The sequence below is a fragment of the Brevibacillus gelatini genome, from assembly GCF_003710935.1.
Taxonomy (GTDB): domain Bacteria; phylum Bacillota; class Bacilli; order Brevibacillales; family Brevibacillaceae; genus Brevibacillus; species Brevibacillus gelatini.
Window position 1 is genome coordinate 112878 of sequence record NZ_RHHS01000039.1, and the last position, 52000, is coordinate 164877.

A 52000-nucleotide genomic window follows, 5' to 3' on the forward strand; every position below is an offset into this window, starting at 1 on the left:
AAAATTGATGCCAAAACCTGCTGCTGAAGAGGGGTAAAGTCTGGCTTCGGCTTGTCGGCAAAGCGGCGGTTGGCATACGGATCGCGGTACACCTCTACCTGCTCGATGGAGACGAATCCTTTTTTTTCCAGGCTTTTCAGCGACGCGCGGCTGATTCCGTACTCTGTCTGCAGCATCTGGATGGAAAAAGACTGGCCTTCATGCATCTGGAGCAGTTCGAGCGCCCGTTTCATCTGCTCTGCCCGCGCTGGCAAGGAGCGGATTGCTTCTGCCAGCTCAGGTCCACTGAGCAGGCTGCGCACAAACGATTGCTGCTTGCGCGTAATTCTGTCAGTCACCTGATATTCCGTCGCCACCAAACCGCTTGATATAAAGCCCGGCACGAGCAAATACTCGTCGGGAAACTGTTTTTCCACCTCTGCGAGCGGCATTTGCCGTTTGCGGAACAGCTCCCACAAGAGCCCCGAGTTGCCGCACGCTTCTCTTTCCAGCGCCGCTGTCGCGACCAGCCATTTTTCCGACTTGCCTTTCAGGACAGCGGGGATCATCGCCTGGACGGCTGTCACCCACGGACACAAGTATTGGCGGGACATCCACTCGCCAAGCTCCAGCAGCTCCGGCGTGAGCGGAGGCGTATCATCCAGCACCTGCTCGACGTCCCTCAGACGCGAGGAAGTGATTTCCCCCTCCCCCTGCTCTGCAATTCCGATCACGTAACCTTGCAGCTTGCGTGGCCCAAACGGGACGATGACCCTGCTGCCCACGCGAATCAATGGGCTGAGCCAGGACGGTACCTTGTAGTCAAAAGGGCGGTTCGTTCGATTGACAGGTACGTCCACAATCACCTGGGCGATCATGACAGCTCCGACAGCGGTTTTTGCTGCAGCTTCAACAGCACGGCATCAAACAGCTTGTCAGCCACAGCCCGCTTGCTCAGTTTTTCCAGCGCCAATTGCTCACCGTCTCGCGTCAAAAGGGTGACGATATTCGTATCGCTGCCCATTCCGGCACCTTCCAAAAGGACGTTGTTGGCTACGATCATATCGAGGTTTTTTCGTTCCAGCTTCGACTTAGCATGCTGCAGCACATCTTGCGTCTCGGCAGCAAACCCGACGACAAACTGCTTCGTTTTGCGTTCGCCGATTGTCTTTAAAATATCAGGCGCTTTGTCCAGCTCCAGCACGAGGGGGCCGTCGCCTTTTTTCATTTTATGCGCCTGCACTGTTTTCGGCCGATAGTCGGACACAGCAGCCGACTTTACGACGATGTCGCTCTGCGGCAAATGCGCCATGACGGCGTCAAACATCTCCTGCACCGATTCGACGGCGACGAACTCGACACCCGCTGGCCGCGGCAGCGCGGTCGGTCCGCTAATCAACGTCACTCTTGCCCCTCTGTCGCGCGCCGCCTCCGCAATGGCATAGCCCATCTTGCCCGATGCGTGGTTGGTAATGTAGCGAACCGGATCGATTTTTTCCCGGGTCGGTCCGGCCGTGACGAGTACGTGCTTGTCCAGCAAGTCTTGCTTCGCTGCTGCTTGCGTGTCTCGCGTAGCTTCTTGCGCAAACCAGTTTTGCACCGCCTCGACGATTTCTTCCGGCTCGGCCAGACGGCCTTTGCCGACCCAGCCACAGGCGAGCAGCCCGACGCCCGGCTCGATAAACCGATAGCCAAACGACGCCAGCTTTTCCATATTGGCCGCAACCGCCGGATGCTCGTACATGTTCACGTTCATCGCAGGCGCGATCATCACCGGAGCTTTCGTCGCAAGCAACATCGTCGTCAACATGTCGTCCGCGATGCCGTTTGCGATTTTGCCGATTACGTTGGCCGTTGCGGGAGCAATCAGCACCAGATCGGCCTTGTCCGCAAGATCAATGTGACTGATGACGTGCGGGTCTGGCTCCGAAAATGTATCCGTGTAGACAGGCTGGTGGGACAATGCCTGAAACGTCGCGGGCTGGACGAATTTCATCGCATTTTCCGTCAGGATGACATGCACCTGTGCGCCGGCCTGCGTCAGCTTGCTTGTGAGCGCAGCCGCCTTGTAGGCCGCAATCCCGCCACAGACACCGAGCACAATTCGTTTTTCTGCGAGCGAATTCAATTGGAACTCCCCTTTCTTCCCTATCCGAAAAAAACAACCTGCATACAGGTTGTTTTTTCAAAACCAACTCTTATTTACGTCCGTCCAGAAACTCGTGCACCAGCTCGCCGGAGATAAACTCTTCCAGGGCGACGCCTACAAACTTTTTGGATTTTGGTTTGTCTACCTGCACTTCGCTGTTTTCACGCAATTGGCGGGCGCGCTTGGCAGCGACAGTCACCAGAATGTACTTGCTTTCTGCTTTTGCGGTCAATTCGTCGATAGATGGATACAACATAAAACTATTCAACCTCCTTCAACCATTTGCGATATTTGTGAACCTGACGATCTTTTTTCAGGTGCTCGGCTGTAATAATCGCCTGAATGCGATCACAAGCTGCCTCGATCACATCGTTGACCACGACGTAATCGTAATGATCCATCAGCTCGATTTCAGCGCGGGCCACTTCCATCCGTTTGCGGATCACATCCTGTGTCTCGGTTCCCCGTCCCACGATCCGGTTTTCCAGTTCGTTCAGATCAGGGGGAGCCAGGAACAGGAACGTCCCTTGCGGAAAACGCTGCTTCACCTGCAGCGCACCCTGGACTTCAATCTCCAGAATGACGTCGCGCCCTTCGTTCAGCATGTCCTCCACAAACTGGCGGGGTGTACCGTAGAAGTTGCCAACGTATTCCGCCCATTCCAGAAGAGCGTCCTGCTCAATCATTTTCTGGAACTCTTCTTTTGTCTTGAAAAAGTAATTGACTCCTTCCACCTCGCCCGGTCGCGGAGAACGTGTGGTAGCCGATACGGAGTACACCAGCTCGGGCATTCTTTCCCGAAGCGCCTTGCATACCGTGCCTTTCCCCACACCCGCAGGTCCGGAGAGAATCAAAAGGAGACCGCGATCCACCATGCTCATTGTTTACACTCCTACTTTATTCGTCCGATTCGTCATCCTTCGTCGACAGGCGCTGTGCCACTGTTTCCGGCTGAACCGCTGACAAGATGACGTGATCGCTATCTGTAATAATCACTGCACGCGTCCGGCGTCCATAGGTAGCGTCCACGAGCATGTTGCGATCGCGCGCTTCCTGGATGATCCGTTTGATCGGAGCGGATTCCGGACTTACAATGGAAATAATGCGGTTGGCATTGACAATATTGCCAAATCCGATATTGATTAGCTTGATTGCCATGACGGCCCAGCCCATCCTTTCATACCTACTCGACGTTCTGTACTTGCTCTCTCATTTTCTCCAGTTCCGTCTTGATTTCGACAGCGAGGTGGGAAATGGGCAAATAATTTGCCTTGGAAGCAATCGTGTTGGCTTCGCGGTTCATTTCCTGAAGCAAAAAATCCAGCTTCCGCCCAATCGCGTCGTTTCCTTCCAACTGTTTTGCAAACTGGAGACAATGGCTTTCCAGACGGGTAATCTCCTCACTGATGTCACTCTTGTCAGCGAAAAAGGCAACCTCCTGCGCCACGCGCGAATGGTCCAATTCAAAAGGAGCCTTGCTGGCCCATTCGCTCAATCGCTGGCGAAAGCGGGTCTGATACTCCTCGACTCCCAAAGGAGCCAATTGGTGAAGTTCTTTGACCCACGCCTGAATCTGTGCGAGCCGACCGGATAAATCAGTGTACAGTTGCTTGCCCTCCAGCTCTTTCATGGAGAGCAGATCGACCGCTGCGGCCCTGACTTGATCGAGCAGCCATTCGGCCGCTTCGCCACTGTCTTCTGTCATTTCTTGAGTATGTAACACGCCAGGGAAGAGCAAAAGCTCCTTGACGCCAAGGGTCCCCTGCAAGGAAAAGCGCTCCGTCATCGTGCGCGACAGCGAGACGAGCTGCTCGGCCATCTGCCAGTCGATGTCGACAGCCAAAGCCGCCTGACTTTTCCCATCTAGCGCGATGGTCACATCAACACGACCTCTACGGACGTACTGGCTCACCAGCTTGCGCACCTGGTCCTCCAGCATGCTCCAGGCTTTTGGCAGGCGTACCTGTATCTCGGAATACCGATGATTGACGGCGCGAATTTCCACAGTCAACCGCACAGTGCCCCTGCTATCCTCTTTCCGTCCATAACCCGTCATGCTTCGCACCATCGTTTTCACTTCCATAAGACGCAAAATCGTTAATTTATTATAGGAGACAACTCTTGGCAGTGTCAACCGAAGCCGCAGGGTACAACAAGATTCCTCCCTCTCCTGCTTTGTGCTACACTGTGACTGGCAACCATTTCTTGCGTCTTGTTTTCATTCCGGGCATTTTAACAATTGAGGTGAGGTATTGTGGCATTTGATGGCGTAGTAACCCGTGCCGTCGCGCGGGAGTTGCATAAATGTATCGGTGGTCGCATCTCCAAAATCCACCAGCCGCATCACAGCGATATTGTCATGCAAGTGCGAACACCGGGAGAAACCGTCAAACTCCTGCTGTCCGCCAATCCGACTTACCCCCGGATTCACCTTACGACCGAAGAGTTTACGAATCCGCTGGAAGCCCCGATGTTTTGCATGCTGCTGCGCAAGCATTGTGAGGGCGGGCTGATCGAATCCATCGAGCAGGTCGGCATGGAGCGGATCATCCACATCGACATCCGCACCCGTGACGAGTTGGGAGACACGGCGCTCCGCCGCATTATCATGGAAGTGATGGGCAAGCACAGCAACATTATTCTCGTCGATCCGGCAACAGGGATGATTCTGGACAGCGCCATGCACGTGACGCTTGCGATCAGCCAATACAGACAGGTCACGCCTGGTCGGCCGTACATCTCCCCGCCCAGCCAGAACAAGCGCGACCCGCTCACCATTACCGAGCAAGCGTTCATTTCCTCCATAGACTGGAACAGCGGGCGGCTGGACAAACAGATCGTAGATAACTACACGGGCATCAGCCCGCTTTTGGCCAAAGAGATCGTCCATCGGGCGAAGCTGGCCAATCGCGACACGTTGTGGGAAGCCTTTTCCACGGTCATGGAGGCGGTCAAGGCTCACCGCTACGCACCTGCGATTGTGGAACGCGCCGACAAGGCGTATTTTCACGTCGTCGAATTGACACATCTGACCGATGGCGATGGCACCGCCACGCCGTACCCTTCCGTGCATGAATGTCTGCAAGCCTACTACGAGGGCAAGGCACTGCGCGATACGGTCAAGCAGCGAGCCCACGACCTGATTCGTTTTGTTACTGCCGAGCGCAACAAAAATGAGAAGAAGATTGAAAAGCTGGAGCAAACACTGCAGGAGGCGCACGACGCCGAACTGTTCCGCCTGTACGGCGAGCTGATTACCGCCAACATGCATCAGTTAAAGCGCGGCGACACCGAACTGGTCACTGTCAACTGGTACGATGAGGCGGGAGGCACGATCACCATCCCGCTCGACCCGTTGAAGACCCCTTCGGAAAATTTGCAAGCCTATTACAAACGGTACAACAAGGCGAAAAACAGTCTGCAAATCGTCGGCGAGCAGATCGAGCAAGCCAAAGCGGAAATCCTCTACCTGGACGGTCTTTTGGTGCAGCTCAATCACGCCAGCCTGAAGGAAGCAGAAGAAATTCGTGAAGAGCTGGTCGAGCAAGGCTACATGCGCGATCGCAAAAAGCGCGGACCGCGCAAGAAGAAGGACACGCGCCCGGAGCTGGAACGGTACGTCTCGACCGACGGCATCGAAATTCTCGTGGGAAAAAACAACAAGCAAAACGAGTTTTTGACAAACAAGCTGGCGTCCTCGCACGAAACGTGGCTGCATACAAAAGACATTCCCGGCTCCCACGTCGTCATCCGCGCGCGTACTTTTTCCGATCAGACCTTGCTGGAAGCCGCAAACCTGGCAGCCTATTTCAGCCGCGCCAAAGAAGGCAGCCAGGTTCCTGTCGACTACACCCTGATTCGGCACGTCAAAAAACCGAGCGGCGCGAAGCCGGGCTTCGTCACTTACGAGCAACAGCGCACCTTGTACGTCACTCCGGATGAAGCACTCGTCCGCCGCCTGAAAGCGAATGCTTCTCCTACGCATAGTGAAACTCGCTAAGCTCATACTAAGAGCATGGAAAGGTGTCCTCGTTTTTGCATCAGCCTGCCTGGTTCGCCATACCGACGTTCCAGCTCGACGTTTACGACAGTCGCCCTCGCAGTAAGGAATTGCTTGTTGCACGCTCATCAGCAAGAAACCATTCCAGTTCATTTCACTTTGGAAGGAGGATCAGGATGAACGTCATCGGCATCATCCAGACGGATCTAAACGAATTCAGCGTATTGTTCGAACAGCCAAACAACGGGCAAGGCGGTAACGGCGGACAGAACGGCGGTGGACAGCAAGCAAATGGCGGCGGGCAGGATTTCGGGGACAGCGGCTCCCTGTTCCTCAGCTTTCTGGACGAGCAGCCAAGCTCCGGCGAAGGGAACAGTTCGAACGGACAAGGGCAAGAACAAGGGCAGCAAAGCGGTCCGCAGGAATTGACCGTTCGCATCAAAGGGATACCGGAAGGCCAAAAGGCAAACTTTTTGCAGATGTACCAAATTTTGCATGACGCTCAGGATTCGAAACAGCTGGAGCAAAGCCTGACGATTGTGAACACCGATCAGGACGAGCATGGTTCTGGGCGCAGACAAGGCCAGGACCAGAGGTTTGACTCTGGCCAGCAAAACAAATAGATCCATGGCGACAGAACACGTCTTGCCCATCGCTGCAATCCGAGCCGAACGCATAAAAAACCACCTGGAAGTCTCCAAGTGGTTTTTTCATGTTATCGGCTAATCTTTGCTTTAACATCCTGCCAAGCCCCCGCTCTGCCGTTGACCTCATGTTTCCGTAACCTGCTCTCACACAGGTGGGTGACCCGTCTGCGCTTCAGCCTTCCCATGCATCCCGGCAGTGGGAGGTGGGCCTGACATCCACCACAGATTTCCGTCTCCCGAAAAAAACGTATAAGGTTAGAAACATTTATGGCCTTACGTACATCGCAGGATCTTGATACAACTACTTTACCACACATTTCACCCTCGCTCAACGGATATTCTTCCCTGCCATATTCCCATTCTTCGTGCGAATGTTTTTTCCAGAATAAAACACCTGTCTGCCCGCCATCTTAAAAAACGTAACCACACTCTGGAAAAGGAAGGGATCGCATGCGTTTTCACCACAAGCTGATGATCGTCTCACTACTGGCCGTTGGCTCCGTTTGTATGCCAGCTTTCGCGCAATCGCTGCCTGGAAGCGCCATGGAGCAGCCTGCTGGCGAACAAGGGGGCAAGTACGAAAACGAATCGTTTCGCAACATCGCCGTGACCAAAACCGGACCAGGCCAATACGCCGTAAAAGGCGAAGCACGCGTATTCGAAGCTGCCGTCCGCTTTGTCGTAACAGACGAGGGCACTACCTTGGCCGACAGCTTTGTCACAGCGAGCCAGGGGGCGCCTGAATGGGGCACATTTACGATCAACCTGAGTCTCGACGCCGCCAAGCTGAAAGCACCCGTGCTTACCTTGTTCGAGGAAAGCGCCGAATCAGGCCAGCGCATCCACGAACTGAACATCCCTTTGCCGAAGTAGTGTTTACGTCCGTTTCATTTTGGCCCGGACAAGCGATTGAAACGCAGGGTGGGCAATCAAGGACGGTTGCTGCTGTTTTTCCCAGGCGAGCGCATACTCCAGCCCGTTACACTGGCACCGTCCCAGCCCTTCCTTCGTGACAGCATACGCCTGCCGCGGCAGACGCCGCACCGCCGCCACCAGCGCTTCCACCTCCTGCTCCATGCGCGCTGGCTCAACCGCCCGATATATCAAGCCAATCTGCTCGGCTGTTTGTCCGGAAATCTTTTCCCCGAGCAAAGCCAGCCGTTTCGCCCATGCCGTTCCTACCAGCCGCGGCAGCAAATACGTGCCGCCAAAGTCGGTAGTGAGTCCGATCTGGACGAAAGGCTCCTGCAGCACCGCATCTTTCGTCGCGATGACAAAATCGGCGTGCAGCGCCAGGTTAAGCCCTGCTCCGACCGCCACCCCTTCCACGACGGCAATCACCGGCTTCGGCATCTCGTGCAGCCGCATGATAAAGTCATTGATGACCGCAAGCGCCTTTTCAGCCTCGCTTTTATCGCTGAGCGCAGTCAGTACGGTCAAATCCGCACCGGAGCAAAAATGGCCGCCCGCTCCCCGGAGAATAAGCACTTCCACCTCCGGATCATCCGCCGCCTCTGCAATCGACTTTTGCAAAAGCGAAAACATCTCGACCGTCATCGCGTTCAGCACGCGCGGGCGATTGAGTGTGATCGTGCAGACTCCCTCTTCTTTTTTCAGCAAAAGCGGTGTTGCTTGAACTTCTTGCTCCATCTTTGTCTCTTCCCCTTTCTATTTGGATGTCTTGCCGCTTGCGTCTTTTGCATGCCTTCTGCCGTAACATTTCGCGATGAATGACCATTCACCCTGCCTGTTTCAGGAACTTTATGGAAAAAGCCGCTCCTGTGTGGAACGGCTCAACGGCTCCTTCGTGAAGCAAGCGATTTATTTGATAAACCGAAGGGTAAGCGGATAGCGGTAGCTTTTCCCTTCGTTTGCCCGGACAGCAGCGATCACCACAAAGACAATCCAGAAAAAGAACAGGGCGATCAACAAGAGCAAGCCGATAAAGACGATGAGCAGGATGCTGGAAACGGCTGCGTAGATCGTAACTGAAATGCTGAAATTGACCGCTTCCTTGCCGTGCTCCTGAAAATAGAGTCCCTCTTCCCGTCTGAACAGCCAGACCAAAAGCGGTCCCAATACATGGCCGAACGGGATCAGAAAGCCGATCAGCGCGGACAAATGAACGATCATGGCCCACATTCGCTCGTCTTTTCCAACCAGATGATTCATGTGCATTCCCCCATTCCCTTCGATACTGTAGTTTACGATGCCATCCTGGCAAACTTGCGAAAAAACAAAAAAGCGCCGCAACAGGCGCTTTTTCGATGAATTAGTATTTGCTGTCGTGTCCGCCCCAAGAGGACCCGTAACCACCGTGTCCGTAGCTTTCGCCGTAATGATGACCGCAGCTGCCGCGACCGGATTTACATTCCATTTTGTAGTAAGGCTTGTAGTAGCAGTGTTTTTTGTAGTATTTCTTCTTGCAGCACTTCCTGTAGTAGCACTTGCAATGAGATCTTCTGCATCCGCAACCCATGAACCTCACCCCCTCTTGTTCGTTACATCTACAAAGTATGTAGGTGAGGGTGGATCGGCATGGTACACTTGTCTATTCTTGAACCAAAATCAGCAAATGACCCATTTTTGAATCGCGGTACACTTTTAATCCAAATTCCAAATAAAGATAAAACTCTGGCAATCAACCAGAAAATGAGTGCATGAATGATCGAAATTCATTGTGTCACAATTTTGCGCAGTTCATTGATTCCGTGATGATCGGGAATCTCCTGGTACTCCTTTACTTTTGGCAGCGTCAGCAAATGAGGTCTGACCATATAACCTGGCTTCGATATATAGACGACATCACAATTCGCAATCAGGTCGAACACGTCGGGATGGTTCGCTTCAATCGTCCGAATATCCAGATGAGTGATGCCTGCGTTGTACAGGTCACTTATCATTCCTGCTGCACCGCGAATGGTCGCGCAGACCAGTCCGACTTTTGTATGGCGGGGATACGCCTCCATGGCCGGGATCACCGTGGTGGGATCGGGAATAAAATCGAGGCTGACGATGGGCGGAGCCTCACGCGGCAAGCGATGCTTCGTGCGCAAATTCACAGTCGGGTGCGTGACAATCGCCTTGTACTGATGCAAAAAGCTCGGGTCCTGCTCGAATCGCTCGGCAAAATCATCAAAGGTCCGCCCCTCCAGCATGACACTGGGCAGATGGTATTGCACCAGGCGCAAATATTCGGCCAGCTCCAGCTCTGTGAAACGCAAAAACAGGACAGGAAACTGGTTGATCTCCTGCATGACAGACGAAAGGACACGGGTAAATTCATCCATGGAGTACCCCATAGCCTTTACTTTGTGCAGCGTCTCTTTGGCCAGCAAGGCGAGATGCGCGGGATTGCGGGTCAGGAGAGGGTCGTTGACGATATTGCTGACGATCGTTCCACGCCCTTGCCGCGAATCGACCATCCCTTCCTGCTGCAAGCGGAGATATACGCTCCTGACCGTGTTGTAATTGACCTTCAGATGCGCCGCCAGCTCTCTGACCGTCGGCAGTTGCTCATTCGGCGCAAGTTCTCCGCTGCGAATCGAGGAGGCAATTTGTTGGTAGAGCTGTTCGTGGTACGAAACATTCGAATCCTTTTGCAAGGTCAGGCGTAGCATGCATTCACCTCTTCCTCCGTCATTGAAACCATCGTATATGAATTGCGAATCGAACGTCAATAGAGCAGCCGGCATGAACTTACCCGCAACGGCAATACTAAACCAGATCACACATTTGCGAGAAAGAGGTGTTCCCATGGGAGAACGAAGCCGTTTTCGTGAAGGCGACAAGTCGCCAAAAAACGCCATGTACATGGAAATCGGGGAAACCGGCGCCAGCGTGCAGGACCCGATGATTATCGAGCTGGAAAAAGGCGAAAAGTTTCCCGCTACCCGCAACAAAAACCGGGTGTGGACCCAAAAATAGGTACCAACCTGCAAGAAAACCAACCTGGCAAAAAACAACCAGGTTGGTTTTCTGATTAATCCTCGTCTTCGTCGCCTTCGCTGTCTTCCTCGTCCTCTTCGTCGCCGCTCACATAAATGATGGTGACACCAAGGCTCTCAAGCAGAGAAATGACTTCCCTGTTCAGTTCCTGGTCCATGAGCAGCCCCAGGCTTTCTACCAGCTCAAGCTCTTCCAGTTCGCCTTTTTCGGCATCTTCAATCAGCTCTATGACTTCCGTCATCCGCTTCTTTTCCAGAACTGCCATCAGTTCATCTCTCGTCATAAACTGTTTCCCACCTCGATTTCTCAACTCTATGCTTTATAATAGTACATAAACAAACCGTTGAAAACATAACGAAGGAGCGAGGTGAAGTCCACCGTGTATCCTGAGCCGTATCTGGACTACCTGGTTCAGTTTCATGTCAAACGCGACTATTTCGAGTGTCACGAAATTTTGGAAGAGTATTGGAAAAGCGCTCCACCACAGGAGCGCCAGTCTGTTTGGGTCGGCTTGATTCAAATTGCCGTCGGGCTGTACCACCACCGCCGCGGCAACGTAAACGGCGCCCGCAAAATGCTCACAAGCGCCCGCGCGCTGGTGCAAAAGCATCACGCAGAGCTGGAGCGCCTTGGCCTGGACAGCAATGCCCTGGAGCACCTGCTGGCAGTCCGCCTGGAGGAAATTGGGCAAGGCTTGCCTTACCGCAGCATTACCTTGCCGATGCAGGCCGCCGAGCTGATTGCCGCGTACAAAGCAGCTTGTGCCAGACAAAATCAGCCTGAGCATCGCGACAGCGACATGAATGATTCGTTTTTGCTGAACAAGCATACGTTGCGCGACCGCAGCGACGTCCTCGCAGAACGCGAGCGCCAGTTGCAGCTCCGTCAGGGAAAACAGCCTGATCCCCACGCTGCAACCTGATGCGCTCACTCCGCGACAAAAGCGGCTGGTATCGCCTCACTGAACCAAAATGCCCCGCTCCCCTGAAAAAATCGGATGCCGGCTGCCCGCGCCAAAGCCGCCTGAACGGTTAGCAAACAGAGCGTGTCCTCCGGCATTCCGATGTCTTCGGTCCGAGAAGCAAGCTGGACAAGCTCGCTTGCAATCGGCAAAAGCCCCCCGGCGAGCGTCTGCTGCACCAGCTTTGCGTGCGTGCCGTAATACAGGTGCTCCGGAGGCTCCACCTCTGTGAGCCGTGTGGCCGTCTGGCTCGGCGCAAAGCCGTAGGTGGCGCGAATCAACTCGCCCCCGTCCCACTCGATTTGCCGCTCCGGGTCATTTTCCACCACCTGCCACAAATCGGCACGCCGAAGGTTCGCCCAGCCTTTGATCGAGCGCAAATAAGCGAGCAGCGGTCCTGTTGGCGTGAAGCCGTATGTATCGAAGTAAAGCTGGACGTGCTCGTTTTTTTGCCGCAGGATGCTGAGCAGACGCTTGCGCAGTTGGAGTTCCTCGTGTTGGGCCAGCATGGCTTTCTCCCCCCTTCATCCGGTTTTACGCTAATAAATCCAGAAAACAACAGCCAGTACCAACGCCAAATCCGCCAGCAAATGGCTGAACCAGGTCGGGTAAATGGACGGAAACAGCCCTTTCATCCACCCCCAGATGACACCCGCGCCGTATACCGCCATCGTAAGCAGCAACCCTTGCCACACCCCGAACAAGGTAGCCGCGATAATCAGGTGATACAGCGTGTAAAAAAAGCTCGTGAGCAGTACGGCGCCAACACGGGAGAGCGAGCGCAGCATGCGCTGCAGGACAAAGCCTCGCCAGAACAGTTCCTCCAAAAGCGAATTGACGACCACGAGATACAGCGCAAACCAGCCGATCCAGTTGCGGTCAAGCCCCCACGACTCCAGCCCGGCCCGCACGACGTCCGGCCTGCCCTCCGCTTGCAAAATCAGCCACAGTCCTGCCAGGATGCCTGTAAAAAACAGCAGCCCCAGTCCAATCCCGAAAAGCGCCCCGCGCTTCTCAAAGCGTCCCCACGCCAGACGCCAATGCTCTTGCAAGCTTTTTTCCCACCAGCCGTGCAGCAGCGGGATCGCTACACAAACCCCCAGATGAAACGAAACAAACGTGGCAAACAAGCTGTGCCGCTCGACCAGTCCGTAAAAAATGGCGAGCGTGGCAGCAAACCCATATCCGATCAAAAGAAGCAGCGTGCGTTTTCGCGCCATTTCCGACAAGCTCCTTTGTTGCGTTTTCGCCGCCCATCGCTCCTGTAATGTGCCCGTTATGGCGAAGAAGCATACATACATTGTCAATAAATATACAAATATTTGGACAGATGTTATACTAAGTGGTGCCGTTATAAAAAATTTGATCGATTCAATTTTTTACCAAAAATCAAAACGATTTGGAGTGGCTCTCATGTTGTGGCGTAACCGAACCTTTGTCCTGCTAATGACGGGAGAGATCATCGCTGGCGCAGGCATGTGGATTTCCATCATTGCCAATTTGTCGTTCATGCAGAGCCTGATCCCTTCCGAAACCGTGAAGGCGCTGATTTTGATGACCGGCCTTGTCGTAAGCATTCTGCTCGCACCGAAAGCAGGCGTCATCATCGACATGTACGACAAAGGAAAGGTCATGTTCTGTGCCAGCCTGGCTCGTATTTTGAGCCCCGTGTTCATGTTTCCCGCGCTTGCCTACGATTCGATCTGGTGGATGATCGTCTCGCTGATCGTCATGCAAGTGTCGGCGGCCTTTTACTTCCCGACCGTGCAAGCTTCCCTGCCTGCCATCTTGAGCAAGGATGAACTGCTGAAAGCGAACAGCGCCTACTTGAATATATCCACGCTGTCGCGCATCGGCGGAACGGCTCTCGGAGGGATTCTCGTCGTCTCCATGGAGCTGTCCATGCTGTACGTCTGCTCGATGATTGCGTACGCAGTCCTCGCCGTCGTCACGCTGTTTTTGCGCATTCCGGCAGTCACCTCGCGCAATATGAAGGAAAAAGTGGAGTTTCGCGAAGTGCTGCAGATTGCCCGCAAAGATCCGGCGCTGTTTGTCGGACTCATCAACAACGGCTTGATAACGCTGTTTTTGGGCGGCATCAATCTGTTGATTCTCAACCTCAGCGAGCTGCAGCAGGAGCCTCAGCTCATGGGCTGGATTTACACAGTTGAAGGAACGAGCATTTTAATCGGCGGTTTGCTGGCCAAACGGTGGATCGGCGGCAAAAACCTGGTCGCAGCCTCCACGCTCATGCTGTTTTTCTTTGCCCTCTCCCAGTTCGGGATGTCGTTTGCAGCGCAGAAAGCGATGGTGCTATCCTCGTTTTCCGTGTTCGGCTTTGTCGTCGCCTTCTTTTTCCCGGTGCTTTCGACGATCTTTCAGAAGCGGCTGCCCGCCCACCAGCAAGGACGCTTTTTCTCCTTCAAAAGCATGCTGGATCGCGGCTGTTTCCTGCTGGCACTGGGAATTACCGGGATCGGCCTGGACTTGCTTGGCATCAGTGGCTACCTGCTGTTCATCGGCTCGATAACCCTTTTGTCCGGCATCCTGACGTTCGTTTACAGCCAAAAACACAGGCTGGATGTCCGCGAAAGCGACGAGGCGGCCGCCTAGCAATCACACCGCTTGCCTGTCTGCTGCTTTTCCCTGCGCCTCCATTTGGTGTACACTAGAAAAAACAACGTTGAAAATTTGTTGCAAGTCTTTGGAGGCGTTTTTCCCATGCAGATCCTATCTTCCCCTGCACTCGGCATCCTGGTTCCGCTGTTGATGGCGACTGCGGTCATCTTTGTGCGCATGCGTCGGCAAAAAAAGCCTGTATCTGCAAAGAGCATCATCCTGCCGCCTTTTTTCATGTCGACGGGCTTTGCGATGTTTCTCTTTCCAGAGGCAGCACTCCCGCCGATGTACGATCTGGCCGCTTTTGTCACGGGGTTGTTTTTCTCGATTCCTTTGATTATGACCTCGCGCTTTGAAGTGATCGGCCGGGACATCTACCTCAAGCGCTCCCGGGCTTTTTTCTTCATCCTGGCAGGGTTGCTCATCATCCGGTTGATTATCAAACTGGTGATAAACGACAGCTTTACCCCGATTCAGACGGGCGGACTTTTTTTCTTGCTTGCTTTTGGCATGCTTGTTCCTTGGCGAATCGCGATGCTGTACATGTACAAGCAATTGGCGAAAAAGACGTTTGGCACGTAATGATGTCTGGGAAAAACGAAAAAGCAACTGGTTTCCTCCTGTGCTTGAAGGAAATCGGTTGCTTTTTTTGCGGAGAGTTGTCCGCCAGGGGGACAATCAAATCAGATACATCCCGCCGCATATGTCGTACGAAAACGGCTGCGCCTTTGCCGTCCCCATTTTCGCAAAAAAGGGACGTTCCCCGCGAGACGTGAGCGCCTGCTGCGCTACTCCATCCTGCGTCGGTTCACACAGGACGATGCTTCCGCCCGGCAGCGCAAACGTCACGCAGCGCGCGCCCAGCCGCTCATCGGTGAACGCTTCTGCGGCCTGCCACCCGAACCACCGCGTCCAGTCCGCCGTCGCCGCGCCCAGGTCCGCGACAGCGTAGCCGACTGCCAGAAGCTCGGTGGCGCCGTTTGCATGGGGAGCAATGATCCCTTGCTGTGTCAAATCTGCCTTCCGCTCATCGTCTGACTCCTGCCACTCTATCAAAAACGGCATGTTTCGGGCAGTCTGCGGATCTTCGGCAAACAGCATGCGCCAGCGCAATGTTTTTCCGTCGTCTCTTGTGCGGCTCCCGTCTACCGGCCCGATGAGCGTAAGTCCAAGCGCCCGAAATCGCTCTGCCCACCGATCCATTTCGCTGGTGCGCAAGGCGATTTGCCCAAGCCCTTCGCCAAGACCGTGCTCGGCGACCAGCTGCACAATGAGCGGATTGTCGGATTGCCCGGCAACAGCGGCATCCTCGACAGCCAAAAACTCCACATAGGACAAACCGAAATAGCTGAGACTGTTCCATGTCCCCCAACGGGTGTGCCTGCCGCCAGGTACAGCGTGAAATCCCGCCTCGCGAAACAGCTGCGCTGCTTCTTCGGGCTGCCGATGGACAAAATGAACCAGATGGTCAAAGAACAATTGCATCTTTTTTCGCCTCTTTTCGTATTAGCTTTATCATAGCAAAATTCACCATCTTTTCATCAACGAAGAAAGGAGAACCATGATCGAGACGAATTACAGCCGGACGCGATCCCGGCAAATGCAGAGACGATCCATGCGGCGCAGGGCATGGAAAAACACGCTTCTTTTCAGTTTGCTCGCCTGCATCGGGGCAGGAGCTTATTTCAGCTTCACGTCACTCGACAAGCACAAGGCCCCTGAAACCAATCCCGCCCCGACTCACGCTGCTGCACAGGAGCCAACTGTCCGGCTCAGCTTTGTCGGCGACGTAATGATGGCCGGAAATGTGGAAAAGGTTTTGCTGGAAAAAGGCTACCACTATCCGTTCACACATGTGCGCGAGCTTTTTTTACAGGATGACTACACGATTGCCAACCTGGAGTCGCCGCTTACGACCAGAGGGACGCCCGCAGACAACAAAGCGTACGTCTACAAGTCCTCCCCTTTGGCTGCGCCTGCCATGCAGGCAGCCGGCATCGACGCGGTCAATCTGGCGAACAACCACGCGATGGACCAGGGGGTGGACGGCTTGCTCGATACATTCGCCGCTCTGGAGGAAAACCGGATCGCTTACGTCGGAGGTGGTGTCGATTCCGCACGCGCCTACGCTCCTGTGTTCGTGGAAAAAAACGGGATCAGGCTCGCTCTCTTCGGCTTCAGCCGGGTGATGCCGGAAGTTAGCTGGTTCGCGCAAAAAAACGCGCCAGGACTGGCAGGGACGTATGATCCCGCCATGGCCGTCCAAGCCATTCAACAGGCGAAAGCGCAAGCGGACATCGTCATCGTGATCGCCCATTGGGGAAAAGAGCGGGAAGACTTTCCCGTCGAGCATCAAAAAGAGCTGGCAAAAGCATACATCGACGCAGGCGCAGATCTGGTCGTCGGCGGCCATCCGCATGTCCTGCAAGGCTTTGAACAGTATCGCGGCAAATGGATCGCCTACAGCCTGGGCAATTTCATTTTCACGCGATCAACCGAGCCGAAAACATGGGAAACGATGGTGCTTCAAGCAAGCTGTACGAAAAACGCCGCCTGCAGCCTGACCATGCTTCCTTTTCACGCCGAACTGGGACAAGCGGTGCCCATGAATGCCACGGACGGGGCCGCGCTGCTCCGCCGAATCGAGTCGCTCTCGGAAAACGTGCAGATTGACGCGGACGGCCGCGTACGGGCAAAGGATGGACAAGACACGTAGTTTTATGTGTTTCAAGCCGTTTCCAGCAGCGGGAAGCAGCGCACATCCAGGCCGAAATCGCTTTTCAGCACAGCCTCGTGCTCTTCGCGAATCCCCGTTGCGATCAGCCCCGCACGCAATACTCCGCCCAGGTCGAATTGCACTTTCAGCTTCGTCACAGTCACGCCCGCTTCGCGCAGGAAATGCAGCACGCGATCAGGAGTGGCCGCGGGACACGACCCTTCGAGATAACACAGCACGCGCTCGTCCTCAGCTTGAGCCGGCTGTGCTTCCGCCGTCTTTTCCTCCCAGGCCGGATGCGGGGTAAACGGCTGTGTCAGCAAATAAGCCAAATCTTCCACGACGGCGCTTGCGGTCGGCAGCTCGCCTGCGCCTCTGCCCGTAAACAGCAGATCGCCGACGATGTTCCCCGAAAGCTGAACAGCGTTGAAGGAATCCTGGATTTGCGCCAGCGGATGAGCGAGCGGCAACATCGTCGGCTGAACCGAGAGCCGGATTCCCTGCTCCGTTTTCTGCGCCTGGGCAATCAGCTTGATTCGGTAGCCAAGCTCGCTGGCGATACGGATGTGGCCGGGAGACAAATCCGCGATCCCTTTGCGCACGACATTGGCAAGCGGCAGCGATTCACCGTACACAAGCTGCGCGAGAATGTACAGTTTGTACATCGCGTCGAACCCTTCCACGTCAGAGCGCGGATCAGCTTCCGCATACCCCAGCTCCTGCGCCTGCTTCAACACTTCCTGATAGGGGAGTTGTTCAGCTTCCATCTTCGTCAGGATGAAGTTCGTCGTCCCGTTGAGAATGCCGCGCACTCCGTGAATATCGTTCGTGCGCAGAAACTGTCGAAGCACGCTCAAAATCGGGATACCGCCCGCAACGCTCGCCTCGTAGGCGAGATGGACCTGATGCCGGTTTGCCAGCTCGACCAGCTCTGGGCCGCGTTTGGCAAGCAGCTCCTTGTTCGCCGTTACCACGTGGCACCCTTTTTCGATCAAGGCACGCACGTAGTCGTACGTCGGCTCGACGCCCCCCATGACCTCGACGACAATGTCTACGTCACTTTTCAGCACATCCTCAAAATTGGTGGTCAACAGTGCGGGATCTACCTGAACGGCCCGTTCTTTTTCCGAATCGCGGACCAACGCTTTGACAATCTCGATGCGTTTGCCCAATCGTGCGAACAGCTTTTCCTGCTGCAACCGAATCGTCTTGATAACGCCACCTCCTACTGTTCCCAATCCCAACAACCCTACCTTGACTACACCTGCACTCATTCCTGTCACCTCATCGCATATTTTTACAGAAAAGAAAAAACCTTCTTGCTAAGAAGAAGGTTTGGCATCAAAAAAGCCTTCTCCTTATCTCCCAGGACGCTTCCGTCCTGCAGGAATTGGCACCTTGTCACACGCTGTGTAACGGTTGCCGGGCTTCATCGGGCCAGTCCCTCCACCTCTCTGGATAAAGATCATGATGAATTTTTGCTTTTTCTCGCCGGGATACAACCCGGCAACGGGAAACATTAAAAAACCTTCTTCGCTAAGAAGAAGGTTCGCCATGACTGCTATGATGTACCCGCTTCTTATCTTTCGAGGCGAAAACGCCCCGCAGGAATTGGCACCTTGTCGCTATTTGCAACGGTTGCCGGGCTTCATCGGGCCAGACCCTCCACCTCTCTGGATAAGAACCTCGTATGCTGTTGAGCCTATTCTAAGAAATTCCATAGCATTCGTCAACAAGTTTCTTTCTCGTTTTTACTCGCTTCGGATGACCAGGGGAAACTAATTAGCCAGTCCATACCTTTCCCGTAAGATGCGGCAGTGGTGGGCCTCATGCCCGGCGATGACATACACCAATGCGCGCGCGGACAGCTTGTTGCCGTTCGCGTTTCCCATTCGCGTCCACGCTTCCTCCGCCACTCCCCGCAGCTGGGCGAGTGTCGCCTGCCGAACCGCCTGGTATTCTTCGAGGATGCTTGCCAGGTCGCGTTCCTGGAAAAATGCTTGCGAGACATACGCATTTTCGTCAAATCCGGCGAGCGGCGTCTCGTCTCCCCTGGCAATGCGCAGTAGCCGATAGCTCATGATCCGCTCTGCATCAATCAGATGCCCCAGCACTTCCTTTACCGTCCACTTTCCTGCCGCGTAGCGATACGCCAGTTGCTCCTCCGTAAGCCGGGAAAACATCTCGACGGTTTGCACTCTTTGCTCCGCCAGGATCGCAGCCACCTCACCTTCCGGCACCAACTGGACATAATAGTCAAAATAATCCCCGTATTCCTCGCGATTCGGTCTACCTGGCATGCTCTGATCCTCCTTTGTTTTTGGAAAATGACGCGGTTATTCCTGGCAGCTTTTAACCTTGCCAGCCCTCAAACAGCAGCACTCTCGCCGGTGCAGCGTCTGTGCCCACCAGCTTCAACGGGGCCGCGACCATGAAGTATTGGCCCGCAGGCACTTCGCGCAGCCGCAAGCCCTCGATCACAATAACCCCTGCGCCAAACAACGTTTTATGGGTGGGATGCCCTTCCTGGCTGCGCTCGATGCCCAGTGCATCTGTGCCGACGCCGCGCACGCCTTTTTCCACCAAATACTCCGCACCATCCTGCGCCAAATAGACGAACTCGAACGAAAAAGCATCCTCCCACGAGTTTTTCGTTTGGAACAGGACAAAATCGCCCGGCGCAATGTCGCAGCCCTCCAGCTCTGCCCGTCCGATCTTGTCTTCTACGTGCGTCAGGTCCAGTACGCGGCAGTTTCCCACCAGCTTTTCCAGTGAAATGCTTTCAAACGTCTCCCCGTCTTGCACCATGTGCAGCGGTGCGTCTACATGTGTACCGGAATGGACATCCATGTCGATTCTCGACTCGGTTACATAGCCGTTTGTTGCCGACAAAATCTTTGGCTGCTTTTCCGGCTTGTTTTTGTACACCGTCATCCCTTCGAATATGGGGGCAGACACATCATACATTTTCATCGCGCTTCGCCTCTCTTTTTGCTCTTCTTACTTCTGTCTCAAGCTGCCTGCTTCCGCGTCGCAAGTCGGCCGGAAATACGACGCCCATTTGTCTTCTCGCTTCATCCATGACTTCCATCGTCAACAGCGAGGCGGCATGTGAATTCGTCGCTGACTCTCTGGCGCCTGCGGCAGCGAGCCGGATAAACTCCCTGATTTCGTAGTGCATCATTTTGGGTGTCTGCGGCCTGGTCACATCCTCGATCCGACCGTCCCGGTAGCGAATCTCGATGCGCGTCAGGTGATTGATTTTATCGATCACCATCGTGGCGTCCTCTCCCTGGATTTCCGCCGGCTGATAGGAGGTCGTAATCTTGGAAAAGCTGAGAATGGCATCCATCTCTTTGTACTTCAATAAAATGCTGCCTTCACCATCTACCCCTGACGCCAGTACAATTCCTTCTGCCTTGACCTGCTCCGGTCTGCCAAACAGGACGATCGCAGGATAGAGGCAGTAAATCCCGATGTCCATCAACGCCCCGTTGGAGTAGGCAGGGTCAAAGGCCCGCAGTACCTCTCCCGCCCGGTACGCATCATAGCGGGAGGAATACTGGCAATTACTGGCGATAAAACGGCGGATTTTGCCCAGCTTGGGCAGATGGTCCTGAATCGCAAAAAAGTTCGGAACCAGCGTCGATTTGACCGCTTCCATAAGCAGAACATCATGCTTTTTCGCCGCCGCAATCATTGCCTTTACTTCGTCCGCATTCGAGGCGAGCGGCTTTTCACACAACACGTGTAGCCCCAAGCTCATGCACAGGATGGCCTGCTCGGCATGAAAGCAATTGGGGCTGGCAATGTAGACGGCGTCGATATTTCCGCTCGCTGCCATCTCTTTTGGATCTGTGTAGCAAAAAGGAGCCGCGAACTTTTCAGCAAATTCTTTGGCGCGTTCGATCGTTCGCGAGCAAACCGCTTGCAGGGAAAAGCCCTCTACCGCAAGACCTGCCTGGATGAACTCTTCTGTAATCCAGTTGGTACCGATTACGCCAAAACGCATGAATCGCTTTCCCCCTTAGTCGTTGCTTCGTCAGACAGAGTCTGGCGCCTCTTACCCATGCACGGGCGCCAGCTCCCGCTCTTCTATATTATCCAGCCACCAGGAAAATCCTTCTTCGCGAAGCAATTCGCACGCGGCCTCGGGTCCGTGTGAACCAGCCTCATAGGTCACAAGCGGAACGAGATTGCGTTCGAAGGCGGCAAGGATCGGCTCCACCCATTTCCACGACAGGCGCACTTCATTCCAGTGGGCAAAGTAGGTAGAATCTCCGCGCAGCGCATCAAACAGCAGCCGCTCGTACGCCTCGGGAACATCCTTGTGGCCTGAGTTGAAATTGACCGTTACAGGCTCAATTTTTCCGCTATTGGCCGGATTCTTGCTATTCAACTGCAAGGCGATTCCTTCATTGGGGTGCACGTTGATGATGAGCAGGTTGGGCGCTGTATTTTCCTGCTGCTCCCGATAAAGCTGCTCCAAGGGATTTTTGAACTCAATGACGATGCGGGTTGCCTTTTCTTTCAGCCGCTTTCCGGTGCGAATGTAAAAAGGCACTCCGCTCCAGAACGGATCGTCAATCCAGACACGCGCCGCAATATACGTTTCCGTCATGGATGCAGGCGATACGCCAGGCTCGTCCCGGTAGCCGACAACAGGCGTCTGCCCGATTTGCCCTGGGCCATACTGGGCGCGCACGACGTTTTTCGCCACCTCTTCGATTGCCATTGGCCGCACTGCCTCCATCACCTTGCGCTTTTGTGCCCGAATATCGGTTGCCGTAATCCGCTTGGGAATGTGCATGGCGACCATCATCAGCATTTGCAGCATGTGGTTTTGCACCATATCGCGGAGCGCGCCGGCCTGCTCGTAAAAGCCTGCTCTCTCCTCCACCCCGACCGTCTCGCTGGCCGTAATCTGCACGTTCGCAATGTGCTGATTGTTCCAAAGCGCGGCCAGAACCGGGTTGGCAAACTCCAGCGCCTCCAGATTTTGCACCATGGCCTTGCCCAAATAATGATCGATCCGGTAAATCTCTTCTTCGGCAAAAGCCTGCGTCAGCTTTTGGTTCAAGTCTTCCGCCGATTGCAGGTCACGCCCGAACGGCTTTTCGATAATCAGGCGCTTCCAGCCTTGCAAAGAGCCGAGTCCGCTCTTCTGGATGTTGGCTGCGATCACCTCAAAATATTCGGGGGCCACCGACAGATAGAACATGCGGTTTTGCGGGAGATGCAGCTCTCTTTCCCGTTGCTCGATCCGTTCCAGCAGCGGCTCGTATGCAGCAGCATCCGTCACATCGACTGCCACATACGAAAACGCCGACAAAAACAGCTCAAGCAGCGCCCGGTCGATGTCGTGGCGACGGGAAAAATCCCGGATGGACTGCTCCACACTCCGGATAAACTCTGTATCAGACCAAGCCCTTCTGCCTACGCCGACAATGGAAAAGGCAGCGGGCAGCTTTTTATCGACAAACAGATTGAACAAAGCCGGAAAAATTTTGCGTTTCGCCAAATCTCCTGTAGCACCAAAAAGGACAAAGCTCATCGGTTCCATATGCTGTTTCCTTCCTTCCGTACGCTAACCATGCTGACTGGATTATTGTTGCACACCGTTATTATTAGAGAAAACGGCTGCCTTATCAAGCTAAACACCTGCGAAGAATTGCTTCCAGATCTCGCGCTGCCGCGCATGAGACGTGTGCATGAACTGGGATGTCATCGAGAAGACCTCCCCTCTTTTGCAAATCACGCAGGAAGTAAGTTGAGATAAAGCCACTGAAAAACCGTGCATGCCGCTTCCCGGTATGGACGGTTTTTCGCCTGTGATCGCGTTCGCTATAGCGTCAGCGGCGCAGAACGGCGCGGACAGGACTGCCATCGGCATCCGCCAGGGCGAGCGGCAGCGCAATCAGCTCGTAATCGCCAGGCTCGATCTCGTCCAGCAAAAGCCCTTCCAGAATATGGATTCCATGTTGGTGCAAGCCATGATGCGCAGGCAGCTCCTTGCTGTCCAGCGGGTCGACAGAAGGCACATCCACGCCGAGCAGCCGAATGCCTTTCTCGGCAAGATACGGCGGCAAATCAGGCCGGAGGTAGCATATCTCTTGGGGAAACTGATGAGGATCGGACCACGACAATGTTTTCAGCAGCAAGCGCGTCACGCCGGACAGATCAACTCCTGCAAAATCGGCAGCGCCAACGCTCGTGCGTCCCGACACATCGACGACTCTCGCCGCCCCCACATACAGATCGAGCGGCAGTTCCAGCGTCTTTTTGCCCTCGTCATCAAAATGAAAAGGGGCATCTACATGTGTTCCTGTATGGATGCTCATCACGAGCTTTCCTACATTGACAGAGCCACTCTCCGACTTCGGCCAGTTTACGGTATAGCGATAAGCGGTATCACCTGGCCAGGTCGGCGTAGCTTCCGACAGCGGTCGGGAAATGTCGTACAGCTTCATGTCGATTCCTCCCATTATTTGCTGAATACGCTCGATTATCCTCAGATTATAGAAAGACAGACGTTGCGTCAATATTGTTTCTATTCCGCAAAAAAGGAGGCGCCGCCTGACTCGCTTTTTCGCGAATGCGGTCCTCCTTTTTCAAATGCGCCGATGCATCGCCAAATATTGTTCCACAGCCGCATAATCGCCGCCCGCGTTGATCTTTGGCAAATGCTCCTTGATTGTCCTGAGCCACTCGATTGTCGTCGGCCGGGTTGCCGCTATCGATTCCCGCAGGTCGCTCATCTGGATCGGCCTTTCGATTCCTTTTGTCAGCAGATCATGGAAAACCTGCTCGGTTGCCAGCTCTACCACGTATTCAATATCTGCTCCCGAATAATACTCAGTCCAGCCTGCCAGTTGGGAGTAGTCAATCGGCTCCGAAGGGCGGTCTTGCAGTTTCAGCCGGAAAATATCCTCTCGTGCTGCCCGGTCAGGCGGCCCGACAAAAAGCAGACGCTCGAAGCCGTTTTCCCGCATCCAGGCCAGGTCGATTTCCCACGGCACATTTGTCGCTCCCAAAACGCGCAGCCTGTCCTTGTCAATCTCCAGCTCCCTCAGCTGCGAAAGCCACTTTCCGGCAGGCGGTAAGCTGCACGAGGAAGCGAACACGTCCGGCTGACAAAAAGCCCCGTCCAGCTCATCCAAAAAAACGAGACACGCTGCTTCTTTGGAAGCCGCATGCCCATAAACGGAAGGCACAAACGACTCCGCCCTGCCCAAAACAGCATCTCCACTGACCGCTGCAGGCACAGGCAAAAAGTGAGCGCCGTATTCTTCTGCTGTCGCTTTGGCAAGCAACGACTTGCCGCACCCTGGTGGGCCGTAGAGAAGGACTCCCTTTCGCGGGACAAGTTCAGCGTGCCCCTCCGGCTGTCGTGCAAAAGCAAAAAGCGTGTCGTGAATCGCTGCTTTTACATGCTCCAAACCGCCGACAGCTTGATAGCGGGTCGGAAAAGCGGATCGTTCCTCCTGTTTCGCAATGGTTTTCCCGCTGCCTCGCTCAAGCATGGGAATCTGTGCAGCAGGTGTCAAGCTGTAGGGGGAGGTTGCCCACCTTTCGCTCCCTTTTCCCGTTGCAAATAACGCTGTATCTTCCTGGAGCCTGTTCAGCTCCGTTATGATTTTTCCTTTTATCTTTTCGTTTCCGTACGCGAGCGCTTTCGTAAAGGCCTGCATTGCTTCCGTGTGATTCCCCCGCTCCGCTTGCTCCAATCCCAACAGAAACCATGCATGTGCGTTTTCCTTGTCATCGCTCAGCATGCTTTTTATGATCTCGATCTTCGCCATGTGCTTCATCCTCTGCCGTCGTTTTCATCGTTTTATGTATGTGCAGCTTGCGGTGGCATGACTTCCATTCTAGGGAAAAAGTCTTCCATCCCTTCCGAAAACGGAGCGCGAACGTCTTTATTATAATGCAAACGTCCTGCAAGCAGAATATGGTAAGTCGCAAATGAGCAGTTGGTCCCTTGAAGCGGACAGCCAATCCCTTTCAACTGGATCCTGCAAGGTAACAGGCCCGTTCTGTGAAAAGGCAAGGTTTCGTGTTGCAAACAAAAGAAAGAAGCTTTATACTACGTTCAAATGATTAAGTTTATTAACGGAGTGTAGCGATGAGTCAGCCAACCTGTACCGAAAAAGCCATTCAACTTTTCATGCAATTAAGCCCTTATTTCCAAGGACTGGGCGATCCGGTTCGCCAGCAAATCGTCGCTCTGCTGATTGACAAGGAGAGCTTGAACGTCTCACAAATCGCGGAACACATTCCCATGTCCAGACCGACCGTTTCGCACCATTTGAAAATTTTGCGGCAGGCTGGGTTGCTTCAGGCGCAGAAGAAAGGGACAGAGATTTACTACCGTCTGGAAATTGCGGAGGCGATCAGCCTGTTTAAGCAGCTTGTTCAATTTGTGGAGGAAGAGTGTTAGAAAGCCATCGCAGCCAGCACCACGGGACAAAGTGTCCCTTTTCTTAACCTCCTTATGTTAATAAACTTAAACGAATAAACTTTTAATCCAAGGAGTGCGTGAGAAAATGGAGAAAAAAGTATTAATTGTCGGCGGGTATGGGACCGTCGGCAGCCAAATCGCGAAAATTTTGCACGATCAAAACCAGGAGGTGCAGTTGCTCTTGGGCGGCAGACATCCGGGAAAGCCGCTTCCCTTCGCTTCCCCGCGGCTGCATTCGCTGCTCGTGAACACGACCGCGCAAGATCCGCTTGCCCACGCTCCTGATGACTTGTCGCTCATCATCAACGCGGTCAACGATCCGGATGATTCCCTGTTGCTTGCCGCCGTCTCTCGCCGCATTCCAGTTGTCGACATTACGCGCTGGACCGAGCGATTCTCACGTGCAATCGAGCGGCTGAGCAAAAGCGAGCTGCAGTCTCCTGTTGTTCTCGCCTCCGGCTGGATGGCAGGCACGCCCGCCCTGTTTGGCAAACTGTATGCCGCTGACCTGCAGGATGTGACAATCGACATTTTTGCCCTGTACGCCATGCAGGACAAGGCCGGGCCGGATTCTGCCGCCTACATGAACCGTTTGACCATTCCGTTTGACGTCTACACGAAAGGCGCGGCGAGAACGGTCTTGCCCATGTCTGATCCGCTTGCCGTTACATTTCCGGGCGGCTTTCGCACGAACTGCTACCGGCTGGACACTCCCGATCACCTGACGCTCGTGCAGGTGCCGTCTGTCTCCTCCGCCAGCTTCCGCATCGCTTTCGATCAGAAATGGGCGACGACGGCGCTAGTTTCGCTCGTGCGCAGCGGCATATGGAAGCTGCTCGGGCAAAAGCTGCGGCAAAGCATCCTGTACAACCCGGGCCAGGGCGCGGCTCACGAAGTCGTCGTTCAGATCGAAGGTAAAGATCAGCGCGGCGTGCGCATCCGTCGCCAGATAGAGATCAGCGATCCGAACGGACAAACTCATTTGACGGCGACAGGCGCGGCCATCCAGGCCCAGCGCATACTGGCAGATGAGGGCACAGCCGCGACACCAGGCATCTTTTTTCCGGAAAGCTTGGCTGCGTCGCAGGCCGATGAGCAGTGGATCACTGCTTACTATAAATCAGAAGGGGTGAAAATACAGGTAAAGCTATGAAAAAAAGAGTGGAGCAGTCTTCGCAACTGTCTCCACTCTTCGCAAGTTTTTGCAACATCAGCGTATTATTCAAAAAACGTCCGCGGGGATTTGCGCCATTCGCCCAGGATGCTCTCTTGCTCGGCGGTAATCACGCCTTGCTCTTTTGCTGCCTCAAGCAGTGCCGTGTAGTTGGAAATCGTCGTGCAAGGAATGCCTGCTTCGGCAAACAAAGCTTCGGCATCGGGGAACTGGTAGCTGAAAATCGCCACTACGCCAAGCACTTCGCCGCCTTCTGCCTGAACCGCCTGTGCTGCTTTCAGGGAACTGCCGCCTGTGGAAATCAAGTCTTCGATCACCACTACTTTTTGCCCTCTTGACAGCGCACCCTCGATCTGGTTTTGTCTGCCGTGGCCTTTGGCCTTGTCGCGCACGTAAATCATCGGCAGGTCGAGCAGCTCCGCGACCCAGGCCGCGTGCGGAATGCCCGCCGTAGCTGTTCCTGCCACGACTTGCGCGTCCGGACAGCGCTCCTTGATAAGCGCGGCAAACGCGCCCGCAATCGCCCGGCGCACATGCGGATAAGACATCGTGATCCGGTTGTCGCAATAAATCGGGGACTTGATCCCGGAAGTCCAGGTAAAAGGCTGTTCCGGGCGCAGGTGAACCGCTCCGATTTCCAAAAGGTGCGCCGCAATCTGTTTAGCCGTTGTCGTTGTCGTCATTTCTTCCATCCCTTCCCGCGTGAATGCTTGTTACGCACGGTCTGCCTCGACCGCTGCCACAATGCTTTGCCATACGCCTGCCGGATCGCTTGCTCCGGTGATGGCGCGTCCGATCACGAGATAGTCGCTGCCCAGGCGGAATGCCTGTTCCGGCGTCGTAATCCGCGTCTGGTCGCCCTGGTCTGTCCCCAGCGGGCGAATGCCGGGTGTGACGGTGACGAACGAGTCGCCCGCCGCCTTTTTAATCAGCGGCACTTCCAGCGGCGAAGCGACAACCCCGTCCAGTCCAGCCTGCTTGGTCAGCTTCGCGTAGTGTACCACTACGTCTTCCACCGTGCCTGGAATCGCAATTTCGTGGTTCATCGTTTCCTTGCTTGTTGAGGTCAGCATCGTCACGCCGATCAGGAGAGGACGAGCAGCGCCAGCCGCTGTCCCCTGCTCCAGTCCTTCCCTCGCCGCTGCCATCATCGCTGTGCCGCCAGCCGCATGGACGTTGACCATGTCCGCTCCGAGACGGGCAAGGCTTTTCATCGCGCCTTTTGCTGTGTTGGGAATGTCGTGCACCTTCAAGTCGACGAACACCTTCAAGCCTTGTTCTTTCAGGTACGCAACGATGGCAGGCCCTTCGGCATAGGCCAGCTCCATCCCCACTTTTACGTAGCGGATATGCCCTTGCAACCGCTCCAGGCATTTTTTCACTTCATCCATGCTGGAAAAGTCGAGCGCAACAATCATACGCTCCCGCACATCTGTCAGTTGTTGTTGCACACTGCTCTCCCCTTTTTTCTTCCTGTCTAATGGCTTGGGTCCGTTTATGCAGTCACCGTAGCGACTTTGGCACCTGCGCGTTGGGCAGGCATCGCTTCTGTCGAGAAGGTGATCGTTTCCAGTACGTGCAAAAGAGCCGAAGCTGTATCCAGCGACGTCAGGCAAACTGCGCCGTTTTCCACTGCCTCACGGCGAATGCGGAAGCCGTCGCGCTGCGGCGTTTTGCCTTTGGTCAGCGTGTTGAGTACGATCTTGGCCTCGCCGGTATGGATTACGTCGAGCAAATTCGGCGTGCCCTCGGACAGTTTGTTGACACGGGTCACAGGCAGGCCAGCCTGTTCCAGATAATCCGCTGTGCCCGCTGTCGCCATCAGCTTGAAGCCAAGCTGACGGAAGCGTTTCACGATGGCGAGCGCCTCTTGCTTGTCTTTGTCGGCAACCGTGACGAGCAAGGTGCCTTGCGTCGGGATGTTCATGCCTGCTGCGAGCAGCCCTTTGTACAGCGCCTTGGCGAGGGTGCTTTCGCGGCCCATGACTTCCCCGGTGGATTTCATTTCCGGTCCGAGCGTAATATCGACGCGGCGCAGCTTCGCAAAGGAGAACACGGGCACTTTTACCGATACGACCGATTCTTCCGGATGGTAGCCAGGCGTGAACCCTTGCTCGACGATCGAGTGGCCGAGAATCGCTTTCGTCGCGATGTTCGCCATCGGGATGCCTGTCACCTTGGACAGGAACGGCACGGTACGGGACGAACGCGGGTTCACCTCGATCACATACGGACGGTCTTTGTAGATGACAAACTGGATGTTGAGCAGCCCTTTGATTTGCAGCGCCCGCGCGATCTTCGTCGTCATTTCGATCAGTTCATCCTTGATCGCCTGGGACAATGATTGCGGCGGATAAACCGCAATGGAGTCGCCGGAGTGCACCCCTGCGCGCTCGATGTGCTCCATGATGCCCGGGATCAGAACATTTTCCCCGTCGCAGATCGCATCGACTTCGGCCTCTACGCCGACCATGTAACGGTCGACCAGTACCGGATGATCCGGGTTGACCTTCACCGCTTTTTCCATGTACTCCAAAAGCTCAGCCTGATTGTAGACGATCTCCATGGCGCGTCCGCCAAGCACGTAGGATGGGCGCACGAGTACCGGGAAGCCGAGTGCTTCCGCTGCGACCACTGCTTGCTCCACAGAGGTTACAGTCTTGCCTGGCGGTTGCGCGATGTCGAGGCTGCGCAGCAGCGCTTCGAACTTCTCGCGGTTTTCCGCTGCGTCGATGTTTTCCAGGCTCGTTCCCAGAATCTTGATGCCGCGTTCCGCCAGCTTGTCAGCCAGGTTGATCGCGGTTTGACCGCCGAACTGGACAATTACGCCTTCCGGTTTTTCCACATCGAGAATGTTCATCACGTCTTCAATGTACAGCGGCTCGAAGTACAGGCGATCCGAAGTGTTGAAGTCGGTCGATACCGTTTCCGGGTTGTTGTTGATAATCACAGCCTCGTAGCCTGCTTCGCGCAATGCCCAGACTGCATGCACGGTCGCATAGTCAAATTCGATCCCCTGGCCGATGCGAATCGGGCCGGAGCCGAGCACGACCACGCGTTTTTTGCCTGTTTCGATGCGCTCGTCCTCTACCTCATAGCTGGAGTAGTAGTACGGTGTTTGCGCCTCAAATTCGGCTGCGCACGTATCGACCATTTTGTACACAGGGACATAGCCTTTTTCCTTGCGCAGCGCGCGGACTGCCTCTTCCGTCTCGCCGCACAGTTCGGCGATTTTGCGGTCGGTGAAGCCCATCCGTTTTGCTTCAAACAGCTTCTCCGCCGTCAGGCCGTTTGCCAGTTCTTTTTCAAAAGCAACCATTTTCTGGAACTTGTGCAGGAAGAACAGGTCGATCTTCGTCAGGCTGTGCAGTTGCTCGATGGTCCAGCCGCGGCGCAGCGCCTCTGCCAACAGGAACAGACGCTCGTCATCCGCTTGCACCAGACGGGCTTTCAGTTCCTCCTCGCTGATTTCTTCTGTTCCTTTGATCTCGATATGGTACGTGCCGATCTCCAGAGAACGGATCGCTTTCATGATCGACTCTTCAAAGGTGCGTCCGATTGCCATGACTTCGCCAGTCGCCTTCATTTGCGTGCCGAGCTTGCGGTTGGCAGACTGGAACTTGTCAAAAGGCCAGCGCGGGATTTTGCTGACGATGTAGTCGAGTGTCGGCTCGAAGCAGGCATACGTTTGTCCCGTTACCGGGTTTTTCAATTCATCCAGGGTGTAGCCGATGGCGATTTTCGCCGCCATTTTTGCAATCGGGTAGCCCGTCGCCTTGGAAGCGAGCGCAGACGAACGGCTCACGCGCGGGTTTACCTCGATGACGTAGTATTGGAAGCTGTGCGGATCGAGCGCGTATTGCACATTGCAGCCGCCTTCGATGCCGAGTGCGCGGATGATGTTCAGCGCAGACGAGCGCAGCATTTGATACTCGCGGTCCGCAAGCGTCTGGCTCGGCGCTACGACGATGGAGTCACCCGTGTGCACGCCGACCGGGTCGATGTTTTCCATGTTGCAGACGACGATGCAGTTGTCGTTGGCGTCGCGCATGACTTCGTACTCGATTTCTTTCATGCCGGCAATGCTGCGCTCGATCAGGCATTGTGTAATCGGCGAGTATTTCAGGCCGCTCGCCACAATTTCGCGCAGGCTTTCTTCGTCTTCGCAAATGCCGCCGCCAGTTCCGCCCAAGGTGTAGGCAGGGCGCACGATGATCGGGTAGCCGATTTCATTGGCAAAATCTACGGCTTCCTCTACGCTGCTGACAATCACGGATTCCGGTACCGGCTCGCCCAGCTCTTTCATGAGCGCGCGGAACAGCTCGCGGTCTTCCGCCTGCTTGATCGATTCCAGCTTCGTACCGAGCAGCTTCACATTTTCCTCTTCCAAAATGCCCGCTTCGGCAAGAGCGACGGCCATGTTCAGACCCGTTTGTCCGCCGAGCGTAGGCAAAAGTCCGTCCGGCTTTTCCTGGCGGATGACACGCGCGACGAACTCAGGCGTGATCGGCTCAATGTACACTTTGTCCGCCATGTTCGTATCCGTCATGATGGTCGCCGGGTTGGAGTTAATCAAGACAACCTCCATGCCTTCTTCCTTCAACGCTTCGCAAGCCTGTGTGCCTGCGTAGTCAAACTCGGCGGCCTGACCGATGACAATCGGACCAGACCCGATGACGAGGATTTTTTTCAGATTAGCGAGTTTTGGCATGAGTCTTTTCCTCCTTAGCGGTTTCCAGCATCGCAAGAAACTGGTCGAACAGATAGCCGGAGTCGTATGGGCCTGGCGCCGCTTCCGGGTGGTACTGGACGGAGAAGGCGTTCTTCGCTTTGTTGCGCAGCCCTTCGACAGTTCCGTCGTTGAGGGCAATATGGGTAACTTCCAGCTCCGTTTCTGCGAGCGAATCTTCTTTTACAGCGTAGCTGTGGTTTTGGGAAGTAATGTATGTGCGGCCGGTTGTCAGCTCTTTTACCGGATGGTTGCCGCCGCGGTGTCCGAATTTCATTTTCATCGTGTCGGCGCCAGAGGCGAGCGCGAACAGTTGATGGCCGAGGCAGATGCCGAACAACGGGTATTCTCCCAGGATGCTGCGAATCATTTCGATTGCTTGCGGCACGTCTTTCGGGTCGCCAGGGCCGTTGGACAAAAGGATGCCGTCTGGCTGGATGCGGCGGATTTCTTCTGCCGTCACGTTGTACGGCACGACTACCACGTCGCAGTTGCGCTTGGTCAGCTCGCGCAAAATGCCGTGCTTGGAGCCGAAGTCTACCAGTACGACGCGATGGCCTGTGCCTGGGCAGCTAAATACGCTTTTGGTAGAGACGCGGGAAACTTGATCGGTCATCAAGGTGGTGTTGTTCAGGGCGGCGAGCAGTTCGGCCAACGGGGCTTCGCTCGTCGTAATCATGCCCTTCATCGTGCCGTGGTAGCGGATTTTTCGCGTCAGCATCCGCGTGTCCACGCCAGCAATCCCGGGGATGTCGTATGTTTTCAGCAGCTCATCCAGCGTGTTCGTATTCCGCCAGTTGCTCGGCATATCGCAATGCTCGCGGACGACGAAGCCGTGAATGTACGGACGAACAGCTTCGAAGTCGTCGCGGTTGATCCCGTAGTTGCCGATCAGCGGGTATGTCATGGTTACGATCTGCCCGCAGTAGGACGGGTCAGACAAAACCTCCTGGTAGCCTGTCAGTCCTGTGTTGAAGACGACTTCCCCGTAGGATTCCTTCGTCGCTCCGAACGCCGTTCCGATAAATTCTGTTCCGTCTTCCAAAATCAATCTTGCACGCATCTATGCTCCTCCTCCATTTTCGTGTCAAAGCCGCCTTCTCCCGCGGACACTGGCTGCCAGTCTCTAGGCGTCATGATGGACGATCTTGCCGTCTACCAGTGTCAGGATCGGCCATCCTTTGCACGCCCATCCGGCGAACGGTGTATTGGTTCCTTTGCTCGCAAAAGCTGTCGGATCAATCGTCTTTTCCGTGGTCAGGTCAATGACAGTGATGTCTGCTGCCGCCCCGACCTCCAGGCGTCCGTATGGCAGCCCGAAAGCTTTCGCTGGCTCTACTGTCAAAAGTTCAACCAGTCTTTGCAAAGTCAGCTCGCCTGTTTGCACGAGGTTCGTGTAGAGCAGCGGGAAGGCCGTCTCCAGACCGACGATGCCAAATGGCGCACGGGCCATGCCGTTTGCTTTTTCTTCCTGGGTGTGCGGCGCATGGTCTGTGGCGATCATGTCAATCGTGCCGTCTTTGAGTCCGGCGATCAGTGCTGCGCGATCCTCGCGGGAACGAAGCGGCGGATTCATTTTCCAGTTCGTATCCAGGCTGTCCGGGATGTCCTCGTCGCACAGTAGCAGGTGGTGCGGTGTCACTTCGCACGTTACGTTGACACCGGCGCGTTTTCCGTCGCGCACCAGACGCACGGATTCTTTGGCACTGATGTGGCAGACGTGGTAATGCACACCTGTCTGCTCCGCCAGCAAAATGTCGCGTCCGACGTGGATGGACTCCGACTCGGAAGGAATGCCGGGCAGTCCGTGGCGTGCAGCGAACACGCCGTCGTGCAGGGCGGCTCCCGGGATCAGCAGGTCTTCGTCCTCGCAGTGAGCCACGATGGAGATTCCGAGCTCGGCTGCTGCTTTCATCGCTTTTTTCATCATCGCCGTCGACTGTACGCCGACACCGTCATCGGTCAGGGCAAAAATTCCCGCTTCTTTCAAGGCGGCGAAGTCTGTCAGTTCTTTTCCCAATTGGCGTACGGTGATTGCGCCGTACGGAATCACGCGCGCCAGTCCCGCTTCGCGCGCTTTGTCCAGGATATAGGTCACTGTATCGACGCTGTCGATGGACGGGCGCGTGTTCGGCATGCAGGCAATCGTGGTAAAGCCGCCGCGCACCGCCGCTTTTGCTCCGGTTGCAATCGTTTCTTTATGCTCGAAGCCTGGCTCGCGCAGGTGGACGTGGACGTCGATCAGTCCCGCGCTAATCATCCCGCCTTTGCAATCTACCCATTCATGGCCGTCGCGGGAAAGCTTCTCCCCGATCCCCACGATTCGTCCGTCTTCCACCAAAATTTCTGCCGGAGTGAGTTCCCCCGCCTGATTCAGTACGTTGCCGTTTCCAAGGATGATTCCCATTTTCTCTCGCTCCCTTTCAGCAAAGTTTCCAGCACTGCCATTCTCGCTGCGACTCCGTTGGTTACTTGTTTTTGAATCAAGGATGTTTCGCATTCTACCAGATCGGTGTGAATTTCAACTCCGCGATTGACCGGGGCCGGATGCATGATGACCGCGCCTGGCTTCATCATTTTGGCCCGCTCAAGTGTGAGCCCGTATGACTTGTGGTACTCTTCCTTGGAGACGTAGAGCGTTTCGGCATGGCGCTCCAGTTGTACGCGGAGCATCATTACGACGTCTGCTGTCTGAACCGCTTCCTCCATGCCGACAACCTTGACGCCTTGCGGGGTTTGCGCTGGCATCATGGAAGGCGGGCCTGCGAGCATCAGATTCATGCCCAGCTTCGGCATGGCGTGCAGATGCGAGCCGAGCACACGGCTGTGACGCAGGTCTCCGATGATTGCGACCGTCAAGCCTTCCAGCATCCCGAACTGCTGCTTCATGGTCAGCAGGTCGAGCAGACATTGGGTCGGATGCTCGTTTGTTCCGTCGCCCGCGTTAACCAGCTTCAGGTCGACGCTTTGGGCGAGCTCTTGCAGCAGTCCTTCTTTTTTCGTGCGGATCACGGCTGCTTCCACGCCCATCGCTTCCAGCGTGCGGATCGTGTCGTACACCGTCTCGCCTTTTACGGTGGAGGAGGTTTCCGGAATGAAGTTCAACACATGTGCGCCAAGTCGCTTTTGTGCCACCTCGAACGAAAAACGGGTTCTGGTGCTGGCTTCAAAGAACAGGTTCGCCACAAAGCGGCCGTGCAGAATGTCGGCCTGCTCGCCCGGTCTCTCGGCCCAGTGCTGCGCGCGTTCCAGGAGCTGGACGATCTGTTGCTTGGACAAGTCTTTCAGGCCAATCAAGTGCGCTAGGTTGTTCATGGAAATCCCTCCGGTTACTCTGTTTTTTCCTGTTTTCTCGAAAGAAAAAGCTTCCTGTCATGCTCGCCTCTCGAAAGGCAAGCGAGACAAGAAGCCGATCCGGCGCCATTTTTGGGCAGCCAAAACAGCGTTCTCTGCCTTGCCAGCCTCTCGGGACTGGATTTAAAGGTACGAGGAACGTTTTAGGCAATTTGTTTTTCGTCTTCGCGGGACGCTTCCCCCATCGCGGACTCTTTGCCCGGCAGGATGAGGTGCAGGAAGATTCCCAGGAAGGTGGAGAATGCGATATTGTCAATGGTCAGGTCGCTGAGCAGCCCGATTCCGGCAAAGCTGATTTTGTATCCGCCAATTCCCGTTACCAGAATGGCAGCCGCGACGATCATATTGCGTTTGTTGGCAAAATCCACTTTGTTTTCGACGTACATCCGCAAGCCTTGCGCAGCGATAATCCCGAACAGAATGATGGAGACACCGCCGAGCACCGGAGTCGGGATTGTCATCAGCAGGGCGCTGATCTTGCCGATGAAGGCGAATATGATGGCAAATACCGCAGCAAGACCGATAACGGCTCTGCTGTATACGCGTGTGATAGCGAGCACCCCGATGTTTTCACCATAGGTCGTTGCAGGCGGTCCGCCGATGAAAGCCGCCAGGGAAGTAGCGATCCCATCCCCGAGCAGGCTGCGGTGCAGGCCCGGATTTTTCATCAGGTCGCGATCCATGACCTTGCTTGTTACCAAAAGGTGGCCCAGATGCTCGGCCAGGGTAACGAACGCGACTGGCGCGATGACGAGCGCGGCGATCCAGGCTGAACCGTCACCGATGACACTCATCACTTCGCCCACCTTGAATGGCGGAGCGGCAAACCATTCTGCTTCCCTCAACTTTTGAAAATCAATCAGTCCAGGGTGACGCACGAGCGTGTACACATAACCGACGATAATTCCGATCAGGATGGGAATCAGACCAAGGAAGCCGCGCAGCAGCACCGCTGCCAGGATAGTCACCAGCATGGTCACGAGCGAAATTTCAATCGAGGTCAGCGAAATTTGCGGCTGGTTGTTGACGGTCACTTTCGTTGCCATATCTACCGCAACACCTGCCAGACTGAGCCCGATGACGACGATAACCGAGGCAATCACGACCGGAGGAAGCACTTTGTCCAGCCATTTGACCCCTGCCTTTTGCACGATGGCGGCTACGACGATGTACACGATCCCTGACAGAAAACAGCCGAGCAAGGCCGTTCCGACTCCGTGCGACGCCGTTACTGCGATAATCGGACCGATGAAGGCGAAGGACGAACCAAGGTAGTTCGGAATTTTTCCTTTGGTGATAAAGAGGAACAACAGCGTCCCGATCCCGCTCGTCAAAAGGGCGGTAGCGGCATCCAGTCCGGTCAGGATCGGCACCAGCACCGTTGCTCCGAACATCGCAAACAAGTGTTGAATGGACAGTGGCAACAAATTGGAAATATGTGGTATTTCGTCAACATCTACATAGTTTTTTTGGCTCATGACTTTATCTTCCCCCTAAGCTTCTTTTTCTTTCTTCTCGTTGTCTTTCGCTTTTGTTCTGTTACAAACAAAAAACCTCTTTGTGCGGACACAAAGAGGCCAGCTTCACCATGATGCGCATGGGAAGATTCCTGCCTCTTGTCGACCTCACGGGATCGCTATTAAAGAGGGTTCCTATATTTAGATGAGTTGGCGGATGGACACAATATCCATCAGGTCTACCTCCGACAATTGCACATCGACGATTTCGGTGCGTGCTGTCGGCAAATTTTTCCCAACGAAATCCGGGCGAATCGGCAACTCGCGATGACCGCGGTCAACGAGTACCGCAAGTTGAATCATCCGCGGACGCCCGCTGTCGATCAACGCATCCAAAGCGGCGCGTACCGTCCGTCCCGTATAGAGTACGTCATCCACGAGAATGACGGTTTTTCCCGTAATTTGCTCCGGAAGCTGCGCGCCTTGCAGGACCGCGTCCTCCGATTTGTGCTGGAGATCATCGCGGTAAAACGTAATGTCCAGCTCTCCGACTGGTACTTTGACGTTTTCGATCATCTCGATTCTTTCAACCAGACGCTTCGCGAGGTAAATTCCTCTGGTCTTGATGCCAACGATGATACAGTCCTCGACACCCTTGTTTCGCTCGATAATTTCGTGGGCGATGCGAGTAAGCGCGCGGCGGATGGCCGCTTCATCCATGATGACACTTTTGTTAATCATCTCGATCCCTCCTCGACGGGAACTGTGGCTTTACGAAAAAAGGCTCCTTGTCAGGAGACAAGAAGCCGCAGACAAAGAGGCCAGCTTGCGCCATGCCTGATTGTCGATCCGTGCCCTTGCCAGCCTCACTGGACTGGATTTAAAGGTTCCTTTCGTCAATTAGGATTATGTCACGAAACAAGCCCGGTGTCAACGCAATAGAAAGAAATCTAACTATTCCAATAGACGGCGATCCATTCCGGCAAGTAGTTGGCGTAGTAGCCAATATCTCCGGTAATGCCTTTGACCAACTCGCTTTCTTTTCCGTCTGCCTGATAGAAAAGCGAACCGCTATCGACCTGGTCGAGCCGCAGGAACAAAAGCTTGCTTCCATCCGGTGACGGAGACGGATAATAATCAGCTGTTTGCTCCGCACCTTTTGTCAGAGGCTGTTCTGCGCCGTTTGCATTCCTTGTCCAGATGCGTTGGCCAGGAACCATCATCTTGTCAGTATCAAACGCATGGTCTGTCGCTTTTCCTCTGGAGAAAAACAGCGTGTACGGCGGCTTTGCCGACCAGACCGGATACGTGTCCACGCTGTCAGCCGGACTCGCCGAGACGACTTTTCCGTCGCGACCTGCCAGCTTCAACTGTTTGTTTTTGGTCGCCATCCGGTCCGTACCGTCGATGAAGGCGAGCTGCTGGCTGTTCGCCGTCCAGGCGAGCCACTGCGGGTAAGCCAAGCCTGTGCCCAGCTCGATCGGCTTTTTCGCTGGCTGCTTCAAGTTAAACAACTGGATCGGCACGCCGTCCGCAGACAGCGAAGCGGCGTTGTATTGCACATAGTAGGCGACAAGTTGACCGTCGGGCGATACCTTCATCCCCGTGGCCGCCAGCCCGTAGATGTCTTCTTCGCCATTGGGCGGTTCCGCAATCGGATAAGCAGCCAATGGCTGTCCGGCCAGATTTTGCAGGACGAGAGTCATCGGACGGTTTTTCGCCGCCGCTGTGGAAGTCAAAAGCGCTTCTCCGTCCGGCATCCAGGTGAAGTCGTAAAATTCGGCAGGCGTCTCGGCTCCTGCAACCACTTCTCCATTGTCGCGGATGTCTTTGAGCACGAGCAAGGTTCGCGACTGCTCGCCGCTACCGATCTCGACGGTATAAGCCACCTGGTTTCTTTTCGGCGACCATTTCGGCACGCCTGTCACGGGCCTGTCGTCGAGCTGAACCGCTCCGCTGCCATCCGCGCGGACGAGCCACAAGTAGCCGGGAGCAGAATAACGGCTATCTCCTTTGTATTGCACGAACAAAAGCCATTGGCCATCACCGGACCAGCCGACGATTTCCGCCAGCCCGTCTTTCGTAATCGGCTTTGGCGTGCTGTTTTTGTCCTGCAGATTCAAAACAAACAACTGCTGATTGCTCGTAAAGGCGATTTGCGCCGGGACGGTCACTTCCTTGTTGCTTCTCGTCGGAAGTTCCCTCTGTTCGGCCGCCAGGGACTGCCCGCCCGCAAGCGTCAGCATGCCGAGCATCGCCGCCACACAAGTTACTTTGCGCCATGTTCCCTTCATCGAATCCTCTCCTCACCAGGACAGTATTTGAAAAAAACGCCAGAAAAAGCGGCTTCCTTCTTCTAGCGTTTTCGCATCGCAAAACCTTTATGTGCAATCACAAGCTAGCAGGGGCAAGCAGCAAAAAGCGGTTGCCGTACAAATCCTCAAAAATTGCTTCCGTCCCGTAGACGACTTCGACAGGCTCGCTGACAAACTTCACGCCGCGCTCGCGCATCGTTTCATACGTCTGCCAAAAATCGTCCGTCTCCCATACCCACATCGGGTTTTTGCCAACAGCCGCAAGCATCTCCCGGGCGATTTCCTCCCGATGCCAATGGGTAGGATCATGCAGCACGATCTCCGGCTCCTGACCGGGAAGGCCGACCGTCAACCAGCGCGAGCCGTCGTCCATGCGCGTATCCATCCGTTTTTCAAAGCCGAGCTTTTCCGTGTAAAACTGCAGAGCTTCCTCGCAATCGCGAACGTACAGTGTCACATGCGCCAGTCTTTTCAGCACTTGCCTTCCTCCCGTCTCTTTTTAAGCCTGTCTGAGAAAATCTATAAGATCGGTCAAATCTTTTGGCATCGGCGCCTCGAACTCCAGCCGCTCCTGCGTGCGCGGATGGGTGAAGCCGAGCGTCTTCGCATGCAGGGCCTGTCCGTCGATCTCCAGCGTGTTTTTCGGTCCGTACTTCGGATCGCCCGCCAGCGGATAGCCAATGTATTTCATGTGGACGCGAATCTGGTGCGTTCGGCCCGTCTCCAGCTTCAACTCCACCAGCGTGTATTCCTTGAAGCGCTCCAGCACGATAAAATGCGTCACCGCAGGTTTGCTGTTTTCAAAGACGACCGCCATCTGCTGGCGATTTTTCGGATCGCGTCCGATCGGCGCGTCGATCGTCCCCATCTCGTGCGGAATGACCCCATGGACGATCGCGACATACGTGCGCGTCACAGAGTGATCCTTCAACTGTTCAGCCAGGCCGATATGCGCCTTGTCATTCTTTGCGACCATCAGCAGCCCTGACGTGTCCTTGTCGATGCGGTGCACGATTCCCGGGCGAAGGACGCCGTTAATGCCGGACAAATCTTTGCAGTGCGCCAAAAGTCCGTTGACGAGCGTGCCGCTGTAATGCCCCGGAGCCGGGTGCACGACCAGTCCGCGCGGCTTGTTGACGACGACGACATCGCTGTCCTCGTAGATAATCTCAAGCGGCATCGGCTCCGGCTTGATCGCCATTTCCTTTGGCGGCGGAACGCGCAGCGTAACCTCGTCTTCTGTCTGCAGCTTGTAGTTGTTCTTGACCGGCTCCCCGTTTACCGTTACGCGGCCTTCCTTGATCCACGCCTGCACCTGCGAGCGCGACCAGTCTTCATTTTGCAGCGTGATGAACTTGTCGATCCGCTCGCCTGCATCCTCAGGCTCCACGTTCCAATCATAACGTTCAAACAATTGCGTGTCGTTCATGTTTGTCTCCTCACAAAGTTACTGTCCGTACTCGTCTAGTATCACCGAAAAACAGCATTACCGTCCGCTTTTCCTGCCTTCCAGGAAAACATCCAGCAGCAAAATGCCGACGCCGATGGTAATGGCCATGTCCGCGACGTTGAAAATCGGGAAGTTAATCAGGGTGAAATCCAAAAAGTCCACGACTTGTCCAGTCGTTGCACGGTCGATAAAATTACCGATGGCTCCGCCCAACACGAGGGACAATGCCAGAGATGCCCGCGGCTGTTTTTTGCCAAGGCGAATCAGCGAAACCACAATGCCGACGACGACGACAACCGTAATGACAATAAAGAGCCAGCGCTGATTTTGCAAAATGCCAAACGCGGCCCCCATGTTGCGGTGCGAGGTGAGATGAAACACATCCGCGATCAGCGGGATGGATTCTCCCCGCTCCATATTGTTCACTACAAGGTGCTTGGTCCACTGATCCAGTCCGATAATCACAGCCGCAATTAGAAAATACAACAATGGAATGTCCTCCTTCATCTGCTTCGACCAGCCATGAAAACACAATGTCAAATGCTCATTTTACCAGAGTGCGCTTACGTGAACAAGCGCCTCGCCTTTTTGTACAGCCGATACCCTTTGCGCACCCCGTTGAGCACCCACAACGGGATTTTCCAGCCCCGATCCTTCAAAAACGGAAGGTATATCTTGTAGTACGCCTTGCGCAAATCCCGCCACTTGCTGTCCGGAACGTTCTTGTAGTAGTCCGAGACGTCAATAAGATACCCCCGCCCCCGGTCCATCAGCACGTTTTTGCCGTGGACGTCGTGCGGGTACAGCCCTTTTTCGCGCGCTTCCTTCAATGCCTGCTCCACGTCCTCGATCACCTGGGGCGGGATCGGGATGCCAAAGCGAACGCAGTCGAACAGGGAAATGCCGTTGACTCGCTTGATGACGAGATAGCGTTCGCCATAGTCGTACATCATCGGAAACGAGCGCGTCTTTCCGAGCTTCTTGTACACCTCGATCTCCTGCTCCCAGCCTGGTCGGCCAGGCGCGTACAGCTTGATGACCACACGCGGATAGTCGGGATGGGCAAAGACAGCGGCGTAATTGCCGGTACCGACCAACTCCCACGGATAGGGCGTGTGCAAGACAACGACAGGATCGACAGGCGACTGGCTTTCTACCTTTACTTCTTTCAAAAAAGCTTGCAACACTTCTCGGTCAATGCGCATAGGTCCCCATCTTTCATCTTATATACCGACTTCATAAGTTGATTCTAGCAAAACTCCAGACGGACCGTAAACGCAAAAAGAAGAACGATGCAGCTTCGTGCCCGTTCTTCCTGACAACTTTTCATACATTGATTTCCGAAAACCAGTCCTGGATCGCTTCCTGCAGCCTGGAAAGCGCGGTCGCGTTCGTCGCTTCGCAGTAGATGCGCACCAGCGGCTCCGTGCCCGAAGGACGAATGAGCACCCAGTGCCCTTCTTCCAGAAGCAGCTTGATCCCGTCCATTCTGTTGATTCCTTGCACCGCATACGGTCCGACCCTTGCAGGCGGCGTCGTCACCATTTGCGAGATCCACTTGTCTTTTTCCGCAAGCCGCATGTCGAGGCGCGTATGGAACAGCTCGCCGAATTGATCGTACAGCTCACGCAAAATCTGGTCGATCTCCTTGTTTTCGTGGGCGACCAGTTCTGCAAGCAGCAGATTGATGAGTACCCCGTCTTTTTCCGGGATATGGCCGAGTATACTGGCCCCTCCGCTCTCTTCTCCACCGATCAGGACGTCTCCCTTGCGCATTTGCTCCCCGATGTACTTGAAGCCGACTGGCGTCTCTACCAACTCCAGCCCGTAATGCTCTGCCATGCGGTCGAGCAAATGCGTCGTCGCTACCGTGCGAACGATTCGCCCGGTCAGCTTGCGGTTTTTCACCAGATGATGGGTCAGCAGGACGAGTACATCGTTTGGCGGAATGTACTGTCCAAACCGATCCACGACGCCGAACCGATCCGCGTCGCCGTCATTGGCAAGCCCCAGCGTCGCCTTGCGCTCCAGCACTTCTTTTTTCAGCAAGCCGAGGTGCCTGTCGTTTGGCTCGGGCAAATCTCCGCCGAAAGCCGCGTCGGGCGTTTCCCGGATTGCGGCCGTCTTTACCCCGGCTTCCGCGAGAAGCGAGCTGACATACCCCATGCCTGCCCCGTGCATCGCGTCTACCACGACATGCAGGGACGCCCCGCGCAAAATGTCCAGGTTGACCATGCGCCGCAGGTGCGCCTCGTAATGGGGGCGCAGCACGATCACTTGCAAGAGCCCGTCACTGGCCGCATCTGCCAAAGATACCGTCGGCACCTTTTCGGCGGATGCGATCTCGTTGATCCACGCTTCCAGACGGGCGGTGATTTCGGGCGTCGCCGGGCCTGCGTACTCGGGAATGTACTTGATGCCGTTGTATTCAGGCGGATTGTGGCTGGCGGTGACCATGATCGCTCCGCTGGCCGCAAAATGCTTGACCCCGAAGGCGACAGCAGGCGTCGGGGCCGCCTCGTTGACCAGGTAGGAGCGGATCTTGTTTGCCACAAGCACGCTGACAATTTCCTCGGCGAATCGCCGACCGAGAAAACGCGTGTCATGCCCGACCAGAATGGGCTGGTCCTGCTGGCCGATTTCTTTTGTATAGCTAGCGATAGCTTGCGCGACGATGCGGACATTTTCCATCGTAAAGCCGTCCGCCACGATGTCTCGCCAGCCGTCTGTACCGAAACGGATTGCGGTCATCTTCCTCTCTCCCCTCGTTAGCGCAACTCATTCACTTTTTCCAGATAACGCAGAACAGTAGCCACGAACGTAGCATGAGACCAGGTCAAAGGCGCAACCGATACGGGGGCACCCGAATACGGGTCAAGCTGCTCGGACAGCACGCCGCTTTGCAGCGAATGGCGCACGACCCAGAGAAGCCTGTTTTTCGGCTCTTGCAGTTCTGCAAGCGATTTGGCCTTGGCGATCTCCCAATCCGCCACCCAGAGCGTGCAGATGATCCACGGGTTTCCCGGCACTCTGGCAATATCGTGCGACTTTTTGAAGTAGTAGTCGCCCTGGTAGCGGGCGAAGCCGCCTACTTCCGTGTCGACCCGCAGGCTCTTTTTCACGGCCTCCATCGTCCGCTGTACACGCGGATCGTCCACCGGGAAAACATCGAGCGCAAACAGCGCGTGCAGGCTGCTCTCCACCGTAAAATCTTTTTCCACACCGCCATCCGGGCGCAAGTAAATGCCGCGCAAAAACCGGCCGATGCCAGGATCGTACAGATGCTTTTCCATGGCAGCGCGAATGCTTTTCGCGCCGTCCTCGTAGCGCTTGTACCTGTGGTCGTCGCCGAATAGCTGCGCAAACCGCGCGGCAGCCATCAAGCCTGCGTACACCGCGGCGCTCGTGAACGTGAAGATGCCGCGCCGTTCCTCCCACAAGTCATAGCTTGGCTTCGGCAATCCCAGGGCGGGGTGAACGTACTCCAGCAAAAAGCGTGCGGCCGGACGAACCAGTGTCGGGTACAGCGCCTGGCAGTCTTCAATTTGCTTGCCGCTCTTGTACTGCTCCCAAAGGGCGTACAGAACAAGCGCCGTTTCATCCTCCTGAATCGGGAGCTGGACTTCACCGTCTACAATGTACGGATGCCAGCTGGAGCCGACAGAGCCGTCCGGGTTGTACTTGTGCTGCAAATAGCCGTCTTCGTTTAAGACTTGCGCGCAAAACGTAAAAAACGGAGCGACCGTTCCCGTATATCCGGCCTTCGCCATGGCGCTTGCAATCAGCGCCCCGTCCCGCGGCCACATGTAGCTGTAGTGGTCACGGTTAAACTGGAGAATGTCGGAGTCGTTCGCCGCGAGAATCGCTCCGTTCTGGTCGATCTGCGTGCGCACGAGAAGCAGGCTGGTCTTGTACAGATGGACGACCTCGGGGGGAAGGTCGGCGAAATCCCGCTCTTCCTTGTTCACCCAGCGCCGCCAGTACACAGCCACCCGGTCCAACAGCCGATCCGGGCTGTTGTCCAGCACGTACTGGTTCAACGTTCTCACGGCGTCGTACGAATTCCCGACGCACAGCCAGTAGTACATCGTTTTTTCCTCGTGCGGCTGCAAAACGAGGCGAAAGGAAATCGTACTGTCCACGGAGCCTTGCGCAATCGGATTGCCTGCGAGCACTCCATCCTCGGCGTCGCGCCACGTTCCTTCCGCATAGTTGAACCGCTTGATGCCGACGCTGAACTGGTCGATCCCGCCTTCCGGTGTTTTTCCGTTGGCCATCACGTACACATTGCGTTTGTAGTGGTAAACGGTGCAAAGAATCGGGTCGTACACGGCCGTATCCCCGACTTCCGTCTCGTTGAGGCTGAAATCGTGATTGAAAAACAGCCTGATTTCCCGCGCCTCGTGGGTATGGTTGCGGACGCACACTTTTTTCAAATAAATCGGCTCGCGCTGGTGCACGCCATCTGCGATATGCAAGGAGACGGCCAGATGCTCGTGTTGGGCATGAACATCCGTCACCAGCGACTCCCGGTCATAGCCAAGCTTCCGCTTCCAGCCGTCCTCATCGAGCCAGGAAAAACGTCCCTGCACCCAGATTCCCAGCTTGCTGAAATGTCCGCCGACATGATTCAGTTGGCCTACATATGGATAGTAGAGATCGCGCATGTGCAGCCTGTCGTCAAAATTAATCAAAAGCTTCCCGTTCCCGACGACGAGCGGTCTTGGCATGCCTTCACATCCTTCCTTCCCGTACAAAGGCTGTCGATTCTCTTTTCCTTCATTGATACTCCGTAATCCGTCTGGCGTAGGAGGAGGCGAGCGTTGCCGCCGTTTCGGCTGTCGCTCCCTGCGAGATGACCTTGACGTGCGAATCTTCCGAGTCAGGCAAAATCAGCACCCAGCCGTTCGTATCGTAAACCTTGATCCCGTCCACAAGCTCCAGCAGCTTGCCTTTGTTTTCCTCCAGCACCTTGCGCATGACTTTGCCTTTCGCTCCCCATGGACAAAAAACCGTTTTGCGCTCCATGTGGCACGCGGGCAGAAGCTTCAAGAGCACGCTGAGCGGCTTTTTCTCCCGGGCCAGGTAGGACAGAATGCTCATCAGGCTGTACACCGCGTCAAACAGCGGATGGAAACGCTCGTCGGATGCCGCCTCCATCATGGCGCGCGGCGTTACTTTCGTCCGCACGACCTCGATTTGCAGCAGCCCGGCGAGGTGCTCCAGCTCGGCTGGCGCGCTGACTGGCAAGCCGATCCGTTTGTGGCGGCCGCTGCACGCCAGAAGCTGCAAGGCGAGCAACTGCTCCGTCGAGAGCTTCGCGCCTTCCTCGGTGAACAAGGCGAACGTTTCTCCATTTTTGTCCAGGCGAATGCCAAGATCGGCTTTGTTTTTGCTGATGCCGTCCTGGATCGCTCCATACGTGACCGTCACGCCCAGCTCGTGAAACAGCGGGGCGAGGAAGCCCGGGAAAAACCGCTGCTCGCTGTCGATCAACAGGTGAAAACGCTGGCGCTGAATGGACGGCACATCAAGCTGCTCAACCAAGGCGCGCAAGTAGGCTTCCTGGACCTGATGCTCGACATGCAACGCGCCCAAATGGTGCAGGTTGCGCACATACGTCTCCTGCCAGTAGGCATTTTCGATTTTCCGCTTCATGTCGCGCGAGATCGGCAGTCCTTTCTGGTCGAAGAACTGGAGGACGATCTCTTTTTCCTCGGCCGTTTCGCTCATGAACAGATGGATGCCGCCGACGCACACAAGCGAACGGACGCCGTAGCGGATGAGCGGTGCATTTCCCACGCCGAGATCGACCGTATCCATTCCCGAGGAGCACAAGCTCGTCATGATGCTGTGCTTGAGCAGTTGGGCAAAAGGGTTCGGGCATGCAGAGAGCGCGATTTTGCTGCCGGGCTTGTGCAGATAGGCGTAAGCGGCAGCAAGCCGCGTCACGAACTCCGGCGTGATGTCGACATTGGCCATGCCTTTGATGCCGCTGTTTCCGAACAAATTTTTCATTTGCTTCCTGCCGTAGATGAGCGAAGTCGTCACAATCGCGCTTTCGCCCACTTCCTTGTCCGGCCAAATCTTGACGCCTGCCTTCACGACGGACTTGGCTCCGATCAGGCAATTGTCGCCGATGACCGCACCGTCTCCTGTTTGCACGCAATCGGCAATGCGCACATTGCGGCAGAGCGTCGTTCCGCTGATCTCCGTCTTTTTCCCGATCACGTTGTTCTCCCAGAGAATGGCTCGCGACAGCTTGCTTCCCGAGGAGACGACGGTGTTGGCTCCGAGCACGGTATATGGCCCGACCGCCACTCCCGCCTGCAAGTGTACATTTTCACTGATATAAACCGGCCCCTCCAGGCGAACGGAAGAGTCGACACGGACGTGATTTTCCAGAAAAATGCGCGGGGCAATTTCCTGTGCCTTGATCTCCAGATTGACTCGGCCGTCCAGCAGATCGAACTGTGCCTGCCGATATACTTCCAGGGAGCCAATGTCCGACCAGTACCCGCTCGCTTCATAGCCGTAGAGCGGCTTTTGCTCCTGTAAAAAGTACGGAAAAATTTCCTTGCTGAAATCGACTTCTTTTTCTGCTTCTATGTAAGACAGCACTTCCGGCTCGCAGACGTACATCCCGGTGTTGACGGTATCGCTGAACACTTCCGCCCAGCTTGGCTTTTCCAGGAAACGGGTAATGCGCCCGCGCTCATCCGTCATGACGACACCAAACTCCAACGGTGTCTCCACACGGGTGAGAATCAGCGTGGCCAATGCTTCATTTTGCTCATGGAAGCGGATCGCCGCCAACAGATCAATGTCTGTGAGCGTATCCCCGCTGATGACGAGGAAGCGTTCGTCGAGAAAATCGGCGCAATTTTTCACACTGCCCGCCGTTCCGAGTGGCGTCGTCTCTTCAAAGTAAACGAGCGAAACACCGTAGCGCGAACCATCGCCAAACGTATCGCGAATGACATCAGGCAGGTACTGGAGCGTGACGGCTATCTCTGTAATTCCGTGCTTTTTCAGCAGATCAATCGTGTACTCCATGCACGGCCGGTTCAAGAGTGGCACCATTGGTTTGGGAGTATGGGACGTTAACGGACGTAGTCGTGTTCCTTTACCACCAGCCATAATAACTGCCTTCATCTTTTTTCCTTCCTCCTTCATCCTCGTTGCGATCCTGCACGGTTTGAGCCTATATGTCCGAAAGCGTCAGGCGTTGCACGCCAAGCGATCGGTATTCCTCCATGGTCTGAATCGCCAAAGTCGTCCAGTTGTAGCGGTGCAAGACATCGTGTCGCGCTGCTTGCGCCATCTGACGCCGTTTTTCCGGATCCCGCAAAAGCCAGCGGAGCTGATCGGTGAGTGAGTCGGGATTTCCCGCGTACATCGTCGCCCCGTTTTCTCCGTGCCGGACGATTTCGCGAAGTCCGCCCGTATCGGCCACCAAGACAGGTACTCCCAACGCCATCGCTTCCAGAGCCACGATGCCAAACGGCTCATACAAACTGGGAAAAACCGCGAGATCAGCCAGCAAAAACAGTTGGTCACGCCGTGCGTCGTCGACAAAGCCGAGAAACTTCACGCGATCCGCTATGCCCATCTCTTCCGCGCGCCGCTGCCAGTGCCCCTGCATCGGCCCTTTCCCCGCGATGAGCAGCGTGGCGTGACCGAACTCGTAGCGCAGTCTGGCCATCGCTTCGAGCAGCAGGTGCACTCCTTTTTCCTGCACCAGACGTCCGACGAAAAAGAGGACGGGGCCGTCGCCAATCGCCAGCTCTTCGCGCAGCTTGCCTTTGTCGAATGCCGGTGGCACAGCGAGATCAACACCGTTGTATATGACGCGCAGCTTCGACTGAGGAATCTCGAACAGCCGCTGCACTTCCTCAGCCATGTAGTGGCTGCAAACAATGACCCGATCCGATGCGTGGGCCAGTGTTCGCTCACTCTCGTGAATCCGCTCCTGCAAGGGCGTGTGAATCCCTTGGTGTCGTCCATGCTCCAGGGCGTGAATCGTGCTGATGAGCGGCAGCGAGTATCGCTCCCTGATTTCCATGGCGGCCCAGCCGACCAGCCAGTCATGGGCGTGAATGATGTCAGGGCGAACCCCTTTGTGCCACAAACGCTCGGTGGCATCTGCCATCGCCAGGTTAAGCTGGAACACCCATGACAGAAAATCTTCCTGCTCTGCCGGGAGGTAGGTGGGCAGACGGTGTACGCGAACGCCATCCATGACTTCCTCTGCCATGTTCCCGTCCGCTGCCCGGGTCAGCACATGCACCTCCAGGCCCTGGCGCACCAGATGCCGGGCGAGATCGTAGACGGCGCGACCCAATCCGCCCACGACGTGCGGCGGAAATTCCCAGGCCAGCATCAGGACGACTCCGGATGGTTCGGGCCCTTTGCTTGCCGCAACGAGCTGACGAGATACGTTCACTCTATGCGTCTGTTTAGGCAAATAGTACGTCTCATCGATGTGGGGAAAAATCGGGAAAGCTGTCTCCATCCCGGCAATTTTTTCTTCGTCCAGTCTGTTTTCGCGAAGCATCGCGAGCAGCTCGCGCATGCCCGCCAGGTGATCGTGGGTCCGGCGCACCGCGTATTCGACGACGGTTTGCCCATCCATGATGAACGCCCAGTCGCTGCTTTGTGCCAGCATCAGCTCTCTGGCCGCCTGGCGCAAGGCGCGGCTGGCAAGCTCGCGATACGCTGGCTCCTCCCCGCCATTCTCGTAAAAAGCGCTAACCGCCTCAATCAGGTCGCGCTCTGCCTGATGCAGATGCCGATAGATCCAGCCGTTTTTTTCATTCAGCCACACTTCCCCGTAGCCGTTGCGTCCCCAGGTGGACATCGGCAAATATCCGCGGTCCTGCTCAGGGTATTCGGCGAGGTACTCCGAGGGGGTAATCAGCTTCACCTTCTCTGAATCGCACGCGGTCTTGCGCAGCAAAAAGTCGAGAAATTGCGGCCCCTCGTACCACCAATGCCCGAACAGCTCGGCATCGTATGTCGCAACAACGAGCGGCTTGCGGTCCATCCACGCTGCCGCCGCTTCGACCTGACACTCCCGTTGGTACAGGAAGTGACCGGCATGCAAAGCGGCCTTTTCCCGCGCCCAGTCCGGCTCATACAGCTGCTTTTCCCCGTGGGGTCCCGTAATGCGGTGGTATTTCAATCCGGTATGTATGCGGATGCCGGCAGGATGAATGTACGGCTCGATATAGCTCATTTCTCTTTCAAACCCAATATCCCGGTAATATTCCCGGTAATCGTAATCGCCGGGATAGCCGTTTATGGAGCTCCACACCTGGCTGGAAGCAGCTTCATCTCTGGCAAACGCGGCCACGTCATGCGGCGTGCAGAGCGGAGCCAGAACGCCTCTTCGCGGCAGCGGCGTCGCGTGCTCGATCGTGTGGGAGTCGACGAAAAAGTAGTGCAGCCCTACCTCTTTCAGCAGCCGATCCAGCCCTGGCGTATAGCCGCACTCCGGCAGCCAGATTCCGCGCGGGCGCCTGCCGAGGATACGTTCGTGGGTGTCAATCCCTGTCCGCAGCTGCGCCAAAATCGCTTCCTCCGTCTCCACAAAAGGCAAAAACGCGTGTGTCGCCGCGCATGTAATCAACTCCAGGCAACCGCTGTCTGCCACCCGCTTGAAGCCTTCGACCAGCCGGTAATCCAGCTTGCTGCAAAACGAGGCGATCCCGCGAAACCGTTCCAGGTACATTTTGGCGAGCCGCTGTTCTTGCGGGTTGTTCGCCGCGCGCTTGACTTCTTTGCCTGCCAGCTCCACCGTTTTGGCGAGATGCGCACGAAACCGCGCCACGATCAGCTCGTCGTCGAGCATCGACAGCAAGGTAGGCGACAAGGCAAGCGTCATGCGAAACGCGATTTTGTCCGAAAGAAGCTTGTCAAATACCATGAGCAGCGGGATGTAGCATTCCAGCATGGCTTCGTACATCCAGCGCTCCTCCAGGCGATCGTCCCGGTCCCCGTGCCGTACGTAAGGCATGTGGGCATGCAGCACGAGGGAGAGATAACCGTTGTGCACTGTGGCCACCTCACTTATTTGGATGTTTTGGAATAGAGGGAATAAGAGGAAAAGTTCTCAAACCAGGCAGGTGTAGAAGGATCAAGTGCAGGCTCCACCAACGGCTCACCCCAGGCCGCTTTCGTATTTCGCGGAGTCACGACCACGTCCGAGCGCAAAATCGGACAAAAGCGACCATGCTCAAACAAACCGAAATCGACGATATACGTTCGCCCTGGCAACACGTCGTACACGTACCAGTGGTGTGCATCTTCGTTGACCAAAATGTCTCTTGTGGAATGGGCGTTTGTGCCATCAAACAGCCGTTCCGTCACGTCGTACAGGCGCAATCCCTTTTGAATATGGTGAAAATCTGCCCGCAAGTACGATGCCACCATTCTCATTCGCGGCCAGGTGATTTCCCAGTAGACGAACAGGACGGTCGGACCTTGCACCATCACCTTGACGACATCGCGCCCGTAAAAGTCCGGCAGCCGCCACCCCCCGTCTTGCCGGGATGATTGCGAAGTCGTCTGTCGGTTCTCCTGTGACACACGCTCCGCCTTCGCTCTGTCTTTTTGCAGACGGTATTTTACCTGGCCTATGGTCAAGCCGCATTCTTTGGCTATTTCCGCAATCGATTTGGATTGTGCACGCAATTCCAAAATTTTTTCCAGCATCGTGATGCGCTCCTTTCCGCCAAGTTTCCCTTCCGCTCCCCGCTTACGGATCGTCTTTGTCTATGCACAAGCTCATCATAGCGAAAGCTGCAAACAAAGGCTGTCGAACGCTGGGCGCACATCCCTTCTTCTTTTGTCGATCAACAATCATGTTTTCGTCACTGCCAAACAAAAGTCGAGAAAGCCGCTTTGGAAATCGCTTTCACAAGTCGAAGGCTGATACGCTTTTGTCCCCCTCTTCTTCGCGTACTTTACAATTTACAAAGACAACAGAATAACTATGCTTTGCTTTATGAAAAATGATTGCAAAACACGAGGGAAACAAGCGATTCTGTTAGGCAGGACTACTGCTTTTTTCGAGTGAGCCTTTTTTCGCACGTAAAAAAGTCCGTGCTTGCTGTCATAAGAACACGTAAGCGACGGACTTTTTTCACGACTATAGTTGATAGGGCTGTATACGGCAAAAAAGTGCAGAGTTTGGCAACCGTTTTTGATACAATGGCAATTCACTAGGCTTTACATGGAGAGGCGGGCATGATAGACTTAATCCCCTTGCGAAACATTGGTATACCGCCTTTTCGGCTGCATAATCGTGAAGATCGCTCATTGCCAAACTCTGCACTTTTCGTTTGCCAAATACATATGGCAGCATCAACTGCCAATCAATTTATTTTTTTAAGGCTTTTTATGAATTTTTTCAGTTCCTCTTCATTGTTTACATTTGATTGTACATGATAATAATTCAGTTCATTGTACTGAATATTATTTCCGCTCAAATCCTGACTGGGGAGTATTACTACATCCCATACACCTTGTTTTTTTAACGAGCTATCCATACTAATCACATAGTCCTCGACTCGTTCAAACTCCTTGTCCACTCCTTTTGAGTCTGCGCTTGCGAACCACTGAATCATCTGGTGATAATCGTAATCCGATTTCTTTGTTTGAAATAATTCAATGTAATTCTCGCCGTTTCCATACGAGATCAGAAGAGACTCCTCTTTCAAATCCAAAATTCTTTTTTGCTCATGAAAACCATCAGGTAAGTAGTCTGGCAAGAATACTTGAAAGCTAAGTTTTTGTAAATCATCATTACTTACACTAGCGTTTGTACAAGCAACTAACAGAAGACAGAATAAGAAAGGAGTTATTTTTCTTAAAAACATCTGCATCACCGTTTCACAGTTTATTTCGGGTCACTAGCGTTGCATAAAAATCGCCAGGATTAATAAACTGATTTTTCCGAACTGAATTCCACTTCCAAATGGCTAAAGAACGGAGTGACCCACAAAGGTAGTTCCGTCTATTTGGCATTTATATACACT

49 protein-coding genes, 1 other RNA gene and 2 riboswitches (1 of these 52 running past the window's edge) are annotated in these 52000 nt (G+C 55.0%); of the genes, 10 read left to right on the forward strand and 40 right to left on the reverse strand.

Translation table 11 applies throughout. The features are described from left to right. The 6 genes from priA to EDM57_RS16680 form a co-directional block, all read right to left on the reverse strand. A protein-coding gene (priA, locus tag EDM57_RS16655) for a primosomal protein N' (RefSeq protein WP_122905813.1) crosses the window boundary here: on the reverse strand, positions 1–857 show its beginning. Its footprint begins 1579 nt before the window's first position; only the first 857 of its 2436 coding nucleotides appear in the window; the start codon lies at positions 855–857; the stop codon falls past the left edge of the window. Continuing rightward, positions 854–2107, reverse strand: a complete 1254-nt coding sequence (gene coaBC, locus EDM57_RS16660) for a bifunctional phosphopantothenoylcysteine decarboxylase/phosphopantothenate--cysteine ligase CoaBC (protein ID WP_122905814.1) — start codon at positions 2105–2107, stop codon at positions 854–856. The genes priA and coaBC overlap by 4 nt, the downstream gene beginning before the upstream one ends. A gap of 70 nt (positions 2108–2177) precedes the next feature. Further along, entirely contained in the window at positions 2178–2384 is a 207-nt protein-coding gene (gene rpoZ, locus EDM57_RS16665) for a DNA-directed RNA polymerase subunit omega (protein WP_122905815.1), read from the reverse strand. A gap of 4 nt (positions 2385–2388) precedes the next feature. Beyond that, positions 2389–3009 (reverse strand): guanylate kinase, encoded by a 621-nt coding sequence (gmk, locus tag EDM57_RS16670; RefSeq protein ID WP_122905816.1) that lies wholly within the window; start codon positions 3007–3009, stop codon positions 2389–2391. Positions 3010–3025: 16 nt separating this feature from the next. Beyond that, the gene (remA, locus tag EDM57_RS16675; RefSeq protein WP_005831055.1) at positions 3026–3286 is read right to left on the reverse strand and encodes an extracellular matrix/biofilm regulator RemA; all 261 of its coding nucleotides are present in this window, start codon (positions 3284–3286) and stop codon (positions 3026–3028) included. Between the two features lie 25 nt (positions 3287–3311). Next, complete coding sequence (locus EDM57_RS16680) at positions 3312–4196, reverse strand: YicC/YloC family endoribonuclease (RefSeq protein ID WP_122905817.1); 885 nt, start codon at positions 4194–4196, stop codon at positions 3312–3314. Positions 4197–4382: 186 nt separating this feature from the next. Between EDM57_RS16680 and EDM57_RS16685 the strand changes: the two genes are divergently transcribed. After that, positions 4383–6128, forward strand: a complete 1746-nt coding sequence (locus tag EDM57_RS16685) for an Rqc2 family fibronectin-binding protein (RefSeq protein WP_122905818.1) — start codon at positions 4383–4385, stop codon at positions 6126–6128. Positions 6129–6304: 176 nt separating this feature from the next. Then, positions 6305–6751 (forward strand): hypothetical protein, encoded by a 447-nt coding sequence (locus EDM57_RS16690; protein WP_122905819.1) that lies wholly within the window; start codon positions 6305–6307, stop codon positions 6749–6751. A gap of 123 nt (positions 6752–6874) precedes the next feature. On the opposite strand, the gene ssrS is transcribed toward EDM57_RS16690, so the two are convergent. Then, a non-coding RNA gene (gene ssrS, locus EDM57_RS16695) (6S RNA) lies at positions 6875–7069 on the reverse strand. Positions 7070–7225: 156 nt separating this feature from the next. On the opposite strand from ssrS, the gene EDM57_RS16700 reads away from it, so the two are divergent. Then, positions 7226–7648, forward strand: a complete 423-nt coding sequence (locus EDM57_RS16700) for a Gmad2 immunoglobulin-like domain-containing protein (protein ID WP_122905820.1) — start codon at positions 7226–7228, stop codon at positions 7646–7648. A gap of 3 nt (positions 7649–7651) precedes the next feature. Here the strand turns inward: EDM57_RS16700 and EDM57_RS16705 are convergent, their stop codons facing one another. The 3 genes from EDM57_RS16705 to EDM57_RS16715 all read right to left on the reverse strand — a co-directional run bounded on the left by EDM57_RS16705 (position 7652) and on the right by EDM57_RS16715 (position 10395). Continuing rightward, entirely contained in the window at positions 7652–8425 is a 774-nt protein-coding gene (locus EDM57_RS16705) for an enoyl-CoA hydratase/isomerase family protein (protein ID WP_122905821.1), read from the reverse strand. Between the two features lie 171 nt (positions 8426–8596). After that, positions 8597–8947 (reverse strand): DUF4870 domain-containing protein, encoded by a 351-nt coding sequence (locus EDM57_RS16710; RefSeq protein WP_122905822.1) that lies wholly within the window; start codon positions 8945–8947, stop codon positions 8597–8599. A 503-nt stretch (positions 8948–9450) separates the two neighbouring features. Then, positions 9451–10395, reverse strand: a complete 945-nt coding sequence (locus EDM57_RS16715; RefSeq protein ID WP_122905823.1) for a GntR family transcriptional regulator — start codon at positions 10393–10395, stop codon at positions 9451–9453. 136 nt (positions 10396–10531) lie between these two features. On the opposite strand from EDM57_RS16715, the gene EDM57_RS16720 reads away from it, so the two are divergent. Next, on the forward strand, positions 10532–10702 hold the full coding sequence (locus EDM57_RS16720) for a YjzC family protein (protein ID WP_122905824.1): 171 nt from the start codon (positions 10532–10534) through the stop codon (positions 10700–10702). Between the two features lie 55 nt (positions 10703–10757). On the opposite strand, the gene EDM57_RS16725 is transcribed toward EDM57_RS16720, so the two are convergent. After that, on the reverse strand, positions 10758–11006 hold the full coding sequence (locus EDM57_RS16725) for a hypothetical protein (RefSeq protein ID WP_122905825.1): 249 nt from the start codon (positions 11004–11006) through the stop codon (positions 10758–10760). Positions 11007–11090: 84 nt separating this feature from the next. Between EDM57_RS16725 and EDM57_RS16730 the strand changes: the two genes are divergently transcribed. Then, positions 11091–11645 carry a DUF309 domain-containing protein gene (locus tag EDM57_RS16730; protein ID WP_246005831.1) on the forward strand — a complete coding sequence of 185 codons (555 nt, stop codon included), beginning with the start codon at positions 11091–11093 and terminating at the stop codon, positions 11643–11645. Positions 11646–11650: 5 nt separating this feature from the next. Here the strand turns inward: EDM57_RS16730 and EDM57_RS16735 are convergent, their stop codons facing one another. After that, on the reverse strand, positions 11651–12193 hold the full coding sequence (locus EDM57_RS16735) for an RNA 2'-phosphotransferase (RefSeq protein ID WP_122905827.1): 543 nt from the start codon (positions 12191–12193) through the stop codon (positions 11651–11653). Between the two features lie 30 nt (positions 12194–12223). Continuing rightward, positions 12224–12904 carry a CPBP family intramembrane glutamic endopeptidase gene (locus EDM57_RS16740; protein ID WP_122905828.1) on the reverse strand — a complete coding sequence of 227 codons (681 nt, stop codon included), beginning with the start codon at positions 12902–12904 and terminating at the stop codon, positions 12224–12226. A gap of 193 nt (positions 12905–13097) precedes the next feature. Here EDM57_RS16740 and EDM57_RS16745 point away from each other — a divergent pair, with 193 nt between their 5' ends. Beyond that, positions 13098–14297: an MFS transporter gene (locus EDM57_RS16745; protein ID WP_122905829.1), complete on the forward strand. Its 1200-nt coding sequence runs from the start codon at positions 13098–13100 to the stop codon at positions 14295–14297. Positions 14298–14405: 108 nt separating this feature from the next. After that, complete coding sequence (locus tag EDM57_RS16750) at positions 14406–14885, forward strand: CcdC family protein (protein ID WP_122905830.1); 480 nt, start codon at positions 14406–14408, stop codon at positions 14883–14885. Positions 14886–14981: 96 nt separating this feature from the next. On the opposite strand, the gene EDM57_RS16755 is transcribed toward EDM57_RS16750, so the two are convergent. Continuing rightward, a complete protein-coding gene (locus EDM57_RS16755) occupies positions 14982–15788 on the reverse strand; it encodes a VOC family protein (RefSeq protein WP_122905831.1) in 807 nt (268 codons plus the stop codon). Between the two features lie 76 nt (positions 15789–15864). Here EDM57_RS16755 and EDM57_RS16760 point away from each other — a divergent pair, with 76 nt between their 5' ends. Then, a complete protein-coding gene (locus EDM57_RS16760; protein WP_122905832.1) occupies positions 15865–17019 on the forward strand; it encodes a CapA family protein in 1155 nt (384 codons plus the stop codon). Positions 17020–17030: 11 nt separating this feature from the next. On the opposite strand, the gene EDM57_RS16765 is transcribed toward EDM57_RS16760, so the two are convergent. The 7 genes from EDM57_RS16765 to EDM57_RS16795 all read right to left on the reverse strand — a co-directional run bounded on the left by EDM57_RS16765 (position 17031) and on the right by EDM57_RS16795 (position 24821). Continuing rightward, complete coding sequence (locus tag EDM57_RS16765; protein WP_122905833.1) at positions 17031–18293, reverse strand: homoserine dehydrogenase; 1263 nt, start codon at positions 18291–18293, stop codon at positions 17031–17033. 81 nt (positions 18294–18374) lie between these two features. Further along, a riboswitch (SAM riboswitch) is annotated at positions 18375–18484 on the reverse strand. 111 nt (positions 18485–18595) lie between these two features. Continuing rightward, positions 18596–18703, reverse strand: a riboswitch (SAM riboswitch). 94 nt (positions 18704–18797) lie between these two features. Next, positions 18798–19319 (reverse strand): DinB family protein, encoded by a 522-nt coding sequence (locus EDM57_RS16770; RefSeq protein ID WP_122905834.1) that lies wholly within the window; start codon positions 19317–19319, stop codon positions 18798–18800. A 52-nt stretch (positions 19320–19371) separates the two neighbouring features. Beyond that, on the reverse strand, positions 19372–19992 hold the full coding sequence (locus EDM57_RS16775) for a cyclase family protein (protein ID WP_122905835.1): 621 nt from the start codon (positions 19990–19992) through the stop codon (positions 19372–19374). Continuing rightward, entirely contained in the window at positions 19979–21031 is a 1053-nt protein-coding gene (locus EDM57_RS16780; protein ID WP_122905836.1) for a Gfo/Idh/MocA family protein, read from the reverse strand. Before EDM57_RS16780 ends, EDM57_RS16775 begins: the two co-directional genes overlap by 14 nt. A 51-nt stretch (positions 21032–21082) precedes the next feature. Beyond that, positions 21083–22582 (reverse strand): glucose-6-phosphate dehydrogenase, encoded by a 1500-nt coding sequence (gene zwf / locus EDM57_RS16785; RefSeq protein WP_122905837.1) that lies wholly within the window; start codon positions 22580–22582, stop codon positions 21083–21085. A gap of 289 nt (positions 22583–22871) precedes the next feature. Then, positions 22872–23489, reverse strand: coding sequence for an arylformamidase (kynB, locus tag EDM57_RS16790; protein WP_122905838.1), 618 nt, complete (start codon positions 23487–23489; stop codon positions 22872–22874). Positions 23490–23630: 141 nt separating this feature from the next. Next, entirely contained in the window at positions 23631–24821 is a 1191-nt protein-coding gene (locus EDM57_RS16795; RefSeq protein WP_122905839.1) for an ATP-binding protein, read from the reverse strand. Positions 24822–25144: 323 nt separating this feature from the next. On the opposite strand from EDM57_RS16795, the gene EDM57_RS16800 reads away from it, so the two are divergent. Together EDM57_RS16800 and EDM57_RS16805 are read left to right on the forward strand one after the other, a co-directional pair. Beyond that, positions 25145–25459 carry an ArsR/SmtB family transcription factor gene (locus EDM57_RS16800; protein ID WP_122905840.1) on the forward strand — a complete coding sequence of 105 codons (315 nt, stop codon included), beginning with the start codon at positions 25145–25147 and terminating at the stop codon, positions 25457–25459. A gap of 106 nt (positions 25460–25565) precedes the next feature. Further along, positions 25566–26633, forward strand: coding sequence for a saccharopine dehydrogenase family protein (locus tag EDM57_RS16805; protein ID WP_122905841.1), 1068 nt, complete (start codon positions 25566–25568; stop codon positions 26631–26633). A 65-nt stretch (positions 26634–26698) separates the two neighbouring features. Here the strand turns inward: EDM57_RS16805 and pyrE are convergent, their stop codons facing one another. The 19 genes from pyrE to EDM57_RS16900 all read right to left on the reverse strand — a co-directional run bounded on the left by pyrE (position 26699) and on the right by EDM57_RS16900 (position 51841). Then, a complete protein-coding gene (pyrE, locus tag EDM57_RS16810) occupies positions 26699–27337 on the reverse strand; it encodes an orotate phosphoribosyltransferase (protein WP_122905864.1) in 639 nt (212 codons plus the stop codon). 30 nt (positions 27338–27367) lie between these two features. Then, positions 27368–28105 carry an orotidine-5'-phosphate decarboxylase gene (pyrF, locus tag EDM57_RS16815; protein ID WP_122905842.1) on the reverse strand — a complete coding sequence of 246 codons (738 nt, stop codon included), beginning with the start codon at positions 28103–28105 and terminating at the stop codon, positions 27368–27370. Between the two features lie 44 nt (positions 28106–28149). Next, positions 28150–31365, reverse strand: coding sequence for a carbamoyl-phosphate synthase large subunit (gene carB, locus EDM57_RS16820; RefSeq protein WP_122905843.1), 3216 nt, complete (start codon positions 31363–31365; stop codon positions 28150–28152). Beyond that, positions 31349–32446: a carbamoyl phosphate synthase small subunit gene (locus tag EDM57_RS16825; protein WP_122905844.1), complete on the reverse strand. Its 1098-nt coding sequence runs from the start codon at positions 32444–32446 to the stop codon at positions 31349–31351. The genes carB and EDM57_RS16825 overlap by 17 nt, the downstream gene beginning before the upstream one ends. A 63-nt stretch (positions 32447–32509) precedes the next feature. Then, positions 32510–33790, reverse strand: a complete 1281-nt coding sequence (locus EDM57_RS16830; protein ID WP_122905845.1) for a dihydroorotase — start codon at positions 33788–33790, stop codon at positions 32510–32512. Continuing rightward, positions 33757–34698, reverse strand: a complete 942-nt coding sequence (locus EDM57_RS16835; RefSeq protein ID WP_122905846.1) for an aspartate carbamoyltransferase catalytic subunit — start codon at positions 34696–34698, stop codon at positions 33757–33759. Before EDM57_RS16835 ends, EDM57_RS16830 begins: the two co-directional genes overlap by 34 nt. Positions 34699–34880: 182 nt before the next feature. Continuing rightward, positions 34881–36215, reverse strand: a complete 1335-nt coding sequence (locus EDM57_RS16840; protein ID WP_122905847.1) for a solute carrier family 23 protein — start codon at positions 36213–36215, stop codon at positions 34881–34883. 180 nt (positions 36216–36395) lie between these two features. Then, positions 36396–36935 carry a bifunctional pyr operon transcriptional regulator/uracil phosphoribosyltransferase PyrR gene (gene pyrR, locus EDM57_RS16845; protein ID WP_122905848.1) on the reverse strand — a complete coding sequence of 180 codons (540 nt, stop codon included), beginning with the start codon at positions 36933–36935 and terminating at the stop codon, positions 36396–36398. Positions 36936–37144: 209 nt separating this feature from the next. Then, positions 37145–38488 carry a TolB family protein gene (locus EDM57_RS16850; RefSeq protein WP_122905849.1) on the reverse strand — a complete coding sequence of 448 codons (1344 nt, stop codon included), beginning with the start codon at positions 38486–38488 and terminating at the stop codon, positions 37145–37147. A 97-nt stretch (positions 38489–38585) separates the two neighbouring features. After that, positions 38586–38987 (reverse strand): VOC family protein, encoded by a 402-nt coding sequence (locus EDM57_RS16855; protein ID WP_122905850.1) that lies wholly within the window; start codon positions 38985–38987, stop codon positions 38586–38588. Between the two features lie 21 nt (positions 38988–39008). Then, complete coding sequence (locus EDM57_RS16860; protein WP_122905851.1) at positions 39009–39938, reverse strand: RluA family pseudouridine synthase; 930 nt, start codon at positions 39936–39938, stop codon at positions 39009–39011. Between the two features lie 57 nt (positions 39939–39995). Next, on the reverse strand, positions 39996–40448 hold the full coding sequence (lspA, locus tag EDM57_RS16865) for a signal peptidase II (protein ID WP_122905852.1): 453 nt from the start codon (positions 40446–40448) through the stop codon (positions 39996–39998). A 74-nt stretch (positions 40449–40522) separates the two neighbouring features. Further along, a complete protein-coding gene (locus EDM57_RS16870; RefSeq protein WP_122905853.1) occupies positions 40523–41164 on the reverse strand; it encodes a serine/threonine-protein kinase in 642 nt (213 codons plus the stop codon). A gap of 121 nt (positions 41165–41285) precedes the next feature. Next, positions 41286–42710 carry a phosphoglucomutase/phosphomannomutase family protein gene (locus EDM57_RS16875; RefSeq protein ID WP_122905854.1) on the reverse strand — a complete coding sequence of 475 codons (1425 nt, stop codon included), beginning with the start codon at positions 42708–42710 and terminating at the stop codon, positions 41286–41288. Between the two features lie 17 nt (positions 42711–42727). After that, on the reverse strand, positions 42728–44689 hold the full coding sequence (locus EDM57_RS16880) for a glycoside hydrolase family 15 protein (RefSeq protein WP_122905855.1): 1962 nt from the start codon (positions 44687–44689) through the stop codon (positions 42728–42730). Between the two features lie 49 nt (positions 44690–44738). After that, positions 44739–47114: a sugar phosphate nucleotidyltransferase gene (locus EDM57_RS16885; RefSeq protein WP_122905856.1), complete on the reverse strand. Its 2376-nt coding sequence runs from the start codon at positions 47112–47114 to the stop codon at positions 44739–44741. Positions 47115–47163: 49 nt separating this feature from the next. Further along, the gene (locus EDM57_RS16890; RefSeq protein ID WP_122905857.1) at positions 47164–50016 is read right to left on the reverse strand and encodes a 1,4-alpha-glucan branching protein domain-containing protein; all 2853 of its coding nucleotides are present in this window, start codon (positions 50014–50016) and stop codon (positions 47164–47166) included. Positions 50017–50030: 14 nt separating this feature from the next. After that, complete coding sequence (locus EDM57_RS16895) at positions 50031–50675, reverse strand: DUF4912 domain-containing protein (RefSeq protein ID WP_122905858.1); 645 nt, start codon at positions 50673–50675, stop codon at positions 50031–50033. A gap of 662 nt (positions 50676–51337) precedes the next feature. Then, complete coding sequence (locus tag EDM57_RS16900; RefSeq protein WP_122905859.1) at positions 51338–51841, reverse strand: hypothetical protein; 504 nt, start codon at positions 51839–51841, stop codon at positions 51338–51340. Positions 51842–52000 lie beyond the last annotated feature (159 nt).

Bases quoted from the DNA above. Each gene is read 5' to 3' on its own strand.
- EDM57_RS16720 (WP_122905824.1), top strand. From the start codon at position 10,532: ATGGGAGAACGAAGCCGTTTTCGTGAAGGCGACAAGTCGCCAAAAAAC.
- EDM57_RS16800 (WP_122905840.1), top strand. From the start codon at position 25,145: ATGAGTCAGCCAACCTGTACCGAAAAAGCCATTCAACTTTTCATGCAA.
- EDM57_RS16825 (WP_122905844.1), bottom strand. From the start codon at position 32,446: ATGCGTGCAAGATTGATTTTGGAAGACGGAACAGAATTTATCGGAACG.
- EDM57_RS16895 (WP_122905858.1), bottom strand. From the start codon at position 50,675: ATGCTGGAAAAAATTTTGGAATTGCGTGCACAATCCAAATCGATTGCG.
- EDM57_RS16875 (WP_122905854.1), bottom strand. From the start codon at position 42,710: ATGACCGCAATCCGTTTCGGTACAGACGGCTGGCGAGACATCGTGGCG.
- EDM57_RS16705 (WP_122905821.1), bottom strand. From the start codon at position 8,425: ATGGAGCAAGAAGTTCAAGCAACACCGCTTTTGCTGAAAAAAGAAGAG.
- EDM57_RS16760 (WP_122905832.1), top strand. From the start codon at position 15,865: ATGATCGAGACGAATTACAGCCGGACGCGATCCCGGCAAATGCAGAGA.
- EDM57_RS16740 (WP_122905828.1), bottom strand. From the start codon at position 12,904: ATGGCGCGAAAACGCACGCTGCTTCTTTTGATCGGATATGGGTTTGCT.
- EDM57_RS16680 (WP_122905817.1), bottom strand. From the start codon at position 4,196: ATGGTGCGAAGCATGACGGGTTATGGACGGAAAGAGGATAGCAGGGGC.
- EDM57_RS16780 (WP_122905836.1), bottom strand. From the start codon at position 21,031: ATGCGTTTTGGCGTAATCGGTACCAACTGGATTACAGAAGAGTTCATC.
- zwf (WP_122905837.1), bottom strand. From the start codon at position 22,582: ATGGAACCGATGAGCTTTGTCCTTTTTGGTGCTACAGGAGATTTGGCG.
- EDM57_RS16750 (WP_122905830.1), top strand. From the start codon at position 14,406: ATGCAGATCCTATCTTCCCCTGCACTCGGCATCCTGGTTCCGCTGTTG.
- EDM57_RS16850 (WP_122905849.1), bottom strand. From the start codon at position 38,488: ATGAAGGGAACATGGCGCAAAGTAACTTGTGTGGCGGCGATGCTCGGC.
- EDM57_RS16700 (WP_122905820.1), top strand. From the start codon at position 7,226: ATGCGTTTTCACCACAAGCTGATGATCGTCTCACTACTGGCCGTTGGC.
- EDM57_RS16775 (WP_122905835.1), bottom strand. From the start codon at position 19,992: ATGAAAATGTATGATGTGTCTGCCCCCATATTCGAAGGGATGACGGTG.
- EDM57_RS16795 (WP_122905839.1), bottom strand. From the start codon at position 24,821: ATGGCGAAGATCGAGATCATAAAAAGCATGCTGAGCGATGACAAGGAA.
- gmk (WP_122905816.1), bottom strand. From the start codon at position 3,009: ATGAGCATGGTGGATCGCGGTCTCCTTTTGATTCTCTCCGGACCTGCG.
- EDM57_RS16765 (WP_122905833.1), bottom strand. From the start codon at position 18,293: ATGAGTGCAGGTGTAGTCAAGGTAGGGTTGTTGGGATTGGGAACAGTA.
- EDM57_RS16835 (WP_122905846.1), bottom strand. From the start codon at position 34,698: ATGAACAACCTAGCGCACTTGATTGGCCTGAAAGACTTGTCCAAGCAA.
- remA (WP_005831055.1), bottom strand. From the start codon at position 3,286: ATGGCAATCAAGCTAATCAATATCGGATTTGGCAATATTGTCAATGCC.
- EDM57_RS16710 (WP_122905822.1), bottom strand. From the start codon at position 8,947: ATGAATCATCTGGTTGGAAAAGACGAGCGAATGTGGGCCATGATCGTT.
- EDM57_RS16860 (WP_122905851.1), bottom strand. From the start codon at position 39,938: ATGAACGACACGCAATTGTTTGAACGTTATGATTGGAACGTGGAGCCT.
- EDM57_RS16715 (WP_122905823.1), bottom strand. From the start codon at position 10,395: ATGCTACGCCTGACCTTGCAAAAGGATTCGAATGTTTCGTACCACGAA.
- EDM57_RS16900 (WP_122905859.1), bottom strand. From the start codon at position 51,841: ATGTTTTTAAGAAAAATAACTCCTTTCTTATTCTGTCTTCTGTTAGTT.
- kynB (WP_122905838.1), bottom strand. From the start codon at position 23,489: ATGAAGCTGTACGACATTTCCCGACCGCTGTCGGAAGCTACGCCGACC.
- EDM57_RS16885 (WP_122905856.1), bottom strand. From the start codon at position 47,114: ATGAAGGCAGTTATTATGGCTGGTGGTAAAGGAACACGACTACGTCCG.
- EDM57_RS16870 (WP_122905853.1), bottom strand. From the start codon at position 41,164: ATGCGCATTGACCGAGAAGTGTTGCAAGCTTTTTTGAAAGAAGTAAAG.
- EDM57_RS16805 (WP_122905841.1), top strand. From the start codon at position 25,566: ATGGAGAAAAAAGTATTAATTGTCGGCGGGTATGGGACCGTCGGCAGC.
- EDM57_RS16725 (WP_122905825.1), bottom strand. From the start codon at position 11,006: ATGACGAGAGATGAACTGATGGCAGTTCTGGAAAAGAAGCGGATGACG.
- pyrR (WP_122905848.1), bottom strand. From the start codon at position 36,935: ATGATTAACAAAAGTGTCATCATGGATGAAGCGGCCATCCGCCGCGCG.
- EDM57_RS16830 (WP_122905845.1), bottom strand. From the start codon at position 33,790: ATGGGAATCATCCTTGGAAACGGCAACGTACTGAATCAGGCGGGGGAA.
- EDM57_RS16735 (WP_122905827.1), bottom strand. From the start codon at position 12,193: ATGCTGGCCCAACACGAGGAACTCCAACTGCGCAAGCGTCTGCTCAGC.
- EDM57_RS16840 (WP_122905847.1), bottom strand. From the start codon at position 36,215: ATGAGCCAAAAAAACTATGTAGATGTTGACGAAATACCACATATTTCC.
- EDM57_RS16755 (WP_122905831.1), bottom strand. From the start codon at position 15,788: ATGCAATTGTTCTTTGACCATCTGGTTCATTTTGTCCATCGGCAGCCC.
- EDM57_RS16770 (WP_122905834.1), bottom strand. From the start codon at position 19,319: ATGCCAGGTAGACCGAATCGCGAGGAATACGGGGATTATTTTGACTAT.
- carB (WP_122905843.1), bottom strand. From the start codon at position 31,365: ATGCCAAAACTCGCTAATCTGAAAAAAATCCTCGTCATCGGGTCTGGT.
- rpoZ (WP_122905815.1), bottom strand. From the start codon at position 2,384: ATGTTGTATCCATCTATCGACGAATTGACCGCAAAAGCAGAAAGCAAG.
- EDM57_RS16690 (WP_122905819.1), top strand. From the start codon at position 6,305: ATGAACGTCATCGGCATCATCCAGACGGATCTAAACGAATTCAGCGTA.
- EDM57_RS16880 (WP_122905855.1), bottom strand. From the start codon at position 44,689: ATGCCAAGACCGCTCGTCGTCGGGAACGGGAAGCTTTTGATTAATTTT.
- pyrE (WP_122905864.1), bottom strand. From the start codon at position 27,337: ATGACGACAACGACAACGGCTAAACAGATTGCGGCGCACCTTTTGGAA.
- EDM57_RS16745 (WP_122905829.1), top strand. From the start codon at position 13,098: ATGTTGTGGCGTAACCGAACCTTTGTCCTGCTAATGACGGGAGAGATC.